Genomic DNA, 57,671 nt, shown 5'->3' on the forward strand with positions numbered 1-57,671 from the left:
GCGGAGTCCCGCAGTCGCGAACGGAAGGTCTGCTCGGTGAGCGGGAGGAACGTAGCGCAGCGGAGTCCCGCAGTCGCGAGCGGAAGACTAGCCCGGTGAGCGCGACGGAGGAGACCGGGACCGGCGGCGCGCGGCCCGGCCGGCGCGAACTGGCGTACGCCGTGCTGCTCTGCCTGGCCGGCGCGGGGTTGGCGCTGTGGGCGGCGACCCGCACCTGGGTGGTCGACGTGGTCGGCCGCTCGGAGCCGATGCTGCTGGTGGAGGAGGGGCGCACCGGCGGGCAGTTGCTGCCGTGGCTGCCGGCGCTGGCCCTCGTCGGGCTGGCCGGTGGCGGTGCGGTGCTGGCCACCCGGGGCCGGCCGCGTCGGGTGCTCGGCGGGCTGCTGACCCTGCTCGGTCTGGCCGTCGCGGCCGGCGGAGGTTACGGGCTCGTCGGTGACCTGGGTGATCCGGTCACCTGGCAGTGGCCGGCGCTCACCCTGCTCGGCGGTCTCCTCGCCGCTGTCGGTGGTTCGTTGACCATGCTGCGTGGGCACCGCTGGCCGGCGATGGGGGCCCGCTACGAGCGTCGGACCCCTCGGCCGACCGGCACCAGCGGCCCGATCGGTGGCGCGGGCACCGTCGAGGCGTGGGAGGCCCTGGATCGCGGCGAGGATCCGACGGTCCGCTGACCGGCCGGAGGGTCGCTGGGCGGCCGGGGTGGCACTGTGCGCCTCGAGAGGTGCGGGTGCGGTCAGCCGACCGGCTGGCGGGAGCGGGCGCGGGCGCGGGCCGCGGTGAGTTCCGCGACGAGGCGGTCCAGTTCGGCCCGCTGGTCGGCTCGGGCCCGGTCGGCACAGATGGCCTCCCAGGCGTTGCCGGACGCGGTCCGCATCCGGTCCGGCCCGACCATTGCCCGCTCCAACGTGTGGACGACACCGACGGCGAGCGACGCGACGGTGCGCGAGATGGTGGTGAGTCCGATGGTCTGGTGCGGCGCGGAGGTACTCATGATCACCCCGGGGAGAGATCGTCGTGGCGGTGGGGCGGGCGCGTCATTGAGTGTGCCCGAGCCTGATGCTGCTCGGCCCGGGTTTCGTGGTGATGACCGCACCGTCAACTCTGCGGTAGGGGGCGTGACCGGCACAGGGACCTTGGTCCTTGAGCTTGGTCACAGCATCGACGTGACCGGATCCTTGGCCGCCGATCGGGCGCCGGAAGGCCCCTATATGGGCGAACGTCGATGATGTCGTTACTCATGGTGACGATCCGTGCGCGCAAGTCGGCCATTATGCCGCAGCCCGATTCGTGAGGAGCGCCATACCCCCGGCGGTCGGGTCCAGGTGGGGCCCCCTAGCATCGGCCCATGACACCCGGAGAGGGGAGTCCGTTGGTGACTGCTGAACATGCGCACGCGGAGGGGAACGAGGCCGGCCCGGCGGCGCCCGTCAGCGTGCTCGACGAGATCCTGGCCGGCGTCCGGGAGGACGTGGCCCGGCGGCAGGAACAGGTTCCGCTGGAGCGGATCCGTGAACTGGCCGCCGCCGCGCCACCGCCGCTTGACGCGTACGCGGCGCTGCGCAGGCCCGGCGTCGCCGTCATCGCCGAGGTGAAGCGCGCCTCGCCGTCCAAGGGCAAGCTGGCTGAGATCGCCGACCCGGCGGACCTGGCCGGCGAGTACGCGGCCGGTGGTGCCCGGGCGATCAGTGTGCTCACCGAGGGGCGCTGGTTCGGTGGGTCACTCGACGACCTGGCCGCCGTGCGGGCCGCGGTGAACATCCCGGTGCTGCGCAAGGACTTCGTGGTCTCCAGCTACCAGGTGCACGAGGCCCGCGCACACGGCGCCGACCTGGTGCTGCTCATCGTCGCCGCGCTCGAGCAGAACGTGCTGGTCGGCCTGCTGGAGCGGATCGAGTCGCTGGGCATGACCGCACTGGTCGAGGTGCACGACGAGGAGGAGGCCGACCGGGCCATGGAGGCCGGCGCCCAGGTCATCGGGGTCAACGCCCGTGACCTGCGTACCCTTCAGGTCGACCGGTCGGTGTTCGAGCGGATCGCGCCCGGCCTGCCGAGCCACGTCGTCAAGATCGCGGAGTCGGGCGTACGCGGCCCGCACGACCTGATCCGGTACGCCTCGGCCGGCGCCGACGCGGTGCTCGTCGGTGAGGGGCTGGTCACCCAGAAGAGTCCCCGGGAGGCGGTGGCCGAACTGGTCAACGCCGGCAACCACCCGGCGACCCCCCGCCCGGCGCGCTGAGCCGCGTCCGGCGACCCTTTGCGAGCGAGAGGACGCGCGATGAGTGCTGACGCCACGGACATCGAGGTGCCGGCGCAGTTCCCCGATGCCGCCGGCCATTTCGGCACGTTCGGCGGCCGGTTCGTGCCGGAGGCACTTGTCGCCGCACTCAACGAGCTGGCGTCGGCGCACCGGGCGGCGATGGCCGACGAGTCGTTCCGGACCGAGTTCGCCGAATTGTTGCGCGACTACGCCGGAACGCCCTCGCTGCTCTACGAGGCCCGCCGGTTCTCCGCCCGGGCCGGCGCCCGGGTGCTGCTCAAGCGGGAGGACCTCAACCACACCGGCGCGCACAAGGTGCGCAACGTGCTCGGTCAGGCGCTGTTGACCCGGCGGATGGGCAAGCGGCGGGTGATCGCCGAGACCGGTGCCGGCCAGCACGGCGTCGCCACCGCCACCGCCGCGGCCCTGTTCGACCTGGAATGCGTGGTCTACATGGGTCAGGTCGACACCGAGCGGCAGGCGCTGAACGTGGCCCGGATGCGGATGCTCGGCGCCACCGTCGTACCGGTGACGACTGGCTCGCGCACCCTCAAGGACGCGATGAACGAGGCGATGCGGGACTGGGTCGCCAACGTCGACGAGACCCACTACCTGATCGGTACCGCCGCCGGGCCGCACCCCTTCCCGGCGCTGGTCCGCGACTTCGTCCGGGGCATCGGCGAGGAGGCCCGGGCGCAGTGCCTGGACCTGACCGGTGCGCTACCCGACGCGGTGACCGCCTGTGTCGGTGGTGGCTCCAACGCGCTCGGCATCTTCCACGCCTTCACCGACGACCCGCAGGTGCGGCTCTACGGCTTCGAGGCCGGCGGCGCCGGGGTGGACACCGGCCGGCACGCGGCAAGCATCACCGGTGGTTCGACCGGCGTGCTGCACGGCACCCGGACCTTCGTGCTCCAGGACGCCGACGGGCAGACGCAGGAGTCGCACTCGATCTCCGCCGGTCTGGACTACCCGGGCGTGGGCCCGGAACACGCCTGGCTGCACGACACCGGCCGGGCCACCTACCAGCCGGTCACCGACGATGAGGCGATGGCCGCCTTCGAGCTGCTCTGCCGGACCGAGGGGATCATCCCCGCGATCGAGAGCGCGCACGCCCTGGCCGGCACCCTGGCCATCGCGCCGAAGCTCGCCGCTGAGCTGGGTCGGCAGCCCACCATCGTGGTCAACCTCTCCGGCCGGGGCGACAAGGACGTGCACACCGCCGGTGAGTACTTCGGCATCCTCGACAAGGAGTGAGGCCATGAGCGAGCGGACCAGCCGGATCGGGGTGGCGTTCGACAAGGCCCGGGCGGACGGCCGGGCCCTGCTGGTCGGCTGCATGCCGGCCGGATTTCCTACCGTCGAGGGCAGCATCGCCGCGATGAAGGCGATGGTCGCCGCGGGCGTCGACGTGATCGAGGTGGAGATCCCGTACTCCGACCCGGTGATGGACGGCCCGGTGATCCAGCGCGCCAGCGACATCGCCCTGGCCGGCGGGGTACGCACCCGGGACACCCTGCGCATCGTCGAGGCGGTGGCCGCCACCGGCGCCCCGGTGGTGACCATGACGTACTGGAACCCGATCGAACGGTACGGGGTGGACGCGTTCGCCCGGGACCTCGCCGCGGCCGGCGGCACCGGGCTGATCACGCCAGACCTGATTCCGGAGGAGGCCGGCGAGTGGCTGGCCGCCTCGGACGCGCACGGGCTGGACCGTACGTTCCTGGTCGCGCCGTCGTCGACCGACGAGCGGCTGGCGATGACCGCGGCGCACTGTCGGGGCTTCGTCTACGCCACCGCGATCATGGGCGTCACCGGTGCCCGGTCGCAGACCTCGCAGGCGGCGCCGGTGCTGGTGTCCCGGGTGCGGGAGGTCACCGACCTGCCGGTCGGCGTCGGCCTGGGCGTGGGCACCGGAGCGCAGGCCGCCACCGTCGCCGGGTACGCCGACGCGGTGATCGTCGGCAGCGCGCTCATCCGCTGCCTGCTCGACGCCCCCGACGAGGCGGCCGCGCTGACCGCCCTGCGCACCCTGAGCGCCGAACTGTCCGAAGGCGTCCACCACCCCATCCGCTGAGCCCTCGCCGCCACCCCTCGTCGTCGATCTCGCACTCTCTGTCGCTGTTATGTACTGAATGTCATCTTTGCGGCGACAGGAAGTGCAAGATCGCGAGGGTGGGGGTGGGTGGGGGCGCGGGAGACCGGGGTGACGGCACAGGGGTGCGCAGCGGTAGCGTGTGCACCCGTGAGTCTCGCCTCGCCGACGTTACTGGCCGCCATCCCGAGTCCGAGCAACGCCGTGTGGCAGCTCGGCCCGATTCCCATCCGGGCGTACGCGCTGTGCATCATCGCCGGCATCGTGGTGGCCTGCTGGGTCACCGAGCGGCGGCTGCGCCAGCGCGGCGCGGCCCCGGGCGCGGTGCTCGACATCGCCGTCTGGGCGGTGCCGGCGGGCATCATCGGCGCCCGGATCTACCACGTGATCACCTCACCCGCGCAGTACTTCGGCACCGGCGGGGACCCGATCAGGGTGCTCTACATCCACGAGGGCGGCCTGGGCATCTGGGGTGCGGTCGCCGGTGGCGCGGTCGGCGCCTGGATCGCCGCCCGGCAACTGGGCATCCCGCTGACCGCGGTCGCCGACGCGCTGGCACCGGGGTTGCCGCTGGCCCAGGCGATCGGCCGGCTGGGCAACTGGTTCAACAACGAGCTCTACGGCGGGCGGACCGACCTGCCCTGGGGGCTGGAGATCCACCGGATGGACGGCGGGCAGGCACTGCGCGACGAGGCCGGCCAGCCGATCCTGGAGGAGGGGCTCTACCACCCGACCTTCGCCTACGAGCTGCTGTGGAACGTCGGCGTCGCCGCGATGGTGTATCTCGTCGACCGTAAGCTGCGGCTCGGCCGTGGTCGCGCCTTCGCCCTCTACGTGATGGGCTACACCGCCGGCCGGTTCTGGATCGAGATGATGCGTACCGACGAGGCCAACACGATCCTCGGCGTACGGATCAACGTCTGGACCGCGGCGCTGGTCTTCCTCGGCGCCCTCGTCTACTTCCTGCGGGTGCGCGGGCCACGGGAGTACCTGATCCCGGTGGGTCTGCCGAGTGTCGCCACCACCGGGCCGGCCACCTCCGACGTCTCGCAGGTGGACCTGTCGGCCAAGGGTGCCACCACCGAGCCGGCCGCACCCGAGGGTTACCGCGTGGTCGACGAGGAGCAGTTCACGCACTGGCGCCGGACCGGCGAGGCGCCACCCGACGCGGGCGCTCAGCCCGATCCGGGCCGGTTGGACGACGAGGCGACCACGGCACCCCGGCCGTTGGCTGAGCAGCCCGAAGGGTCGGCTGGCGGGTCCGCCGAGCCGGCTGGTGCGGGCGACGGGTCGGCCGGTGGGCGTGACGGGTCGGCCGACGACGCGCACGCCGCGTCGGCGTCGGGCGCACCGGCCGAGGGCGCGGCGGCGGAATCCGCCGCGCGGCCCGCCGAGCGCGACAGCTGAGGTCAGGGGGACGCCATGCGGACCGCGGTGGTGGTCGGCGGCGGGCTGGGGGGCCTGGCGGTCTCCGGTGCGCTCGCCCGCTCGGGCTGGCAGGTCACGCTCCTGGAGCGGGCTGACCGGATCCGCCCGGAGCCGGCCGCCGTGGTGCTCTGGCCCAACGGGGTCCGGGCGCTGCGCACCCTCGGGCTCGGTGCCGGCCTGGACGCCATCGCCACCGTCCTGTCCGACGGCGGGGTACGCCGCCCGGACGGGCACTGGCTGGTGCAACCACGACCGACGCCGGCCGAACGCCTGCCGGTGGTGGTGCACCGGGAGGACCTGCACGACGCGCTGATCGCGGGCCTCGGCGAGCGGGTCGAGCTGCGTACCGGGGTGGCGGTGCGGACGGTGCGCGCCGCCGCCGGTGAGCGGCCCGCCGTCGGCGACGGCCGGCACACGTACGAAGCGGACCTGGTCATCGCCGCCGACGGCACGGACAGCGTGATCCGTCGCCAGCTCGCCCCCGGCTCGGGGGTGGTCAGCTCCGGCTGCGCCGCCTGGCGGGCGGTGATCCCCTGGTACCGCGCGCCGAGCCTGGCCGACGCGGTGGGCGGTGAGATCCTCGGTGCCGGTTACCGTTTCGTCTCCGCCTCGCTGGGCGAGCGCGGCTCCTCCGGTGCCTCCAGCCGTGGCGGCATCTACTGGATGGCCACCGCGGCGGGTGCCGCCCGACCCGAACCGCCCGAGACGCAGTTGGCGCTGCTGCGCCGCTGGTACGCCGGTTGGCCCGCGCCGGTCGACGAACTGCTGGCCGCGACCGACCCGGCCGACCTGGTGCAGCGGGAGATCCGGGAGCTGCGTCCGCTGCCCCGGGCGTTCGGCTTCCCGGCCGGCCCGGGCGGGGTGGTGCTGCTCGGCGATGCCGCGCACGCCATGCCGCCGCACCTCGGGCAGGGTGCCTGCCTGGCCTTCGAGGACGCCGCGACGCTCGCCGCGCTGCTACGCGAGTCGACCCTGCCCGACGCGGTGATGGCGTACGACCGGGCCCGGCGGCCCCGCGCGGCGGCCGTGGTCCGGCAGACCCGCCGGATGTCCGCCGTGCTGCGCACCCGGGGCCGGCTGGCCCTACGCGCCCGCGACGCCGCCCTGGGCACCATCACTCCCCGCCTACTCGGCACCGCCGCCACCATCGCCGCCCAATGGCGCCCCCCACCCACCTGACCTCACCCACCCCCACCTACCCGTGTTGATCAAGAAGTTTTCGTCACCGGGAGCGCGGATCCCGACCAGAACTTCTTGATCAACCGGTTGGACGGGGGTGAGGTCAGGTGGGGGGTGTTAGGGGAGCAGGGGGGTGGGGGAGGCGATGCAGGCGGTGCCGATGCGGCGGAAGCCGACCCGCACGTAGACGCGGGCGATCTCCTCGCTGCCGGCGGAGAGGAACACCAGGTCGGTGCCGGAGTCCAGCAGGGCGCGGGCCAGGGTGGCGGTGACCGCCGAGCCGAGCCCTCGCCGGCGGGCGCTGGGCAGGGTGGCCACGCCGGCGATCTCGGCGACGTCGCCGACCCGCATGGCCATCCCGCTGGCCAGCGGGCCCTCCGTCGCGGTGCCGGCCAACGCGGACAGCCGGCTGCCGTCGGCGACGCGGGAGCGTTCCTCGCCGACCGCCGCCGCGTCCAACCCGATCATGGCGGCGTCGCGCTCGGCCGGGCCGGCCTCGCCCCTGGCGGTGCCGGGAGCGGCGAACCCGACGGCCGCCACGGCCCGTCGGGCGGCCACCGCCGACTCGAAGTCCGCATCCGCCGGGTCGAGCAACCGCACCGGCTCGCCCAGCCCCGCCGGATCCGGCAGGGTTGCCGGGTCGAGCACCATCAGCGGCGCTTCGAGGACGCCCAGGCCGGCCGAGCGGGCCACCGCGAGCAACTCCGGGTTGAGGTCGTGCACCCACTCCAGGGCCTCGGGCAGGCCGAGTTCGCGCTGGCGTGCCCGCACCGCGGCCACGTCGGCGAGGGTCGGCGACCCGGTGCCGTCCGGCCGCGGCCGGGCGTAGAACGGCCATCCCGGGCCTTCCCGGACGAACAGCACCAGACTGCCGTGATCTTCCACACGGGCCGCGTCCCGGGGCACCGCGTCGTAGAACCGTTCCAACCGGTCGAGGAGGTCGGTACGCTCGGAATCCACGGCGCGAGACTACATGTCCCAGAGTCTGGACGGTGTGATCAATCTGCACTGGCCTTGCGTGCCGGGCCCTAACGTAGACTCAATAGTCCGATACAGGGCCGACGTCGTCCCGACCATGATCCAGCCTGAGCGACGACAGGAGGCCCGGTGGCCCTTGCGTACCCACACCGCCCCCAGCCGGCGCCGCGAGAGGGCCAGGTAGCGTCCCCTGCCGGCCTGCACGACCCCGCGTACGAGCATGACGCGTGCGGCGTGGCGTTCGTGGCGGATCTGCACGGCCGACGCTCGCACACGGTGGTCGCCAACGGCCTCGGCGCGCTGTGCCGGCTGGACCACCGTGGCGCCCGGGGCGCCGAACCGAACACCGGTGACGGTGCCGGCATCATGATCCAGGTGCCGGACGCGTTCCTGCGTGCGGTGGTCGAGTTTCCGCTGCCCCCGGCCGGCGAGTACGCCACCGGTCTGGTCTTCCTGACCGACGACGACGCCGCCGAGGCCCGTGCCCGGCAGGTGGTCGAGAAGTACGCCCTGGTCGAGGGCGCGGAGGTGCTCGGCTGGCGGGACGTGCCGGTCGACCCGAGCGACCTCGGTGAGACGGCGCTGGCGGCGATGCCCCGCGTCCGACAGGTCTTCCTCGCCGCGAAGCGGCTCACCGACACCCCCGCCGGTCCGGCTGGTGCGGCGTTGCGCGGCCTCGAGCTGGAGCGGGTCGCCTTCTGCGTCCGCAAGCAGGCCGAACGCGAGTCGGCCGAGCGGGGGGTGCCGGCGTACTTCCCGTCGCTGTCCGGCCGGACGATGGTCTACAAGGGGATGCTCACCCCGGACCAGCTGCCCGCGTTCTATCCGGACCTCACCGACGAGCGGGTGGCCAGCGCCATCGCCCTGGTGCACTCCCGGTTCTCCACGAACACCTTCCCGTCCTGGCCGCTGGCGCACCCGTACCGTTTCATCGCGCACAACGGTGAGATCAACACCATCCGGGGCAACCGGAACTGGATGCAGGCCCGCGAGGCGTTGCTGCGTACGCCCGACCTGCCGGGCAACATCCGGCGGGTCTTCCCGGTCTGCACCCCGGCCGCCTCCGACTCGGCAAACTTCGACGAGGTTCTCGAACTGCTGCACCTGGCCGGGCGCAGCCTGCCGCACGCGGTGCTGATGATGATCCCGGAGGCGTGGGAGAACGATCCGGACATGCGCGCCGACAAGCGCGCCTTCTACCGGTTCCACGCCAGCCTGATGGAGCCGTGGGACGGGCCGGCCTCGGTCGCCTTCACCGACGGCGAGATCGTCGGCGCGGTGCTCGACCGCAACGGTCTGCGTCCGGGCCGCTGGTGGCAGACGTCCGACGGCCTGGTGGTGCTGGGCAGCGAGGCGGGCGTCCTCGACCTCGACCCGGCCACCGTGGTGGCCAAGGGTCGGCTCCAGCCGGGCAGGATGTTCCTGGTCGACACCGTCGCCGGCCGGATCGTGCACGACGACGAGATCAAGACCGAGCTGGCCGCCGCCGAGCCGTACGCCGACTGGCTGCACGCCGGGCTGATCGAGCTGGACGACCTGCCGGCGCGGGAGCACGTCGTCTACACCCACGACTCGGTCCGCCGCCGCCAGCAGACCTTCGGCTACACCGAGGAGGAGCTGAAGATCCTGCTCGCGCCGATGGCGCGGACCGGCGCGGAACCGATCGGCTCGATGGGCACCGACACCCCGATCTCCCCGCTGTCCACCCGGCCACGGCTGCTCTACGACTACTTCCACCAGTTGTTCGCCCAGGTGACCAACCCTCCGCTGGACGCCATCCGGGAGGAACTGGTGACCAGCCTGGCCACCACCATCGGCCCGGAGGGCAACCTGCTCGATCCCGGCCCGGCGAGCTGCCGGCAGATCGTGCTGCCCTACCCGGTGATCGACAACGACGAGCTGGCGAAGATCCTCTGCATCGACGAGGACGGTGACCTGCCCGGCTTCAAGGCGGTACGGGTCTCCGGGCTCTACCGCATCCGCGACGGTGGCGCCGGGATCCGAGCCCGGCTGACCGAGATCTGCCGGCACGTCTCCGAGGCGATCGAGGACGGCGTACGGATCCTGGTGCTCTCCGACCGGGACTCCAACGCCGACCTGGCCCCGATCCCGTCGCTGCTGCTCACCGCGGCGGTGCACCAGCACCTGGTGCGGGAGCAGACCCGGACCCAGGTCGCGCTGATCGTCGAGTCGGGCGACTGCCGCGAGGTGCACCACGCGGCGGTGCTGATCGGCTACGGGGCGGCGGCGGTCAACCCGTACCTGGCCTTCGAGTCGGTGGAGGACATGATCTCCACGGGCGCGCTGGCCGGGGTCGAGCCGCGGGCCGCGATCCGCAACTACGTCAAGGCGCTCGGCAAGGGCGTCCTGAAGATCATGTCCAAGATGGGCATCTCGACCGTGTCGTCGTACTGCGGGGCGCAGGTCTTCGAGGCGGTCGGGTTGGACACCCGACTGGTCGAGCGGTATTTCCGGGGTACGCCGAGCACGATCAGCGGCGTCGGCCTCGACGGCATCCACACCGAGGTGGCCGCCCGGCACGCGCTGGCCTGGCCGGCGCCCGGCGCCGAGTCGGTCGACCTGCTGCCGGTGGGCGGCGAGTACCAGTGGCGCCGCGAGGGTGAACTGCACCTGTTCAACCCGGAGACGGTCTTCCTGCTCCAGCACGCCACCCGCAGCCGGCAGTACGACGTCTTCCGCCAGTACACCGCCAAGGTCGACGAGCTGGCCGCGCGGGCGGGTTCGTTGCGTGGGCTGTTCCGGCTGCGCGACGGGGTGCTGCCGCCGGTGCCGATCGAGGAGGTGGAGCCGGCCAGCGAGATCGTCAAGCGGTTCGCCACCGGCGCCATGTCGTACGGGTCGATCTCGGCCGAGTCGCACGAGACCCTCGCCGTCGCGATGAACCGGCTCGGCGGCAAGTCCAACACCGGCGAGGGCGGGGAGGACGTCGAGCGACTGCACGACCCGGCCCGCCGCTCCGCCGTGAAGCAGATCGCCAGCGGCCGGTTCGGTGTCACCAGCGAATATCTGGTCAACGCCGACGACCTCCAGATCAAGATGGCGCAGGGGGCCAAGCCCGGCGAGGGTGGACAGCTGCCCGGCAACAAGGTCTGGCCGTGGATCGCCCGTACCCGGCACGCCACCCCCGGCGTCGGCCTGATCTCGCCGCCGCCGCACCACGACATCTACTCCATCGAGGACCTCGCCCAGCTGGTGCACGACCTCAAGTGCGTCAACCCGGCCGCCCGGGTACACGTCAAGCTGGTCAGCGAGGTCGGTGTCGGCACCGTCGCCGCCGGGGTGGCCAAGCTCAAGGCCGACGTCATCCTGATCTCCGGCCACGACGGCGGCACCGGCGCGTCTCCGCTGAACTCGCTCAAGCACGCCGGCACCCCCTGGGAGCTGGGCCTGGCCGAGGCGCAGCAGACGTTGCTGCTGAACAAGCTGCGGGACCGGGTCACCGTGCAGGTCGACGGGCAGCTCAAGACCGGCCGGGACGTGATCGTCGCGGCGCTGCTCGGCGCCGAGGAATTCGGCTTCGCCACCGCCCCGCTGATCGTCTCCGGCTGCATCATGATGCGCGTCTGCCACCTGGACACCTGCCCGGTCGGCATCGCCACCCAGAACCCGGTGTTGCGCGAGCGCTACACCGGCAAGCCCGAGTTCGTGGAGAACTTCTTCCTGTTCCTCGCCGAGGAGATCCGCGGCTACCTGGCCGAGCTGGGGCTGCGCAGCATCGACGAGGCGATCGGGCGTACCGAGCTGCTCGACGTGGTGCCGGCGGTGGAGCACTGGAAGGCCGGTGGGCTCGACCTCGGTCGGGTGCTGCACCTGCCGGAGCTGCCCGAGGGCGCGGCCCGACGCGGCGTACGCGCCCAGGACCACGGCCTCGAGCTGGCGCTGGACAACGAGCTGATCGCCCTCGCCGAGCCGGCGCTGCGCGCCGTCGGTCCCGACGAGTCGGTGCCGTTGGTGCGGGCCGAGGTGGCGATCCGCAACGAGCACCGCAGCGTCGGCGCGATGCTCGGCGGTGAGGTCACCCGCCGCCACGGTGGTGCCGGCCTGCCCGCCGACACCATCGAGTTCACCCTGCGCGGCACCGCCGGGCAGTCCTTCGGCGCGTTCCTGCCGCGCGGGGTGACCCTGCGCCTGCACGGCGACGCCAACGACTACGTCGGCAAGGGACTCTCCGGGGGCCGGCTGGTCGTCCGGCCGGACGCGGCGGCACCGTTCGTGGCCGCCGACGCCGAGGCGGGCGACCGGGCCGAGGACCAGATCATCGCCGGCAACACCATCCTGTACGGCGCCACCGCCGGTGAGGTGTTCCTGCGGGGCCGGGTGGGGGAGCGGTTCGCGGTCCGCAACTCGGGCGCGGTGACCGTCGTCGAGGGTGTCGGCGACCACGGCTGCGAGTACATGACCGGTGGCACCGTGGTGGTGCTCGGCCCGACCGGCCGTAACTTCGCCGCCGGCATGTCCGGCGGTACGGCGTTCGTCTGGAACCTCGACCGCCGCCGGGTCAACACCGAGCTGGTCGACCTGTCCGCGCCGAGTGAGGCGGAACGGACCCACCTGCACGAGCTGGTGCAGCGGCACTTCGCCGAGACCGACTCGGCGATCGCCGAACAGCTGCTCAAGCGTTGGCCGGAGGCGGTGGAGGAGTTCACCGCCGTGGTTCCCCGGGACTACCGCCGGGTGATGGAGATCATGCGGGCCGCCGAAGCCGCCGGCCAGGACGTCGACGACGCGGTGATGAGCGCACTGGCGGCACCGGCGCCGCCGGCCGCCGCCTCCTCCGCGCCGGTAGCCCCCGCCCCGCGGGCGGTCGCCCAGGAGGTGGCTCGTGCCTGACCCGAACGGTTTCCTGCGCTACGGCCGGCGGTTGCCGGCCCGCCGGCCGGTGCCGGTGCGCATCAGCGACTGGCGGGAGGTCTACCCGCCGGCCGGTGAGGGACTGATCCGCGAGCAGGCCACCCGCTGCATGGACTGCGGCATCCCGTTCTGTCACGACGGCTGCCCGTTGGGCAACCGCATCCCGGACTGGAACGACCTGGTCCGCACCGGTAACTGGGACGCCGCCGTGGAGTCGCTGCACGCCACGAACAACTTTCCCGAGTTCACCGGTCGACTCTGCCCGGCGCCCTGCGAGGCCGCGTGTGTGCTCGGCATCGCCGGTGGCGAGCCGGTCACCATCAAGCAGGTCGAGGTGGAGATCGCCGACGCCGCTGCGGCCCGGGGACTGCCTCCGCGTCCGGCGCCGGCACCCTCCGGCCGGTCGGTCGCCGTGGTCGGCTCCGGGCCGGCCGGGCTCGCCGCCGCCCAGCAACTGGCCCGCGCGGGTCACGCCGTCACCGTGTACGAGCGCGACGACGCCATCGGTGGCCTGCTGCGGTACGGCATCCCCGACTTCAAGCTGGAGAAGCGGCACATCGACGCCCGACTGGCGCAGCTACGCGCCGAGGGGGTCGAGTTCCGGGCCGGGGTGAACGTCGGCGTCGACGTCACCGCCGAGCAGCTGCGTGCCCAGCACGACGCGGTGCTGCTGGCCTGCGGCGCGTTGCAGGGCCGGGACACCGACACACCGGGCCGGCAGCTGCGCGGCGTACACCAGGCGATGGCGCACCTGGTGGCGGCCAACCGGGTGGTCGCGGCGGCCGGTGAGGGCCGGCCCGCGCTGGCCACCCTGGCGGACGGTACGCCGATCGACGCGGCCGGCAAGCACGTGGTCATCATCGGTGGTGGCGACACCGCGGCGGACTGCCTGGGCGTGGCGCACCGGCAGGGCGCGGCCGGCGTGCACCAGCTCGACCTGTACCCGCAGCCGCCGCGCGCCCGGGACGAGGGTCGCGACCCGTGGCCGACGTGGCCGTGGATCCTGCGCGAGTACCCGGCCCACGAGGAGGGCGGCGAGCGGGTCTACGCGGTGGCGGTGCAGGAGTTCGTCGACGACGGCACCGGTGCGGTGCGGGCGGTGCGGATCGCCGAGGTGAGCGTGGAGAAGCGCGACGGCCGGCGGATCGTCACGGTGGTGCCGGGCACCGAGCGGGAACTCCCCGCCGACCTGGTGCTGCTGGCGATCGGCTTCGAGGGCACCGAGGAACAGCCGTTGCTGGCGCAGCTCGGGGTGGCCCGTAACGCGCGGGGCGCGGTCGACTCCCGTTCGGACTGGCAGACCGAGGCCGACGGCGTCTTCGTCGCCGGTGACATGCACCGGGGAGCGTCGCTCATCGTCTGGGCGATCGCCGAGGGGCGGGCCGCCGCGGCGGCGATCCACACCTACCTCGACGGCGTCGGCGTCCTGCCGGCCCCGGTCCACCCGGCCAGCCGACCCCTGGCGGCGCACTGACCGCCACCCGACGGCCTGGACGAGGCCGCGTCCACGCGGAACGACCGCGCGGACGCGGCCTCTCCTTAACGGCTATTCACTTTATCCAGATGTTTCGATAGCATTACCGACCAGTAACAACCCTTGGCCACGCGCGCGGTTCTCGGGCTCCACCACCACCCCCGTGGAGGTCCGTCATGCCCCACCGTCCGTTGGCCCGTGCCCTGACCGCGCTGGTCGCCCTCCTCACCGCCGCCGTCGGCGCGCTGGCCGTCCCCGGCGTCGCCCAGGCCGCCGCCCCGATCCACTACGTCGCCCTCGGCGACTCGTACTCCTCCGGCGTCGGCGCCGGACCGTACGACCTGTCCACCTGCCTGCGCAGCCAGAAGTCGTACGCCCCGCTGTGGGCCGCCGCCAACAACGTGGCCAGCTTCCGCTTCCCCGCCTGCGGCGGAGCGAAGACCGCCGACGTGCTCGACGACCAACTGGGCGCGCTGTCCGCCACCACCACCATGGTCACCATCACCATCGGCGGCAACGACGCCGGCTTCGCCGACGTGATGACCGACTGCCGGTTCGGCAGCACCTCCACCTGCACCAACGCGGTGAACGCCGCGAAGGCGTTCGCCACCGGCACCCTGCCGGCCCGGCTGGACAGCACCTACGCCGCCATCCGGGAACGGGCCCCCAACGCCCGACTGATCGTGCTCGGCTATCCCCGGCTGTTCGAGACCCGCTACTGCGGACTGCTGGCCATGAGCACCTACAAGCGCACCATCCTCAACGAGGCCGCCGACGTCCTCGCCACCGTGACCGCCGGCCGGGCCGCCGCGGCCGGCGCCACCTTTGCCGACACCCGACCCACCTTCGCCGGCCACGGCGTCTGCGGCGCCCAGCCGTGGATCCGGGACGTCACCGGGGTCATCGAGGCGTACCACCCGAACGCCGACGGCTACCGCTACGGCTACCTGCCGGCGCTCAACGCGGTCACCGGCTGACCGTGCGGTGCGGCCGACGGTCCGGTTCGGACCGTCGGCCGCCGTGCGCCGCGCCGGCCGGGTCGCGCCCGACACGTCCGGATCGGACACGTGCCGCTGTCGCCGCCGTCCGTTAGGGTTTCTGCGATCAGGCGGCGCTCGGCGGTGAGGGGCAGGGTGTGGGCAGGCTCGCGTCGGCGTACGAGCAGGCGGTCGCCGCCCACCGGGCGGCCCGTGCGCATCTTGACTCCGCCCGCACCGCGCTGAACGCCACCACACCGGCCGCTCCGGTGGTCGACACCGACCTGCTGGCCCGGCTGGCAAGGGTCGGTGCCGCGCTGGCCACCCCGACCCCGGGCACCCCACTGGCCCGCCGGCCCGTTCCGGTGCGCGTCGGGGAGGCGGTCACCGCCGGTGGTGGGTTCCCGGTGCTGCTGCCCCTGGGCGCCGGGCACCACCTGGCGATCGACGGTGACGCCCGCCACCCGGCGGTCGCCGGGCTGCTGCGGGCCCTGGTGCTGCGACTGCTGGCCACCGCCGCACCCGGTGGCGTGCGGGTCGCCGCGCTGGACACCGCCGCCCTCGGCGCCACCTTCGGTCCACTGCGACCACTGCTCGACGCCGGAGTCGTCGACCCGCCCGCCACCACCGAGGCGGAGGTGACCGCGCTGCTCGACGCCGCCGAACGGCACGCCCGGGCCGCCCGGCAGGCCGACCACCCGGACCAGGACCTGCTGCTGCTGGTCGCCGCGTCCGTCCCGTCGCCCCGCGAGGCCGCCCGGCTGGCCGCGCTCACCCACGCCGGCCCGGCCGCCGCCGTCTGTGTGCTGCTCGCCGGCTGGCCGCCGACCGGGCCGGGCGAGTCCGCCCCACCGCTGGGCGCCACCACCGCGCTGCGACTGACCGACGGGTACGCCCGGGTCGGTGATCCGCCCGGCACGCCGTTCAGCGCCGACGGCAGCGGGCTGGCCGCGCCGGTGCTCCTCGACGGCGACCCGCCGCCGGCCTCCGTCGCCGCGCTCGCCACCCACCTGGGCGAGGCCGCCCGGCGCGGCGCGGCGGTCGACTTCGCCGATTTGCTGCCCGGGCAGCGGTGGACCGCCTCCGCCCGGGCGGGCCTGCGGACCGTGGTCGGCCGGGCCGGACGCGACCCGGTCACCATGGGCTTCGACGACGCCACCCCGCACTGGCTGGTCGGCGGGCGTACCGGCGCCGGCAAGACGGTTTTCCTCCTCGACGTCCTGTACGGCCTGGCCGCCCGCTACTCGCCGACCGAGTTGCAGCTCTACCTCCTGGACTTCAAGGAGGGGGTCAGCTTCACCGAGTTCGTGCCCACCGAACGCGACCCGTCGTGGCTGCCGCACGCCCGCGCCGTCGGCATCGAGAGCGACCGGGAGTACGGCGTGGCCGTGCTGCGCGAGCTGCGCCGCGAACTGCACCGGCGGGCCACCGCCCTCAAGCGGCACGGCGTCACCAAGCTCGCCGACCTGCCCGCCGACACCTCGGTGCCCCGGATCGTCGCCGTGATCGACGAGTTCCACGTGCTGCTCGCCGGCAACGACCCGGTGGCCCGCGAGTCGGTCGACCTGCTGGAGGAACTGGCCCGCAAGGGCCGCTCGTACGGCGTACACCTGGTGCTGGCCAGCCAGAGCACGACGGGGATCGAGGCGCTCTACGGCCGTGCCGAGGCGGTCTTCGGGCAGTTCGCCCTGCGGGTGGCGCTGCCCGGCGGCGGGGGAGTGCTCGACCACCTCAACGACGCCGCGGCGACCCTGCCGGTCGGCTCGGCCGTGGTCAACACCGCCGCTGGTGCGCCCGGGGCGAACACCGTGATCCGCTTCCCCGACGCGCACGCCGCTACCGACGAGTTGACCCGGCTGCGCCACGAGCTGTGGCAGGCCCGCCCGGCGGGTGCCCGCCCGCCGTCGGTGTTCCGTGGCTACGCCACCGCCCGGGTCGAGGACGACGCCACCTTCACCGGGCTGCGTCCGGGTGGTCGCCGGCCGCTGGCGCTGGTCGGTCGGACGGTCGACGTGGACGGCACCACCGCCCTGTTCATCATGGACACCGCCCCCGGCCGGCACCTGGCCGTGGTCGGCACCTCGTCCGCCGGGGCCGAGGTGCTGCGGGCAGCCGCCCTGAGCCTGGCCCGTCAGCACGCCCCCGGTGAGGCGGCGTTCGTGCTCGCTGCGCTGGTCGCCGCCGCCGACCCGGCTGCCGACGACACGGCCGCCACGCTGGCCGCCGCCGGGCACCGGGTCGAGCGGCTCGACGCCGCCGCCCTGCGCGACCGGATCCGCGCCCTCGCCGCCAGCGGAAGCGGTGACCGACCGGAGCGCGCCTACCTGGTGGTGTTCGGGATGGACGCCGCCGCCGGCCTGCTCGCCGAGAGTGACCCCAGCACGTTCCGCTCCGGCCACGACGACCTGCGGGCGCTGCTGCGGCAGGGGCCCGGCCACGGGGTGCACCTGCTCGGCTGGTGGCGCGGCCTACGCCGGCTCGCCGACGACCTCGGCGGCACGCAGAACCGCGACGACGTCGCCTGCCTGGTCGCGTTGAACGTGCCCGGCTCGGATCTCGGCCTGCACCTCGGCGTGCACGACCTCGCGTACGCTCCCCGCGCGGATCGGGCGCTGCTGGTGGACCGGCACGACCAGCGGGTCCGGTTGATCGTGCCGTTCGTCCGCGACGGTCACCCCTCCGACGGGCAGGAGTGAGGCGTGTCCACCTTCGACGAGTACGCGGCGCTGGCCCGCCACCTCGCCGTGCAGCACCGCGCCGGCGAGCAGGGCGCGGCCGCCGAGGCCGAACGGCAGCGGGATCTCGGTGCCGCTGTGGAGTACCTCGACCGGCGGCTGAGCGCCCAGGGCCAGCGCCTCGACCACCTCGGCCGCACCCTGGGCATGGCACCTGGCCAGGTGTCCACCGGCGCGCCAACCTCCGGACCACCGGCCCCGCCCGGCCCGCCGTCGAGCGCGGCGCCGGTGTCCCGCCCACCCGGCCGACCGGCAGACCTGCCCGGACCACCGGCCCCGCCCGGCCCGCCCGGGAGCGCGGTGCCGGTGTCCGGGGCATCCGGTCGGCCGGCGGGTCCGTCCGGGTATCCGGCTGATGGGTGGACGGGGTCGGCCGGCGGCGCAGCCGCCGCGCCGGGGCGGCCGGATGTCGGGGCGTACTCCCCGGTTGGTGTGGGGGAGACGAACCCGGCGCTGCCGGTGGCGGTGAGCGCGACGGCGGCGGGGGTGCCGAGCCCACGCGCGGGTGAGGTCGACCCGGCGACGGAGCTGGAGCTGGCCCGGCGCTGGGCCGACGAGGCCGACCGGCACGGACAGCAGGCGGAACTGCTCGCCCAACAACCGGCGTTGCTGCCGAGCTGGTCGCCGATGGCCCGGGCGGTCGCCGTCTACCTCGGCTTCGCGGGCGTCGCCGTGCTGCTCATGCTGGTGATGGCGCTCGCCTCAGGCGTCGGCGTGGTCGGCTTCGGCACCCTGGTCGCCTGGATGTGCGCCGGCCTGCCCGCGGTCGCGCTGATCGGGGGCTGGCTGGTGCTCGGCCGCTGGGGGCGGCCCGCTGTCGGGGCCGTCACCCCTCCCCGCTATCCGGTCCTGGGGTTCCTGCTCTGCTTCCTCGCGGTCCCCCTCGCCTACTGCGGTTATCTGCTGCTCTTCCGCGCCATGCGCTGACCCGACGCGGTCGAGGCTCCGATCGGCCCGTCCCGACTCGGCCAACGGCGTTCCTGGCGGTGCGGTGCGGGTGGCTGGCGGCGCAGGAGGTTGTGTGTGGTTCGGGCGAGGTCGGGTGGTCGCGGCGGGCGAGTGGATCTCGTAGGCTCCTGTGTGGTCGCTGCTGGTGAGCGAGCGGCGACGCCGGTGTGGTGCGATCGTGGGGAGGGCGTGTGAGCGCGGCGGAGATGATCGCCAGGCTGGCGGCGGCGGCACAGAAGCTGGACGAGGCGAAGGCGAAGACAGCGGCGGCGGCGCAGGACGCGGCCGAGGCACGGCAGCTCGTCGCCGGGGCCCTGCAGGGCGTGGCCGCCGGGCCGTTGATCAACATGATCGACTCGTACCGGCAGGCGCTCGCCCAGGCGGCCCAGGGGCACGAGCCCGCCCGGCAGCACGTCCAGGAGACGATCGCCAAGGTACGCGCGCTGGGCAACTGAGGCGGAAACCGATCGAGGCGGTGAAATGAGCAGCGGCGAGACGCGCGACGGTGGGGTGCTCGACGGCTTCCACATCGGTCAACTGCCCGCCGGTGTCGGCGACGAGGTGTCGGACTTCGCCACCGAGTGGGACGACGTACGCTTCGCCAGCCGGGTCTGGGAGCGGCAGACGCCCGACGGCCATCGCGTCGATCTGCGGGTCCACGTGCTGCGGGGGGATCGGCTTGTCGACCTGACCGCGCTACGGGACTTCCTCGGCGAGTATCACGAGCGCGACCCCGCCGGGTGGCAGCTGAGCGAGTTCCCGCACGGTGACGGCCCGGGCCTGCACGACGGCGCCCAGGCGTTCTGGCTCGTCGAGCCCGGCGTGGCGGTCAACGTGTTGACGATCTCGGAGTTCGGCGGGTCGCTCCTGCCGGTCGCCCGATCCATCCAGGCTGGTGACAGCGACCCGCAGGAGTGACGAGGCTGGCTGCTCAGCGCAGCCACCGTACGCGTTCCTCGACGGTCCGGATCACCCTGCGCCACGCGGTGGTCGCCGGCCCCGAATTCATGGCGTCGAGCCGACGCCGTGCACCCCATCCGGCGAGTGGTCGGTCGGCGACCCGCATCAGATCGTCGAGCGTGTCGATCGCCGAGCCGACGTGCAACAGCTCCAACGCCTCGGCGATCCCGAACGCCTCCGCGATGTCCACCAGGAGATCGCGGTTGGTGATGAAGAGCCGGGGAACCCAGTCGGTCACCGGGCGCCTGATGCTGTAGAGAATCAGCCCGAAGTCGTACGTGCGATCGTCGTCGACGCTGATTCCGGCCTTGAGGATCGAGTTCATGAACTCGTCCCAACCGGGAACGGCGGCCAGCTCGTGGGAGCTGGTCTCGGTCAGGTACCGGTGCAGCGTCTCCTTGGCGCGGAACAGGAACAGCTCGCCGTCGGCGCCGGGAAAGAAGAGCACAGACTCCTGGTCTTCGGATCGAGCCCACAGCGTGTGACCCTCGGCGCCATCCGACAACGAGATGGTTATCGGTTCGATGGTCAGCGGTTCCGGTAGATGCGCCGGCTCGAACCGGGGATGCGTCCACCGGGCGCGGGGATGCTGATGCTCGCGTGCCTCCCGCTCGCGTATCCGCGCCAGCCGCTCGGCCTCCGCCCGTTCGCGCATCTCGCGCTCGCGGGCTTCCTGCTCACGGGCCTCACGTGCCGCGTGCTCCCGGGCCCGTCGTGCGTCCGCCGCCCGATCCCGGGCCTCCTGCTCGCGCGCCTCGCGTTGCTGGGCTGCCCAGTCGTGGGCCCGCTGCCCACCGCCCGCCCGCTGGCGCCCCGCGCGTTGCTGTTCCTCGGCCTGACGTTGGCGCGTCTCGCGTTCCCGAACGTCGGTGAGGAGTTTGTACGCCCGGTTGATCTGCTGCATCTGCCGGGTCGCTTCTTCGCGAACGTTCTCCGGACTCGACTGATGCTTGTCCGGGTGCCAGACCTGCACCAGGATCAGGTAGCGCTGCCGAATCTGCGCCAGTGACGCGTCGCGGCTGACGCCGAGAAGCACGTACGGATCCTGCTCGTTCGGGGACATCGATTCGCCGGATCCTCATGGGTGCTGGAGCGTCCGCCGGTGATGCTAACAGCACCCGTCGATGCGGTGGATCAGGCTGCTTTCGGAAGAGTGCGGCCCCTCCACCTTGGATCGCAGTGACGGGTATAGGGCACAAGTGGGTCCGGGGCCTTTTCAGGGGCCAGCGGGAACCCAGTCGGTGAAGCGTCGGTGCAGGTCCGGCAGGCGGGCGCCGGGGTCGCGTTCGGAAAGTTGGACGATGGCCTCCTCGCGTAGCGTCACGAGGTAGATCATGAGACCGGGGATGTTGCCTCGGTACTCGGCGAGTAGGCGCAGCTTTGCGGGAGAACAGGGCCAGGCGACGCCGCAGGCTCGGCAACGCCACGTCGGGCGGGACGGTACGTGTTCACGGGCGGGCGTGTTCATCCGGCGGCCCTCGCCGCGGCACACCGGGCCGGTGTGCGGTGTGGGGGCGGCGGCGCGGGGCGCATACCGTCGGGGCGTACGTACAACTCGCGGCGGTCGATCGCCTCACCCCGAGAGTCGAGCTGGTACACCTCGATCCACGCCCAACCGTCGTAGGTGCTCCGACCGGTCCGTTCACGGATCACCCGGACCGCGATCGGCCTGGTGAACTGCGGGGACGCGTCGCGGGTCAGCAGGTAGACGCCGGGTGTGACCCGGGGCGTCCCATCCTCGCGGGGGCCGCCCGACGCGATGGCGGGGCGGGCGGCGGCCCGGCGAGTCGAGAAGCGCGACGCCGGTACGGCGTTCGCAGGCTTCGACGCGGACACGACACACCTCCTTCGTCGGTGGCTGGGATCGGGGTTGCTGGCGGGGATCGGGGGTCGCCGCGGTTGCTCGCCCGGCGGCGACCCCCGGCACGGGCGCGCCGACCAGTCGGGGGGATAGACCGTCAGCAGGCGCGTCGTGCTCCTTCCACCCTGGACGTACGCCCCCTACGCTCGGAAGAGTCATCGCGTGATCGCGGAACGTGATGACCTGCTCCGAGCCGGCGCGGAACGGCGTGGGGCGTCGTGGAAGGGACTGGAAGCCGTGGGAATCTCGCCGTCGGAGTACCTGCTTCGCGAACTGAGGCGACGTCGGGCGACCGCCGGGCTGACCCAGGCCCAGCTCGGCGAGCGGGTCTTCTGTTCGGACTCCCAGGTGAGCGCGATCGAGACCGGCACCAAGCCGCCGACGCTGCCCTACCTGACCGCCGTCGACAAGGCGCTCGACACGGGTGGCTACTTCGTGACGCTCTGGGACGAGTTGGTCAAGGGCGACGCCGCGCCGGTCTGGCTGCGCGAGTGGATCCAGATCGAGCGGGATGCGACAGCTTTTCGGTGGTACGAGCACTCCTTCGTGCCGGGGCTGCTCCAGACCGAGGCATACGCCCGCGCAACCTTCCAGGCCGCCCGCACGCCATTCGCCGATCTGGACCAGCGGGTCGCGGCGCGGTTGGAACGGCAGGCGGTGCTCGCGCGCGAACCGGCCCCGCAGCTCTTCGTGGTGTTGGACGAGATGGTGCTGCGGCGGGCGTGTGGCGGCCCCGACGTGATGGCCGAACAGGTCGAGCACCTGGTGAACTGCGCCGAGCAGCCGCATATCCAGTTGCACGTCGTGCCGCTCTCCGCTGGCATCTACTCAGGACTGGCCGGGGCGTTCATCCTGGCCGACCTGCCCGACGGATCACGAGCCGCCTGCGTGGATCATCAGTTGGAGTCGCAAACCACCGGGCAGTCGGATTCGATTGCTCGTCTTGCACTGGCATGGGACGTGGTTCGGGGCGAAGCCCTTCCGCTGGGGCAGACCCTCGACGTACTCAAGGAGGCGGCGAAGACATGGACCACCTGACCGGCGCGCGGTGGCGAACGTCGTCCCGTTCGTCAACCAATGGCGGTGTCTGTGTGGAGGTCGCCGACAACCTGCCCGGCGTGGTCGGTGTCCGGGACTCGAAGGACCCCACCGGCCCGGTGCTGACCTTTCCCCCGACTGCCTGGCAAGCGTTCCTCACTCGACTCGCCGACCGGCCCTGACCCGGCGAGCCGTCGGAACGACGGTCACCGCCCGGCACACCTGACTCGGCCGGCTGCCACGGCGGTCGCGGGATGCGGCATGTCGGCGTCTCCGGGGCACGTGATGCCCGCGACATGCCGCAAGTCGCTTCCGTGCCGTCCCCGTCGACCTGAGGGGGCGCGGCGTGTCCGTTCCTGCTGGGGCTCGCGGGACGCGGCATGTCGGCCTTTCCGGAGCGCGTGATACCGCGATATGCCGCAATTCGTGCCGGCGTTGGGCCGACAGCGCAGGTTGTGCCGGCGTTGGGCCAACAGCGCAGGTGGTGCCGGCGTTGGGTTGGCAGGTGGCGGGGCTACGGGTCGGTGAGGAGAAGCCAGTCGGTGTCCAGGGGCGCGACGTGCGTGCCGTCGGGCCAGGTGTGGGTCGCCGACGTGGTCGCGCGGGCCTGGTCGAACAGGGGGCGTCGGGCCGGGGTGGCGCCCTCGAAGGTGACCGGGCCGTGGAAGCGGGCCCGGCCGAAGCTGGCCGCCCCGGCGAAGCGGGCGTCGGCGAACGACGCGTCCGCCCGGAACTCGGTCCAGCGGAACAGGGCCAGGTCGCCGAAGCGGGCCCGCCGGAAGCCGGCGTCACCGCCGAACGTGCTGTGCTCCATGGACAGTCCACCGTGGAACTCGGCCTCGCGGAAGCTGGCGCTGCCGGTGAAGGTCGTGTGGTCGAAGGTGGCGGTCCGGTGGAACGTGCTGCCCCGCCAGGAGGTTTCGCCGAGGGTGGCCCGCTGACCCGACAGCGGGCCACCGAACTCGGCCCCGTCGGCGCTGAGCCGGCCGGTCACCCGGGCGCCGTCCAGGACGATCGTCGCGTCGCCGCCGACCCCGTCGAGCACGAGGGTGTCGAAGCCCGCACCGAGGGCCAGTCGCCCGGTCAACGTGGCACCGGTGAACCGGGTGGTGCCGGTGCAGGTGGCACCGGTCAGGTCGGCGTCGTGGAGGGTGCAGCCGGTGGCGTCGAAGTCGTCCAGTCGCGCACCGGTGAGGTCCAGCCGCACGCCGGGCCAGAAGGCGTCATCGTCCGCACGCAGGTGCCGGGTCAACACCCGCTGCGTGCTGCGGCGTACCTCCGTCTCCCGCGCGTCGTCCGGCGACGGCATCCGCAGGTACGCGCAGAGCACCCCCACGATCGTCGGACGCTGCGCCGGGTTGTCCTGAGCGAGCCGTTCCAGAGCGTGCAGGCCACCGAGGCGTACCGCGGCGTTGTCGTTGCCGAGCAGTTCGACGGCCCGGGTGTACAGCTCGGTCAGCCGGCGCTCGGCGGCGTCGTGCGCGGCGGCCTCAGCCTGCTGTTCCTGGTGTCGCTGCCCGGCCTCGGCGACCGTCTCGGCGTGCGCCTGCACCCGGTCGCGGTGCGCCTGGTCGGCGGCGGCGACGACCTCCTGGTGCCGCTGCGCCCGCTCGCTTATCCACTGGCGCCGGGCGGCGAGCAGCAGTGCCAGCCCGCCACCGGTGCCGGCGACCACGGTCAACCCGGTGCGGATGGCGTCGATGCGCAGCGTGGCCCGGGTGTCCGGCGCGGTGGCGCGGTCGGCCTCGCCGAGCAGCCAGGACAGCACCCACCAGCCGAGCAGGGCGGCCAGCAGCAGCCCGACGAGCACCAGCCACCACGGCATGACCCGCAACCGTTCGTCGGGGGGTGGGGTGCCGGGCACGGCCACAGCATGCCATCGATTCGTCCGTGGCGTAGGCCCCGGCCTCTGCCGGCCGGAGGGCTGTCGGAGCCGCTGTCGTGGCATGCGGCCGGGGCGCCGGGGGCCGGTGGGGTTGCGAAGCGGGTAGCGGCCCGGTAGGTCATCATGATGCAGATCAGCCGATGGTCCGGGTGCCGACCCGGCGGCCGGTCGTGAGAGTCGAGGATGGCATGGAGTTCCTGACCAGTCCCGAGCTGTGGATCGCGTTCGCGACCCTGCTCCTGCTGGAGATCGTGCTGGGCATCGACAACGTCGTGTTCATCTCGATCCTGTCCGGTCGGTTGCCCGAGCACCAGCAGGCCCGGGCCCGGACGATCGGCATCTCGCTCGCCCTGATCACCCGCCTGCTGTTGCTGGCGTCGTTGTCCTGGATCATCGGTCTGACCGCGCCGCTGTTCACCGTGCTCGGGCAGGAGATATCCGGGCGTGACCTGATCCTGCTGCTCGGCGGGATATTCCTGGTCGGCAAGGCGACGTACGAGATCCACGAGCATCTGGAAGGTTCCGACCACGAGCGCGAGGGCCGCAAGGTGGTCTCGTTCGGTGCGGTCATCGCGCAGATCCTGGTGCTGGACGTGGTCTTCTCGCTCGACTCGGTGATCACCGCGGTCGGCATGGTCGACGAACTCGCCATCATGGTCGCCGCCGTGATCATCGCGATGATCATCATGCTGGTCTCGGCCGGAGCGGTCAGCAGGTTCGTCAACCAGCACCCGACGGTCAAGATGCTGGCCCTGTCGTTCCTGCTGCTCATCGGGGCGAGCCTCATCGCGGAGAGCTTCGACCAGCACATCCCGAAGGGCTACGTGTACGGCCCGATCGCCTTCTCGATCTTCGTGGAGTTCCTCAACCTGCGGGTCCGGGCGCGGCAGCGTCGCCAGCAGGAGCGGCAGCCGGTGCAGTTGCACCCGACGTACGTGAAGCAGGGTTCGCCCCGCACCGAGCCGGAGTCGCAGCCGGAGACCACGCCCGCCAGCTGACCCGCGCCGAACTCGACGCCGCACGCACCCACCCGGTGCGTGCGGCGTTCGTCGTACGTGCACAGTGCCGCCGCCGTGCTCCCGGGCGCCCGGCACAGACAACCGCTACTCGTGCGTAACTTTTCATTGACGTTTCTGGATTGTGACCCGCATCATCAGTGCACGGTCGATCGGACATCCCACCGCCTCCACCCGGTAACCCCGGGATCCCCTTGGGAGGTGCAGCGATGCTGCTCCGAAAGGCTGTCCCCGTCCTCGCTCTCACGGTCGCCGCCGTCCTCGCGGCTCCCGCCGCCACCGCCGCTCCACCCGCCACGGCAGCGCCCACCGTCGCGCCGACCGGTGCGGCCGAAGTCGACGGCCTGCGGGCGCTGGCCGGTGCCAATCCGGTCGTCGTGGTCGGTGGGCTCAGCGGGATCGCGGCCGTCTACGAACCACTCGCCGCCCGGCTACGCGCCGACGGGTACCGGGTCTGGATCTACCAGTTGCCCAACCTCGGGCTCGGCGACATCACCGCGTCCGCCGCCGGGCTGCGCGGATATGTCGGACAGGTCCGCGCCGCCGCCGCTGGTGCCAAGGTCGACCTGGTCGCACACTCCGAAGGTGGCCTGGTCAGCCGCTACTACATCAAGAACCTCGGCGGCGGCGAGGCCGTCGAACGCTATGTCGGCCTGGGCACCCCGCAGTACGGCACCTACGTGGCGAACATCGTGTCGTTCCTCGGCCTGGGCAGCTGCGCCGGCGTGGTCGCCTGCCAACAGATGACCATCGGGTCGTCGTTCCTCACCGCTCTCAACGCGGGCGACGACACGCCGGCCCCGGTGCGCTGGACCACGGTGCGTACCTGGCAGGACGAACTGGTCCGACCGGTGGACAACGCGATGCTGGCCGACGGGGCGACGAACGTACTGATCCAGTCCCGGTGTCCGCTTCGCGTGGTCGGCCACCTCGGCCTGGTGCTCGACGGCACCACCTACACCGTCGTCCGGCAGGCCCTGCGCGACGCCGCGATCAACCCCAACTGCCTCGCCCTGTGACCCACCCGGCCCGGCGGCTGCACAGAGCCGCCGGGCCGCAGCCACCAACACCCCACCTGCCCGTTGACGAAGCCCGACCCAGACAACACCCCCGATGCCAGGCGGGCCGCGCAGGCAGCAGTTTCCCCGAAGTTGTCCGGTCCAAGCGGGCGCAGGCAGCAGTTTCCCCGAAGTTGCAGGCGCACGGCATGGCGCGTGGGGGGGTCAGGTGGTGGCGGCGGAGAGCCTTTCGTACTCGGCGTCGGTCAGCTGCACCTGAGCGGCGGCGACGTTCTCCTCCAGGTGCGCAACGGACGACGTACCGGGAATCGGCAGCACGACCGGCGACCGGCGCAACAGCCAGGCGAGGGCCAGTTGCGCGGGCGTCGCGCCGTGCTCGGCGGCCACGGCGTCCAGCGGGCCACCCGGTCGGGCCAGTTCCCCGGTCGCGATCGGGTACCACGGAATGAACGCGAGGTCGTGCTCTTCGCAGTGGTCGAGCACGTCCTCCGCGTCGCGGTTGGCCAGGTTGTACAGGTTCTGCACGGACACGATCGGCACGATGCGCCGGGCCGCCTCGATCTGGTCGACGGTCACCTCGGAGAGTCCGATGTGCCGGATCTTGCCCTCCTCCCGCAGCAGCGCCAGCTCACCCAGCTGATCGGCCAGCGGGACCGCCGGATCGATGCGGTGCAGCTGGTAGAGCCCGATGGTCTCCAGCCCGAGGTGGCGCAGGCTCAGCTCGCACTGCTGACGCAGGTACTCCGGTCGGCCCACCGCCCGCCAGTCACCCGGGCCGCTGCGGGTCAGCCCGGCCTTCGTCGCGATGAGCAGGTCGTCGGCGTACGGGTGCAGCGCCTCGCGGATCAGCAGCTCGGAGACGAACGGGCCGTACGAGTCGGCGGTGTCGATGAACGTCACCCCCAGCTCGTACGCGCGGCGCAGCACCCGGACCGCCTCGGCCGGGTCCTTCGGGTCACCCCAGACCCCGGGACCGGTGATCTGCATCGCGCCGTAACCGAGCCGGTCGACCTGAAGATCGCCGCCGATACGGTAGGTGCCGGACTCCTTGGCCGGTCGGGTGCCGGTGTCGAGCGCCATGGGGCCACCTTTCGGTTCGCTGCCTGTCGGAGCCCCAAATTACCCCGGTCGGCTTCGGGACAGCGGCCGGTCGCCGCGGCTGCTACTGCTGTGCGGGACGGTGCCTGCGACGGGAGGGCTGGCATGTGGCGACGGTTCAGGTCCGATCCGGTGCAGCGGCTGCGTGAGCGGCTCGACAGCTTCGGGACCACCATGGAGCCGCGGTGGGTGCTGGACCACGAGGCGCTGATGGAGGCCAGGCCGCTCTACGACCTGCTCGACGGCGTGAGCCGCCGGGGTGCGTCGGAACGCGAGGCCGAGGCGCTGTTCCTCCTGGCCTGTCTGCACTGGTACCGGTACCAGTGCCTACCGGCGGGCTCGGACGGGCCGGACCTCGTCCAGGCGGTCGGGTTGACCGAACTGCTGCTCAGCCTGGCGCCGGAGCGGGTACCGCCGTCGCTGCTGGCGATGCTCCGCGCGCATGTATCGGCCGGTCCCGGCCGCGACGTCGGTTCCGGTGCGTCGGCCCGGGCCGACCCTCGTCCCGGCTCCGGAATCGGGGCGTCGGGTGCCGGTGCCGCGAACACGGCAGGTTCTGGGCCCTCCGGCAGCGCGCGCAGCGGTACGCCGCCCCCCGGTGTTCGCGTCCCGGCCGCGCGCTCCACTCCCGAGGCCGAGTTGGGCGCTGCGCTGTTCGGCCAGGCGGTCATGCTGATGGCCGGGGCCGAGCGGTCCGGGGACTACCGGGTGGCCGACCAGGCGCAGGCGCTGCTGGAACGGGCGCTGGTCGGGACACCGTCCGGCGCACCCGAACGCCTGCACTACCTTTCCGCGCTCGGACGGGTGCACCGGGAGCAGTACCTGCGGCTGGGCCGGCAGCGGTCGCTTCCGGCGGCGATCGACGCGCACCGGGAGAGTCTGGAGTCGACCCCGGCCGGTGACCCGGAACGTCCGACCCGGCTGTTCAACCTCGGCAACGTTCTCGGTGACCGGTTCGAACAGGCGGGGGACGTCGCGGCGCTGGACGAGTCGATCCAGCTGCTCGGCGACGCGGCCCGGGCCGCTCCCGCCGACGCGCCGGTTTGGCTGATGGCTCGGGTGAACCTCGCCGGGCAGCTGCGGGAACGCTGGGAGCGCCGGGGCGAACCGGCCGACCTCGACCGGGCCGTCGACGTGCTGGCGCAGGCGGTGTCCGTCCGGGCCGACCCGCTGGTCCTGTTCACGTACGCGACGCTGGCCAGTAGACGGTTCGTGGCCAGCGGCACCGACGGCGACCTGGACACGGCGATCGAGGCCAACCGTGCCGCGCTGGCCTCGGGGCTCAGCGAGGAACAGGGCGGCCTGGCCCGGGTCACCCTGGCGGGGCTCGTCGGTGAGCGCCACGAACGGCGGAAGACCCCGGCCGACCTGGACGCGGCGATCGAGGCGTACCGGGTGGCGGCGGCCGGACCTCGGCTCGACGGGCAGGACGCGGGCGGGCTGTGGCAGGCCGAGGGCAAGCTGTTGGAGGCGCGCTACGCGCTGCACCGCCGGGCCGACGATCTGCGCGAGGCGGAGCGGCTGCTGCGGGCGGCGGTCGACGGGACGACCGACCCGGAGCAGCGGGCCCGCGTGCTCTGCGACCTCGGGTACACACTGGGCCGATGGCACGCCGACCTGTTCGGGTTGGCGACCCTCCGGCAGGCCCGCGAGGTGCTGACCGAGGCGGAGCGGCTGCTGCCGGCGGATCATCCGTCGCGGCCCGACCTGCTGAACAACCTGGGCGACACGCTGCGTGACCTGGCCGACCAGGCGGGTGAGCCGGAGCTGCTGGAACTCGCCGTGACGAAGCTGCGCGAGGCGGCGGCGAACCCGGCGAATCCCGCGAAGCTGCCGCTCTACCTGTCGAATCTCGGCCTGGCGCTTCAGGAACTCTTCGGCCGGACCCAGGACCTGGCAATCCTCACCGAGGCGATGGTGGTGCTGCGGCGGGCGGTGGCCGCTGCTCCGCCCGGGAATCCGGACCGGATGTGGGGGCTGTTCAACCTCGGATCGGCGCTGAACCGGCGCACCGAACTGGTCGTCAACGCCGCGCTGCCGACCGACGGTGCCACGCCGGAGCAGGCCCGCGCCGCCGCGCTGACCGACGCCGAGCAGGCGGTCACGCTGCTCCGGGAGGCGGCGGAGCTGGCGCAACGGGAGGCCGAGCCCGAGGAACGCGTCCGGATCGTGCGTACGCTCGCGCTCAGCCACCTGCTGCGGCACCAGCTCACCGAGGATCCCGCCGTGCTCGACGAGGCGGTCACCCTGCTGCGGGCGCTCGCCGACGCGGCCGCAGCCTCGGCCGGCGACCGGTACCGGCTGCTGACCAACCTCGGCAACGCGCTGTTGATCAGGTTCCGGACCAGGCGCAACGCCCCCGACGCCCGCGAGATGCTGACGGCGTACCGGGCGGCCGTGGCGGCCCTGCCGGTGGACCATCCGGAGCGGACCATGTGCCTGAGCAACCTGGCCGTCGCCGTCGAGGAGATCACCCACTCCACCGCCGACGCGACCGCTCCGGCCGACGCCACCGCCCAACCGGCCCCCGACGGCCCGGCCCCCGACGGCCCGGCCGCCACGGGGCACAGCGCGGACTCGACCGCCGTCGTTTCGGCCGTCGGCGGCGACCTGCCCCCGGTCGACCTGGCCGAGGCGATCGGCGCGCTGCGCGAGGCCGCCGCGATCGAGGCGGCGCCGTCGCTGTTGCGGGCGGTCGCCGCGCGGCGGTACGCCGCTCTCGCCGCCGAGGCGGGCGACCTGCCGGCCGCCCTGGCGGGCTACACCACGGCGATCGAACTGCTCGACCTGGTGGCCTGGCACGGCATGGACCTCGACGACCAGGGCCGGCTGCTCGGGCAGTTCCCGGGGCTGGCCGGCGACGCCGCGGCGGTGGCGATCGCGCTCGACCGGCCGCAACGCGCGGTGGAGCTGCTGGAGTACGGCCGAGGGGTGCTGCTCACCCGGGCCCATGACGCCGGGGCCGACCTGGCGGCGCTGCGCGCGCGGGCACCCCACCTGGCCGAACGGCTGGCCGCCACGCAGGCCGCCCTCGATCGGCTGGTGCCGGTGGCCGGTCCGACCGGGCCGGCACCGCTCGGCGGGCCTACCGCTGCTGTCCTCGCGGTGGCGGTCCGACCGGCTGACGACGAGCCGGGGGTGGGCTCGGAGCGCCGCCACGAGTTGGCCGTCCAGCGGCGCGAGGTGCTTGCGGAAATCCGGCAGCTGCCCGACTTCGGCCGTTTCCTCCGTCCACCTCCCTTCGCCGACCTGGCCCGGGCCGGCGAGGACGGTCCGGTGGTGCTTGTCAACGTCGCCGACCGGCGGTGCGACGCGCTGCTGGTCAGCGGGGGACGGGTGACGACGGTGCCGCTGCCCGAGCTGAGCCTCGGCGAGCTGCAGGTGCGGGCCGCGTACTTCCTGACCGGGCTCGCCGAGGTCACCGCGCCCGTCGGCGACCCGGGTCCGGAGGCGCAGCGCCGCCGGGCCGCGTTCCGCCGCCGGATCCCGGAAACCCTCGACTGGTTGTGGCGGGTGGTCGCCGCCCCGGTGCTGGACGCGCTGGACCCGCCCGCCGCGCCACCGGATGCCGGGGCCGCCCCGGCCCGCCTGTGGTGGTGTCCCACGGGGGTGCTCGCCCTGCTGCCCCTGCACGCCGCCGCCCCATCGGGTGGCGGGAGCGGGGTCCTCGACCGGGTCGTCCCCTCGTACACGGCCTCGCTGCGGGCGCTCATCCGAGCCCGGCGGGGGCCGGCGAGCAGCTCCGCGCCGGTGACCTCGGCCCTGGTGGTCGGGATGCCGCGGACGCCGGGGCTGGCGGACCTGCCCGGCGCGGCGGGGGAGGAGGCCGTGGTGCGCCGGTACGTGACCGACGTGACGACGTTGACCGGGCCGAGCGCCACTGCCTCGGCGGTGCTCGACGCCCTGCCGGGAACGCCAGTGGTCCACCTGAGCTGTCACGGCACCCAGGATCTGGCCGCACCCGCCCGGGGTCGGCTCGCGTTGGCCGGCGGTCCGCTGCACGTACGGGACCTGTGGCGGCCGGCCGACACCACGGCCGCGCTCGCGGTCCTGTCCGCCTGTGACACGGTGCGCGGTGGCGCCGCCCTGCCGGACGAGGCGCTGACCCTGGGCACCGCGTTCCAGTTGGCGGGTTTCCGACACGTCATCGGCGCGCTCTGGGCCATCTCCGACACGCTCACCGTGCAGCTGTGCGAGGACCTGTACGCGGCGCTGGCGGTGCCCGGTGGTCTCGACCCGGAACGGGCGGCGTCCGCCCTGCACCACGCCGTCCGGCAGGTGCGTGCCGCCCTGCCCGACCTGCCGGAGCTCTGGGCCGGCTACGTCCACGTCGGCCCCTGACCGGGCGCGGGTCGCCCTCCCGATTTCACCGGGACGCCCCGGAGCCGGTCGACGACGCACGGCCCGCGACCGGGCACCGGCTCGGGTCAGGGCTGGCCGGGCGCGTACCAGGTGACGCCCACGGCGGCGATCAGCAGGGCGGTGCAGGCCAGCACCAGCAGCACCCCGAGGCGCAGGGCCCGGGCCGCGGCGAGGGCCTCGCGGTGCTCGCCGAGCGGAGCCGGGAGCAGCTCGGCGACCGGTGTCACCGACAGCGGCCCGTGCGCGGCCCGCAGCAGCGCCAGCGCCCCGGCGACCCCGGCCACGACGGCGGCCAGCAGCAGTACGCCGACCAGGGCGCCCCAGCCCGGTGCGAGGGTGCTGACGTCGGAGCGACCCCGGATCAGGCTGAACCCGACGAGCGCGACGAGCAGGCCGCCCAGCCCGTTGCGCCAGGCCAGCGCGGCGGCCCGGACCCGGTCCAGTTCGCCGCGCAGCAACGCGGCCAGTTCCTGCGCCCGGCGCAGGTCGGTACGGGTCGCCGGGGGACCGGGCCGCAGTCGGATCACGCCTCGACCTCCAGGGTCACCGTCCAGTACGCGCCGCAGCCGGCCAACCCGTCGGGGCGGGCCGGATGGTCGGCGGCGCAACTGCACAGCAGCGTCCGGTAGCCGGGGTCGACCGCTGCCTGCGGTGCCTCCCGCCGGTACACCTCGTCGACGATCGGGCAGCTGATCGGGTGCTGGCAGCGGGGGCAGTCGCCGCTGAGCAGCACCGCCGGACCGTACCGGCGCACCGAGAACGTCTCCGCGACCCGGCTGCCGTACCCGGTGTCGGTGACCTCCGCGTACGGCAGCGGCTCCGCCGCCGGCTCACCATCGCGCACCGCCGCACCCCTCCCACCGTCGTCGCCGCGACGACGAGCACACGGTAGCGAGCGCCCGCCCGCCGGTCACCCGGCGCGCGGGCGGACCCGGTGATCGGCCTGGACGCGGGTGCCGGGAGCAGGATCGGCGGAGCGCCGGTACGGGCGGACCGTCCGTGGGAGGCTGGACGGTACCGCCGCGTGCACCGCCTGGCGTCGGCGGGCCGTGCGGAAGGGAAGCCATGTCAGGGGAGCCGCAGGTCGACTTCGCGCTCGACACCTACGAGTGCATCGTGCTGTATCCCGGCGCCGCCGGGCGGGCGTTGCCGCCCGAGACCATCCAGCGGTTGCAGGCCGAGCACGCCCGGCACATGCAGGCGATGCAGCAGCGGGGCATCATCCTGGTCGCCGGGGCGGTGGACGGCCAGGCCCGGGAGCCGGACCCGCCGCTGGGGTTCGGTCTGGCGCGGACCGGGTCGGTCGACGATGTCCGCAGCGTGATGGAAGCCGATCCGGCGGTGCAGGCCGGCCTCTACCGGGTGGACGTGATGACCTTCCTCTGCCCGGCCGGCTCGCTGGAGTTTCCGCTGGTCAAGACGGAAAGCTGAGGCACTCCAGCCGCGGTCACGGCGGGTTGTCGGCGGTGCGCGTACAGTTGTCGACCCGGAGCGCCCCCACGCGGCCTGGCGCCGGGGGCGTACCATTCCGGCGCGCGGTCGCCGTTGCCCGCCGTCGACGTCCGGAGCGGCCCACGCTCGCCGGCCGCGCCACTGGGCCGCGCGCCGTTGGACAACTGTTCCACATTGCGCAAGGGGTCGGCCGGTGGTCCGACCCGGAGGAGAGACTAGCCTGATGGGCGTGACACGCCGCGCGAAGATCGTCTGCACTCTTGGCCCCGCCACCTCGTCGCCCGAGCGCATCCGTGGGCTCGTCGAAGCCGGCATGAACGTGGCGAGGCTCAACTTCAGTCACGGCAGCCACGCCGACCACGAGTCGGTCTACCGGCTCGTCCGGGAGGCGGCTGAGGCGGCGGGCCAGCCGGTGGCGATCCTGGCCGACCTCCAGGGGCCAAAGATCCGACTCGGCCGGTTCGCCGACGGGCCGCACGAGTGGCGTACCGGTGACTCCGTGGTGATCACCGGTGACGACGTCGTGGGCAGCAAGGAGCGGGTCTCCTGCACGTATCGCAAGCTTCCCCAGGAGGTCAAGCCCGGTGACCGGCTGCTGATCGACGACGGCCGGGTCGCCGTCGAGGTCACCGACGTCACCGGCAACGACATCCGGGTGCTGGTCACCGAGGGTGGGCCGGTCAGCAACAACAAAGGCGTCTCGCTGCCCAACGTGGCGGTCAGCGTGCCCGCCCTGTCGGAGAAGGACGCCGCCGACCTGCGCTTCGCGCTCGGCCTCGGTGTCGACCTGGTCGCCCTGTCGTTCGTCCGCTCCGCCGACGACATCAAGCTGTGCCACGCGATCATGAGCGAGGTCGGTGTGCACCGCCCGGTGCTGGCCAAGGTCGAGAAGCCGGAGGCGGTCGACCACCTCGAAGCGATCGTGCTGGCCTTCGACGGGGTCATGGTGGCCCGCGGTGACCTCGGCGTGGAACTGCCGCTCGACGAGGTGCCGCTGGTGCAGAAGCGCGCGGTGCAGTTGTGCCGGGAGAACGCCAAGCCGGTCATCGTGGCCACCCAGATGCTCGACTCCATGATCGAGAATTCCCGGCCGACCCGCGCCGAGGCCTCCGACGTGGCGAACGCGGTGCTCGACGGTGCCGACGCGGTGATGCTCTCCGGTGAGACGAGCGTCGGCAAGTACCCGGTGCTCACGGTCAGCACCATGTCCAAGATCGTCACCACCACCGAGGCCGGATCGATCCTGGTGCCCCGCCTCCAGCACGACCCGCGTACGCACGGCGGCGCGCTCACCGTGGCCGCCTCCTCGATCGCCCGGGCCATCGGCGCCAAGGCGCTCGTCGCGTTCTCCCAGACCGGTGACACCGTGCGCCGGCTCAGCCGGCTGCACTGCGACCTGCCGCTGCTGGCCTTCACGCCGGTGCCCGAGGTGCGGGCGCAGCTCGCCCTCTCCTGGGGGGTGGAGACCTTCCTGATGCCGTTCGTGCAGCACACCGACGACATGTTCCGCCAGGTCGACCAGGCGCTGCTCGGGCTGAACCGGGGCAACCCCGGCGACTACGTGGTGATCGTGGCCGGCAGCCCGCCCGGCAGCCCCGGCTCGACGAACACCCTGCGGGTGCACCAGCTCGGTTCGCTCGTCGACGCCGCCACGGCGCGGGCGTTGCAGTGACCGACGGCTCGCTCGTCGGGCAGGCCGCCGTCGACCAGCTGCTGGAGGTCCTGGACCTCGCGCCCACCGGCACCATGTCGTTTCGCGGGATGAGCCCGCCGGTCGGTCCGCAGCGGGTGTACGGCGGCCAGGTCGCCGGGCAGGCCCTGGTCGCCGCCGGCCGCACCGTCGACGCGGAGCGGGTGGTCCACTCGCTGCACGGCTACTTCGTGCGTGCCGGCGACCCGGTCGAGCCGATCGAGTACGAGGTGGAGAACATCCGCGACGGCCGCTCCTTCTCGGTGCGTCGGTCGGTCGCGCTCCAGCACGGCAAGCCCATCTTCTTCATGTCCGCCTCGTTCCAGCGGCCGGAGGAGGGGCTGGACCACCACGCCCCGCTGCCGCCGGACGTGCCCGGGCCCGAGTCGGTGCCGACCATGACCGACCGGCTGTCCCGCTACCCGGAACGGCTGGGCATCTGGGGGCAGATTCCCCGACCGATCGACGTGCGCTACGTCGGCGAGCCCGGTTGGGTACGTCCCGGCGACCGGCCGGCCGACCCGCACCAACGGGTGTGGATGCGCATCGACGGCAAGCTGCCCGACGATCCGCTGCTGCACGCCTGCGCCCTGACCTACGCCTCCGACCTGACCCTGCTCGACTCGGTGCTCTCGGTGCACGGCGAGGTGTGGGGACCGGGCGGGGTGGTGGGGGCGAGCCTGGACCACGCCCTGTGGTTCCACCGGCCGTTCCGCGCCGACGAATGGTTCCTCTACGACTGCTGGAGCCCGTCGGCCTCCGGAGCGCGCGGGCTGGCCACCGGCCGCATGTTCACCGTGGCCGGCAGCCAGATCGCCAGCGCCGTCCAGGAGGGACTGCTGCGCCGGGTCGGCGGCTAGCCGACCCGTCCTGCCGAGCGGTGGCCGTCCGGCCGGCAGGCCCCGGCGACCCGGCAGGTCCGGTGTCCGGGCCGCCAGGCAGCGCCCGGATACCCGACCGTTAACCTGTCCGACATGCGTCTCTCAGCCCGGGTGGACTACGCCCTTCGAGCGGTCGCCGAACTGGCCTCGGTGACCGGGGCTGGACGGGGTCGACCGGTCACCGCCGACCAGATCGCGCGGGCCCAGCAGATCCCGCCGAAGTTCCTGGAGAGCATCCTGCTGCAACTGCGTCGGGCCGGCGTGGTGCAGGCCCAGCGCGGCCCGGAGGGCGGCTACTGGTTGGCCCGGCCGGCCGAGGAGATCAGCCTCGCCGAGGTGATCCGGGTGATCGACGGGCCGCTTGCCCATATTCGGGGCCAACGCCCCGAGCACCTCGGCTACCAGGGTGCGGCGCGGGCGTTGCAGGAGGTCTGGATCGCGTTGCGGGCCAGCGAGCGGCAGATCCTCGAACTGGTCACCGTCGCCGACGTGGCGCGAGGCACCCTGCCCGAGCCGGTCACCAAGCTGGTCGCCGATCCCGCCGCCTGGACCTGACCGGACCCGCCGGCGCACCCCGGACGCCACGCGTCGGGCGACGTTGTCGTCTCACTGACTGATAGCGGGGTTGACCGGAGGCCCCGGCATCCCGCATTGTCGACCAAGCCGATAGGAGATACCAATTTAGCCGGGAGGCGTCGTGCGCAAGCTGCTCGTCATCGCGTTGGTGGGGCTCGCCGCGCAACTCGTCGACGGATCCCTCGGCATGGCGTACGGGCTGACCTCCTCGACGCTGTTGCTGTTGGTCGGCGTCGCACCGGCGGCGGCGTCCGCCTCGGTGCACCTGGCCGAGATCGGCACCACGCTCGCCGCGGGCACCGCGCACTGGCGGTTCGGCAACGTCGACTGGCGGGTGGTGCGCCGCATCGCGGTGCCCGGCGCGCTCGGTGCCTTCGCCGGTGCCACCTTCCTCAGCGCCCTGTCCACCGAGTCGGCCGCCCCATGGATGGCCGCGATCCTGTTCACGCTCGGGGCGTACCTGCTCGTCCGGTTCTCCCGGCCGCTGCGCCGAAACCCGGCCGCCGGCCGGCTACGCGGGCGTTTCCTCGGCCCGCTCGGTCTCGTCGCCGGCTTCGTCGACGCCACCGGCGGTGGTGGATGGGGCCCGGTGGCCACCCCGGCGCTGCTGGTCAGCGGTCGGCTGGAGCCCCGCAAGGTGATCGGGTCGGTGGACACCTCCGAGTTCGTCGTGGCCTCCGCCGCCAGCCTCGGCTTCCTGATCGGGCTGGGCACCGAGGGCTTCCTGCTGCCGATCGTGCTCGCGCTGCTCGCCGGTGGCCTGATCGCCGCACCGGTCGCGGCCTGGCTGGTCCGCATCGTGCCGGCCCAACTGCTCGGCGCGGCCGTCGGTGGCGTGATCGTGCTGACCAACGCCCGGGTCCTGATGCGCGCCGGCGATGTGGACGGTTCCCTGCCGGTGATCGTCTACCTGCTGTTGGCCGCCGGATGGATCACCGCCCTGACGCTTGCGGTCCGGGTGCTGCGGCGGACCCGCCGCGAGCGGTCCCTCGCCGCGACCCTCACCACCGACACCCCGCCGCTCGCCCCCGCACAGACCCCCGCCCCCGCCGAGCCGGTCGGTGCCGGGCACGAGCGCCGGCCCTGATTCCCGTTGACCATGAGGTTGTTGTCCCGACACGCCGGGCGCGGGGACAACAACCTCATGATCGACGAGATGGTGGAGGGGAGAGGGTTGTCGCGGTGTGGGAGATGAGTTGCCAGGCCTCGTCGACGTGGGCCTGGGTGGTCTGTGGGGCGCCGACGGCCAGGCGTAGCGTGTGCCGGCCGGCGACCCGGGTGTGGGTCAGGTAGATCCGGCCGGTGGCGTTCACCGCCGCCAGCAGGCGCTCGTTCGGCCCGTCCGGGCCGCGCAGCCGGAAACAGACCAGGGCGTACGGATGGTCGGCGACCAGTTCGAACCGTTCGTCGGCGCGGACCCGGTCGGCGAACCCGGCGGCCAGCGCGACGCCGCTACGGATGTGCTCGCGCAGACCCTCGACGCCGTACCAGCGCAACACGAACCACAGCTTCAAGGCCCGGAACCGCCGACCCAGCGGCACCTGCCAGTCCCGGTAGTCGATCACCGCGCCGGACTCGGTGGCCGCGTTGCGCAGGTACTCCGGCAGCACGGTCAGCGCCTCCACCAGCTCACCCGCGTCGGCCACCCAGAACGCGTCGCAGTCGAAGCCGGTGAGCAGCCACTTGTGCGGGTCGAAACAGTACGAGTCGGCGTACTCCAGGCCCGCGTGGCCGAACCGCAACTCCGGGCAGACCGCCGCCGCGCCCGCGTACGCGGCGTCGACGTGCAGGAAGACACCGTGCTCGGCGCAGATCGGACCGAGCTCGGGCAGCGGGTCCACCGCCGTGGTGGAAGTGGTGCCGACGGTCGCCACCACCAGGGCGGGCACCAGTCCAGCCGCCCGGTCCGCCTCGATCGCGGCGCGCAGCGCCGCCGGCGACATCGCCCGGGTCACCGGGTCCACCTCGATCAGGCGTACGCCCTCGGCGCCCAGCCCCGCGATCCGGGCGGCCTTCTCGACCGACGAGTGTGCCTCGGTCGAGGCGTAGACCCGGTAGCGACGGTCGACGCCGGCCTGGCGCCATCGCCCACCGGCGGCCCGGTGCAGCGCGACCAGGGTGGCCACCAGGGTGGCCGAGGAGGCGGAGTCCTGGATGACGCCACCGCCGTTGCCAGCGGAGCGGAACCGGGCCGGCAGGTCCAGCAGGTCGGCCAGCCAGTCGAGCAGCACCGTCTCCAGTTCCGTGCACGCCGGGCCGGTGGCCCAGAGCATGCCCTGCACGCCGAGTCCGGCGCTGACCAGGTCGCCGAGCACGCTGGGGCCCGAGGTGTTGGCCGGGAAGTAGCCGAAGAAGCCCGGATGCTGCCAGTGGGTGAGCCCGGGTGCCACCAGCTTGTCCAGGTCGGCGAGGACCGCCTCGACCGGTTCGCCTTCAGCCGGTGGCCCGGCCGGCAGCCCGGCGGCCACCGTGCCGGGCGGGTCCTGGGAGGTCACCGGGCGTTGGGGCAGGGTCGCCCAGTAGTCGGCGATCCAGTCGACCACCGCGTACCCGGCCCGGCGGAACTCCTCCGGCGTCATGTGTGCAGCCACCCGGCGAGTGGATCAAAAGGAGCCGCGGTAGAGCAAGGCGGCGGATCGATTGTGCGCAGAAAACGCTTGCCCTAGCATCACAGATGCGCGGGAACGCACTCATGTTCATCGATCAGATGGATCCTTTCCGCTAGCGCGGCCCAGCCGCCGGCCCGGGCACGGCCGGTGGACGAACACCCGCCGGCCCCGGGCACGGCCGGCGGAGCACCGGACGCCGCGCGTCCCGACCTCCACCGGAGGAACCATGCCTCGCACCGCCCCCCGGGCGGCCCTGCTCGCCGCGGCCACCGCCACCGCGGTCGCCGCCGCCGGCGTGCTGACCACCCTGACCGCCTCGGCCGCCGCCGCCGGATGCCGCGTCGACTACCGCGTCACCAACCAGTGGACCGGCGGCTTCGGCGCCGACGTCACCATCACCAACCTCGGCGACCCGGTCGACGGCTGGACCCTCACCTGGTCCTACACCGCCGGGCAACAGGTCACCCAGGCCTGGAACACCACCGTCACCCAGTCCGGCGCCCAGGTGAGCGCCCGCAACGTCGACTACAACGCCGCCATCGGCACCAACGGCAGCGTCAACTTCGGCTTTAACGGCTCGTGGAACGGCAGCAACCCGGCCCCCATCAGCTTCGCGCTGAACGGCACCACCTGCACCGGCGCCACCACCCCGACCCCCACGCCGACCACCCCACCGTCCAGCACGCCGCGTCCGTCACCCACCGTGGCGCCGTCGACGACTCCATCGCCGACCACCCCACCGCCCACCCCACCGCCCGGGGCGATGCAGGCGGAGAACCTGGAACGGGGGCTGGTCAGCGTCCGCTCCGGGGCGGCCAACCTGGTTTCCTGGCGGCTGCTGGGCACCGAGACCAGCGGCGTCGCGTTCAACCTCTACCGGGGCACGAACCGGGTGAACGCCAGCCCGATCACCGGCGCGACCAACTACCTGGACAGTGGCGCGCCGGCCGGAGCGAACTACACCTTGCGGGCCCTGGTGGACGGCGTCGAACAGACCCAGTCCGTGCAGGCACTGCAGTTCCCCGCCGGCTATCTCGACGTGCCGTTGCAGGTCCCGCCGGGCGGCACCACACCCAGCGGCGAGGCGTACACCTACTCGGCGAACGACGCCAGCGTCGGCGACCTCGACGGTGACGGCGACTACGACTTCGTGGTCAAGTGGGAGCCGTCCAACGCCAAGGACAACTCGCAGTCCGGCTACACCGGCAACGTCTACCTCGACGCGTACACCCTGCCCGGCTACCGGCTGTGGCGCATCGACCTGGGCCGCAACATCCGCGCCGGTGCCCACTACACCCAGTTCCAGGTGTACGACTACGACGGTGACGGCCGTGCCGAGGTGGCCATGAAGACCGCCGACGGCACCCGCTCCGGCACCGGCCAGGTGATCGGCAACGCCAACGCCGACCACCGCAACTCCGCCGGCTACGTCCTCGCCGGCCCGGAGTACCTGACCATGTTCGACGGCGGCACCGGTGCCGCCCTGTCCACCGTCAACTACGACCCGCCGCGCGGCACCGTCTCCTCCTGGGGCGACAACTACGGCAATCGGGTCGACCGGTTCCTCGCCGGCACCGCCTACCTCGACGGGCAACGCCCGTCGCTGATCATGGCCCGTGGCTACTACACCCGCGCGGTCATCGCCGCCTGGGACTTCCGCAACGGAGCGCTCACCAAGCGGTGGACCTTCGACTCCAACGCCGCCGGCAACGGCGCCGCCGCCGGGCAGGGCAACCACAGCCTCTCCGTCGCCGACGTCGACGGCGACGGCCGGCAGGAGATCGTCTACGGTGCGGCCACCATCGACGACAACGGCCGCCTGCTGTGGTCCACCGGCCACGGCCACGGCGACGCCGGGCACGTCGGCGACCTCGACCCGTCCCGCCCGGGTCTGGAGTACTTCAAGGTGAGCGAGGACGGCAGCAAGCCCAGCTCCTGGTTCGCCGACGCCCGCACCGGTCAGATCCTCTGGTCCACCCCGACCGGCGGCGACAACGGCCGGGGCGTCTCGGGCGACATCTGGGCCGGCAGCCCCGGTGCCGAATCCTGGTCGTCCGCGGTGAGCGGCCTGGCCAACACCCGGGGCCAGAACATCGGCCGCAAGCCGTCCTCGACGAACTTCCTCGTCTGGTGGGACGGTGACCCGGTCCGCGAACTGCTCGACGCCACCCGGATCGACAAGTACGGCACCGGCGGCGACACCCGCCTGCTCACCGGCAGTGGCGTCGCGTCGAACAACGGCACCAAGGCCACTCCCGCGCTCTCGGCCGACCTGTTCGGTGACTGGCGGGAGGAGGTGGTGTGGCGCACCACCGACAGCCGGGCCCTGCGCATCTACAGCACCCCGACCCCGACCAGCATCCAGCTCCACACCCTGATGCACGACCTGCAGTACCGGGTCGCCATCGCCTGGCAGAACACCGCCTACAACCAGCCCCCGCACCCGAGCTTCTTCCTCGGCGACGGCATGAGCACGCCGCCCGCGCCCAACATCTACCTGCGTTGACCGCCAGGGTGCACAAGCGGTAGAAGAAAGGGAGAAGGCACCGGGCCGCAATCGCGGAATCCGCACAACTGCGGCCCGGTGCCCCACACCGCGGCACCCCCGACCCGTCCCGACCGGGGAGTGCCGTACCACCACCGGATACAAAGTTAGGCGGGCTCCGCGTCGCGAGGGTGACGCTGCCGTGAAGATCGTGTTTCACGACGCCCGAAACGCTGTGACCTGGGCCACCTTGCCGCACCGGCCACCGGGGCCCGCCGGCCGTCGGCCGCCGCCTCAGCGACGCAGACCGCCGGCCACCTCCGTCGCGATCAGCTCGAACGAACGCACCCGATCGGCGACGTGGTACACCATCGTGGTCACCATCAGCTCGTCCGCGTCGGTGCTTTCCAGCAGCTCACTCAACTGCCGGCGTACCGTCTCCGGGGAACCGCTCGCCTGACCCTGCCGGCGCTGTGCCAGGAACTCCCGCTCGACGTCGGTGTACGGGTACGCCGCCGCCTCGTCCGGGCTCGCCAGGGGCTCCGGTCGCCCCGACCGCAACCGCAGGAACGACAACCCGGCCGGCCCGGCCAGCCACTCGGCCCGCTCGTCGGACTCCGCGCACACCGCGTTCACCGCCACCATCGCGTACGGCCGCTCCAGCCACCGCGACGGGCGGAAACTCTGCCGGTACAACGCCAACGCGGGCAACGTGTTCTGCGCGCTGAAGTGATGCGCGAAGGAGAACGGCAGGCCCAGCGCGCCGGCCAGCTGCGCACTGAACCCACTGGAACCCAACAACCACACCGCCGGCCGCTGCCCACGCCCCGGAGTCGCGGTGATCCGTCCCGACGCCGACTCGTCGAAGTAGCCCATCAGATCGTTCAGCTCCCGGGGGAAACCCTCAGCCGACAGGCCCTCCATGGTCCGGCGCAGCGCCAACGCGGTCACCTGGTCGGTGCCGGGCGCCCGGCCAATGCCCAGGTCGATCCGTCCCGGATGCAGCGCCTCCAGGGTGCCGAACTGCTCGGCGACCACGAGCGGCGCGTGGTTGGGCAGCATCACCCCACCGGAGCCGAGCCGGATGTCGGTGGTGTGCGCGGCCAGGTGCGCGATCAGCACCGCCGGCGCCGAGGACGCGATGGCCGGCATGTTGTGGTGCTCGGCCACCCAGAACCGGTGGTAGCCCAGCTCGTCGGCGCGTCGCGCCAACTCAGTGGTGTGCCGCAACGCCTCACCGGCGGAGGCACCGGCCGCGACGGGGGCGAGATCCAGGACAGACAACGGAACGTCGATCACACGGCTGGCCAACCCGGCCTACGCCGGTTCTGTTCCCGAACCGGCCGGCGACGTGATCAACCCGACCTGCGGGCCTGCTCGAAGATCAGGCTGGTCTGGGTGTGCTGCACCGCCGGATCCACCGCCAGATGGTCCAGCACGAAGTCGCGCAGCGCCTCCGCCGAGGCCGCCCGCACGTGCAGCACGTAGTCCTCCGCGCCGGCCACGTGGAACACCGACACCACCCCCGGCAGCCGCACCGAGCGGGCCCGGAACGCGTCCACCGCCGCCCGCGCGTGCTCGGTCAGCCGCACCGACACCAGCGCCTGCAACGGCAACCCCAGCGCCGCCGGATGCACCTCGGCGTGGAAACCCCGGATCGCCCCACACTCCCGCAACGCCCGAGTACGCGCCAGGCAGGTCGACGGCGCCACCCCCACCCGTTCGGCTAGGGCATTGTTCGGCAACCGGCCGTCGCCGGCCAGCTCGGACAGGATGGCGCGGTCGGTGTCGTCGAGAGCCGCGAACGGCCGAACATCGTTCGATACGGGGGGCATGCCGCCATCCTCCACCGAACGCCACCGTCTCCGAAAGCGATTATGGCGAATAATGTTCGGAACTATTGCCCGCAATGGGCGGGATGTTCGATCCTCTCGACATGACGACCGTGGACACCCGAGCCGTGCACGCCGGCCGCGACGACCTCGCCGCCCTCGGCGTCCACGTGCCGCCGATCGACCTGTCCACCACCAACCCGCTGCCCTCGGTGCACACCGGCGGCGACGCCTACGAGACCCTCGCCACCGGCGGCACCCTCCCCGCCGACACCAGCGCCGTCTACCAACGGCTGTGGAACCCGACCGTCGCCCGCTTCGAAACCGCCCTCGCCGAACTCGAAGGCACCGCCGAAGCCGTCGCGTACGCCAGCGGCATGGCCGCGCTCACCGCCGCCCTGCTCGCCGCCACCCGCGACGGCCGACGACACCTGGTCGCCGTCCGCCCCCTCTACGGCGGCACCGACCACGTCCTCGCCACCGGCCTGCTCGGCACCGAGGTCACCTGGGCCCGCCCGGACACCGTCGCCGACGCCATCCGCCCCGACACCGCCCTGGTGATCGCCGAAACACCGGCCAACCCGACCCTCGACCTGATCGACATCGCCGCCCTCGCCGACGCCGCCGGCCAGGTGCCCCTGCTGATCGACAACACCGTCGCCACCCCGGTGCTCCAGCAACCCACCCGGCACGGCGCCCGACTGGTGCTGCACAGCGCCACCAAGAGCATCGGCGGCCACGGCGACGTCCTCGCCGGAGTGATCGCCTGCGACGCCGAGTGGGCCACCCGGCTGCGCCAGGTCCGCGCCCTCACCGGCGCGATCCTGCACCCCCTCGGGGCCTACCTGCTGCACCGCGGCCTGCAGACGCTGCCGCTGCGGGTCCGCGCCCAGCAGGCCGGCGCGGAGAAACTCGCCCTCTGGCTCGCCGCGCACCCGGCGGTCGCACAGGTCCACCACCCCGGCACCCACGACCCGGCCGGGCTCGTCGGCAGGCAGATGTCCGGCCCGGGCAGCCTCCTCGCCTTCGAGGTACGCGGCGGCGCACCCGCCGCCGCGGCGGTCGCCGACGCCTGCCGGCTCATCACCCACGCCGTCTCCCTCGGTGGCGTCGACACGCTCATCCAGCACCCGGCGTCACTGACCCACCGCCCCGTCGAGGCGGCGGCCAAACCCGGCGGCGGACTGCTGCGCCTGTCCGTCGGCCTGGAAGACCCGGAGGACCTGCGCGCCGACCTGGAGAACGCGCTCGCCGCCGCTTGACCCTCGGCGCGACGAGTCGACCTTTCGGTGCGCGGGCCGCCACCGGCCGATGGTCCCGGGTGGCTCACGACTTCGGGCCGACGTGGCGGTCGAGCGCGGCGACCGCCTCCCGGCGCGCGACCGAGAGGCTGTTGGGCCGGTTCATCCGCCAGGTGATACCGAGCAGGTCCAGCGCCCACTGGCAGAGCCGCATGATGTCGGTGGACTCGTTGACGAACATGTAGCGCGGGTAGACGTACGTCTTTGCGCGTACGGTGACCCGGTTGGCGATCCGGCAGCCGTCGGAGTGGAACAGGCCCCGGAGAAAGTCACCGGGAACCGCCCGCACGATCCGCTCCTGCCAGTCGGTGAGAACAATCCGCCGTTCGTGCTTCTTGCCGGGCCCGTGTTGGGGCAGCAGGCAGGGCCAGTGCGTGCCATAGCTCTGCACGCTGACGCAACCTTGCTGCTGGACCCGTTGGACCTTGTTCGCGAGCACCGCTCGCATGGCTGCCTCGCATGCATCGATCAGGCCGGGCCAGGCTTTGCTGCATGAGATGCGGAGGACCGGCACTCGCGCGGAGGTCACCAGGTGCCCGTCGCCGAGGTAGAGACCGAGCAGATAGGCGTAGGCGGCATCGTCTGTCGGGTTGTCGACTTCGGTGCGACACCGAAAGCAGCGAAAGGCGGTGGTCCGCATCTTTGACATTGGCCGATCCCTGCACCAGTGACGCACGGTGGCATAGGGCAGGCCCACGCTCCGGGCAACCTCTGCGACGGTCACACCAGTCAGGTACAAGCTTCGGGCGCGGGTGCGCACCTCGGGTGGATGCATAGCGTTATCATCGAACGCGCGTACGACACTTGCGGTGTCCCCGGTGGGATTCGAACCCACACTGTCGGAGGTTTGAGCTCCGTTTCTCTACCGGTTGGAATACGGGGACCTTCTCGCTCAACGCCTGTCGCGTCGCCCCACAGGTTACCCACTACGCTAGGAGCGGCGACACCCGGTACCGCGGGTGTCGAGGCTCAGACTGGGTGGGAGTGGCTCGTGGCCGAGACGCAGACGGATGCCGCGCGCAGGCGGGTACTGATCGCCGAGGACGAGGCGCTGATCCGGCTGGACCTGGCTGAGATGCTGGCCGAGGAGGGCTACGAGGTGGTCGGCGAGGCCGGTGACGGCGAGGCCGCCATCCGGTTGGCCGAGGAACTCAAGCCCGACCTGGTGATTCTCGACATCAAGATGCCCATCATGGATGGGCTGGCGGCCGCCGAGCGGATCGCCGGGGCCCGGATCGCACCGGTGATCATTCTGACCGCGTTCAGCCAGCGTGACCTGGTGGAGCGGGCTCGGGCGGCCGGTGCGATGGCGTACCTGGTCAAGCCCTTCCAGAAGAGCGACCTGGTGCCGGCGGTGGAGATCGCCCTGTCCCGCTACTCCGAGATCGCCGCGCTCGAGGCCGAGGTGGCCGGGCTGACCGACCGGCTGGAGGTCCGCAAGACCGTCGAGCGGGCCAAGGGCGCGCTGATGACCACCTACAACATGAGCGAGCCGCAGGCGTTCAAGTGGATCCAGCGCACCGCGATGGACCACCGGATGACCATGAAGGAGGTCTCCGAGCGGATCCTCGCCGAGACCGCCGGCGGTGAGGTGGCCGAGCCGGCCCAGTAGGTTCGATCGGGCGGCCTGGTCGGGGCCGGTGCCAGGGGCTCCCGTCGGGCTGCGGCGCCGATACCATCGGGCATGCGCGGAGGACGGGTCGACGGCACAGCCCCGCCGCACGGTGCCTTCGCACCCGCTCTGCGGCGTACCGCTGCGCTCGTCGTTGCCTGCCTGCTGCTGGTGATGGGCTGTCGGGCCGGTACGCCCGGACCGGACGAGGTGCCACCGCTGCAGCCCGACTGGCGGGAGCTGACCTTGCCCGCTCCGCCGGGCGCGCCCGGCCGGTTGATGCTCCGCGACGTGACCGCCTGCGGTGGGCGTTGGTACATCGTCGGTGCGGTCGGTGGTCCCGGTGACGCGACCCGGCCGGCGGCCTGGACGAGCGCGGACGGGGTGTCCTGGGAGTCGGTGCGGATCGTGGCGGACTCCTACTACGGCCGGCAGAACATTCTGTACTCGGTCGCCTGCACCGACGGCCGGTTCGCGGCGGTCGGTGCGAAGAGCGGCGGTGCGCACGCGAATCCGCGGGTGAGCAGTTGGGTGCGGCGCGCCGATGGTGCGTTGGCCGAGGTTCGGGCCGGGTTCGAGCTCTACGGCGGCCCGCAGGCGGTGAACGTGGCGCGGATGGTCGCCGGTCCGTCGGGTTTCATGATCGTGGGGAACCGGGTCAGCGGTGCGGCGGTCTGGCTCTCGGAGGCGGCGGGGGAGTTCGAGATCCTCGAGGGCGTGCCGGGGCTGGCAACCGACGAGCACGGGGTCACCTGGTTGTTCGACGCGACGCCGGTGGATGGCGGCTGGTTGGCGGTGGGCGGGATCATCGGCCCGGGCCGGATCGACCGTGATCCGCTGGCGTGGCGTTCGTCGGACGGCCGGAGCTGGCAGCGGGTGCCCGTGCCGGGCACCGACGAGTACGACGAGTTGCAGCGGGTGGTGCGGGTCGACGGCGAGCCGGTGGCCGTCGGCCTGCGCGGTCGTGCGTTCGGCGGTTGGCGGGCCGGGCCCGACGGCTGGGAACGGGGGGGTGGGTTCGGTGCGGCCGCGCCGTCCGGCGTGCCCGCCGTGCGGGGGTTGTCGACCTTCGACGGGCAGGTGGTGACGGCGGTCACCGACGGCGTGCGTCATGCCCTGTGGAGTTCGGCGGACCGCGGTGCCTCGTGGCGGCCGGTGGTGCTGCCGAGGGAGGTGCCGGCCGGACCGGTCAGCTCGGTGTCGGTGTTCGGGGAGCCGGGCCGGTTGCTGCTGGTACTGGACGACGGGGCGGCCGGTGCGGTCTTCGGGCTGTCGGGGTTGACCGGCTGAGCGTGGGTCGGCGCTGTTACGGGGGCGGTCGCATCGGCGCTTGTGTTCGTAACGGTTTGGCAAGCGTGGCTCGCGGGTCTTCCGGGACGGTTTAGGGACGCAGTACGCTCCGCCATCACGAGCCGTAACGCAGGTGTGCGGATTCACGCCTGGGTGGTGACCGCCGAACTGGCCGGTGACGCTGCCCCGGGTGCGCCCGACCCCTGTATCTGGAGGAGGTCAATAGCCGTGAGGCGTAAGTACGTACGGGCGCTGGGCGCCGTCGGGCTGGCGGCAGCCCTGTTTGCCGCGGCGGGCTGCCAGGCGTCGGATGAGGGCAACGATGCTGGCGGCGACGGTAACTGCGGTGGCAAGCTCGCCATCTTCGGTGCCTTCAGCGGCCCGAACTCCGGTCTGGTGATCCCGTCGCTCAACGGCGCCAAGCTCGCCGTGAAGCAGCACAACGAGGCGAACGCCGACTGCCAGGTCACCCTGCAGGAGTTCGACACCCAGGGTGACCCCACGCAGGCCACGCCGGTCGCGAACCAGGTCGTCGGTGACGAGTCCTTCCTGGGTGTCATCGGTGGTGCGTTCTCCGGTGAGACCAAGGCGACGATGGACGTCTACGAGGCCGCCGGCATGGTCATGGTGAGCCCGTCGGCGACGGCGATCGAGCTGACCGCCGGTGACAACAAGGCGTTCCACCGGGTGGTCGGTAACGACGCCACCCAGGGTGCCGCCGCGGCCGTCTACTTCCGGGACGTGGCGAAGGCCAAGAAGGTCTTCGTGATCAACGACGGCACCACCTACGGTGCCGGTATCGCGGGCGAGCTGACCAAGGCTCTCGGTGACCTGGCCGGCGGGACCGACCAGGTTCAGGAGAAGCAGGTCAACTTCGCCGCCACCATCTCGAAGATCAAGGCTGCCGCGCCGGACGCGGTCGCCTACGGCGGCTACACCAACGAGGCCGCCCCGCTGCTGAAGCAGATGCGGGAGGCCGGCATCACGGCGACCTTCCTCGGCTTCGACGGTCTGTACGACCCGGCCTTCCCGTCGGGTGCCGGTGCCGGCGCCAACGGTGCGATCGTGACCTGCCCGTGCCTGCCGCCGGACAAGGCCGGTGGCACCTTCTCCGCCGACTACGAGAAGGAGTACGGCTCGCCTCCGGGTTCCTACGGTGCCGAGGGCTTCGACGCCGCGAAGGTGCTGATCGAGGGTCTGGCCGAGGGCAAGACCACGCGTAAGGACCTCCTGGAGTGGGTGGACGCCTACGACAAGGAGGGCGTCTCGAAGTACCTCAAGTTCGACCCGACCGGTGACGTGGACAAGTCCCGGGTGGTGATCTGGGCCTACGAGATCAAGGATGGCGCGATCACGGCCCAGCAGGAGATCAAGCTCAGCTGAGCCAGGATGACCGTTGCGCGGCCGGGGTCTTTTCCCCGGCCGCGCGACGGTGCCAAGGGAGAAACCCGTGAATTTCGATGCCTTGTTCGGCAACCTGGCCCAGCACACGGTGGACGGGTTGTCCAAAGGGGCCATCTACGCCCTCGTCGCACTGGGGTACACGCTGGTCTACGGTGTGCTTCGTCTGATCAACTTCGCGCACTCCGAGATCTTCATGGTCGGCACGTTCGCGATTCTCGGTACCTGGTCGCTGCTCGGGATCACCGACACGCCCTCGATCGGCATGGCGATCGTCTACCTGCTCATCGGTCTGCTCGTCGGCGCGGCGGCCTCCGGTGCCACCGCGTTGACTGTCGAGCGGGTCGCGTACCGGCGACTACGTCGGATGAACGCGCCGCCGCTGATCTTCCTGATCACCGCCATCGGTGTCTCGCTCGTCCTGGTGGAGATCTACGCGCTGTGGATGGCGGGGTTCTTCTCGGGACGCGGCTTCAGCGAGAACCGGCTCGTGATCGGTATCCCGGCGATGTTGAAGCAGGAGACGGTCATCTCGGTGGCCGGCGCCAACATCACCAATGTGCAGATCATCATGGTGGTGTCGGCCCTGGTGATGCTCTACGGGCTGGACCAGTTCATCAACCGGACCCGGTACGGCCGGGGGGTGCGCGCGGTGGCGCAGAATCCGGACACCGCGGCGCTGATGGGGGTGCACCAGGACCGGGTGATCATGCTGGTCTTCGTGCTGGGTGGACTGATGGCGGGTGCGGCCGCTCTGTTGTGGAACATGCGGTACGGGATCACCAAGTTCGACATCGGTTTCGTGATCGGGCTCAAGGCGTTCACCGCCGCGGTGCTCGGCGGCATCGGCAACCTGCGGGGCGCGCTGCTCGGTGGCCTGCTGCTCGGTGTGATCGAGGTGTACGCCGCGACGCTGACCCGGTCGACCTGGGAGGACGTGGCCGCCTTCGTGGTGCTCGTGGTGGTGCTGATCTTCCGCCCGACCGGTCTGCTCGGTGAGTCTCTCGGAAAGGCGAGGGCATGACAGAGGCACTGCGACAGTTCAACGAGCGGCGCCGACACGCTTTTGGCGGCATGGCCGACCGTTGGCGGGCGCTGCCCCGCTGGCAGCGTTGGCTGGGGGTTCTGGCGGGGATCGCGTTCCTGTACTACCTGCCGTTCCTTGGTGACATCCCGGGGACGAACCTGATCATCCCCGGTCTGGACTGGTTCCGGACCGACTCCATCGCCGGCGGCTCGAACTGGGCCGGGGTGCTCTTCGTGTGCGCCCTGTACGTGCTGGTCGCGATCGGGCTCAACGTGGTGATCGGCCTGGCCGGTCTGCTCGACCTCGGCTACGTCGGCTTCTACGCGGTGGGTGCCTACAGCGTCGCGCTGTTCGGTTCGACCCAGTCGCCGGTCGTGCAGTCGATGCAGCGGCAGTTCGGCCTGTCCGAGGAGTGGGCGGTCGCCTGGGCGGTCTGTATCCCGATCGCGCTGGCCTTCTCCCTGGTCGCCGGCGTGCTGCTGGGCTGGCCGACGCTCCGGTTGCGGGGTGACTACCTGGCGATCGTGACGTTGGGCTTCGGCGAGATCATCCGGATCGTGGCCAAGAACTCGGGGTGGGCCGGCCAGGCGCAGGGCGTCGCGGGCATCCCGGGTCCGGAGGGGCCGCCGTCGGCCGACAACACCGTCTTCGGGCTGCTCAAGATCGAGCCCTGGTACTGGCTGGCGCTCACCGTGGTGCTGCTGATGGTCCTGCTGGTGCGCCGACTGGAGCACAGCCGGGTCGGGCGGTCGTGGCTGGCCATCCGGGAGGACGAGGACGCCGCCGCGGTCATGGGTGTCTACCCGTTCAAGTTCAAGCTGTGGGCGTTCGCCATCGGCGCCGCCCTGGGTGGGTTGTCGGGTCTGCTCTTCGCCAGCCGGTCGACCTTCATCCAGCCGGAGACCTTCAACGTCCAGCTCTCCATCCTGTTCGTCGCGATGGTGGTGGTCGGCGGGTCCGGCAACATGGCGGGCGTGGCGCTCGGCGCGTTCCTGCTCGCCTACCTGCCGGAGCGGTTCCGGGACTTCTCGGAGTACCGGGTGCTGGCCTTCGGGCTGGCGCTGGTGCTCATCATGCTGCTGCGTCCGCAGGGTCTGCTGCCGAGCCGGCGGCGAACGCGGGAGTTGCAGGATCGGGCGAAGGAGGCTGCCGTCAATGTTGCCTAAGCAGATGACGTCGCCCGAGGACGCCGCCCCGCGCGAGGTGTTGCTCGAGGTGGACCAGGTCACGCTCCGCTTCGGTGGGGTGGTGGCGCTCGACAACCTGAGTTTCCAGATCTACAAGGGCGAGATCATCGGGTTGATCGGTCCGAACGGGGCCGGCAAGACCACCTGTTTCAACGCGATGACGGGTGTCTACCGGCCGACCTCGGGCGAGGTCCGCTTCGATGGGGAGCAGGTGAGCGGGCGCAAGCCGCACCGGATCAACCGGATGGGGATCGCCCGGACGTTCCAGAACATCCGGCTCTTCCCGGAGATGACCGCGCTGGAGAACGTGCTGGTGGGCGCCGATTCTCGGCACCACACGAGCGTGATCGGGGCGCTGTTCCGGCTCTACCGCGTCAAGCCCAAGCCGGAGGAGTTGCCGGTGGTCGACTCGACCAACGGGCTGCTCCGGTTCTGGCAGCAGGTCCGCCGGTCGTCGGCGCAGGTGTTCGGCATCTCCCGGCACACGCTGGAGGAGCGTGCCGGCGAGCGGAAGGCACTGGAGCTGCTGCGGTTCGTGGGCATCGCCGACCGGGCCAACGACCTGGCGCGCAACCTCCCGTACGGCTACCAGCGCCGACTGGAGATCGCCCGAGCCCTGGCGACCGAGCCGAAGTTGCTCTGCCTCGACGAGCCGGCCGCCGGGTTCAACCCGGCGGAGAAGGAGGAACTGCTCGACCTGATCCGCAAGATCCGGGACCGGGGGTTCACGGTCCTGCTCATCGAGCACGACATGCGGCTCGTCATGGGGGTCACCGACCGGATCGTGGTCCTGGAGTTCGGCAAGAAGATCGCCGAGGGTTCGCCCGCCGAGGTGCGGGACAACCCGAAGGTGATCGCGGCCTACCTGGGGGAGCCCGCAGATGCTGCTTGAGATCGACGACCTGACACTGCGCTACGGCCGGATCGAGGCGCTGCACGGCATCAGCCTGCACGTCGAGGAAGGCGAAGTGGTCGCGCTCATCGGCGCCAACGGTGCCGGAAAGTCCAGCACGATGCGGGCCATCTCCGGACTCCGGCCGGTGGCCCTGGGCTCGATCCGGTTCAACGGTGAGGACATCACCAACCTGCGGGCCGACCTGCGGGTGCGTCGGGGCATCTGCCAGGCACCCGAGGGGCGGGGCATCTTCCCGGGCATGACGGTGCTGGACAACCTTGACATGGGGGCGTACACCCGGCGGGACCACGCCGGGATCGCCGCCGACCTGGACCGGGTGTTCACGCTGTTCCCCCGGCTGGCCGAGCGGCGCCGCCAGCACGGCGGCACGCTCTCCGGCGGCGAGCAGCAGATGCTCGCGGTGGGCCGGGCGTTGATGAGCCGGCCGAAGCTGCTGCTGCTGGACGAGCCGTCGATGGGCCTCGCTCCGATGATCATCCAGCAGATCTTCGACATCATCACGGAGATCAACCAGCAGGGCACCACGATCCTGCTGGTGGAGCAGAACGCCCAGCAGGCGCTCTCCCGGGCCCACCGGGGGTACGTGCTGGAGACCGGCCGGATCGTCAAGGAGGGCACCGGGCAGGATCTGCTGCACGACCCGTCGGTCAAGGAGGCGTACCTGGGCGTGGCCTGAGTCGCGTCGCGGGCCGGCCGGTGGTGACCACCGGCCGGCCCCGTGCTGTTCCGGCCCGTTTCAGTCGGGCGCCGACCGGGTCAGCTCCGCCAGCCGGCTGGTCAGCTCGGCGGTGCCGCGGTGTCCCTTCTCCCGGTACGTCTCCAGCGCGGTGCTCAGCTCCGTGAGTGCCCGAGCGCGCTCGCGGCGGGCCAGGTGGGCGTGCCCCAGTTCCTCGCGTGCCTCTGCCTCGATCAGCACGTCCCCGGCCAGCCGGGCCTGCTCGACGGCGCGTTGTCCCAGCCGTAGGGTCTCCAGCGGCTGCCCGGCGCGGCGGTGGGTCCGTGCCAGCCCGACCAGGATCTCCGCCATGTCCCGGGCGCCGCAGTGCGTCTCGGCGAGCGCCAACGCCGTCCGGTAGTGCTCCACCGCGTGGTCGAGCCGCCCGGCGAGCTGGTGGGCCTCGCCCAGGTTACTGGCGACCAGGGCACGCAGATGACCGGCGTCGGGCAGGGCGCGGCTGCGCTCATCGGCCTGGGTGAGCCGCCGGATCGCCTCGGCGGGACGCCCGGCGTTGTTCTCGATCGCCGCGAGGTTCAGCAGCGCCGTCGCCGCGCCGAGCTGGTCGCCCTCGGCGACCCGCAGCTCGTACGCCCGGGCGCAGTGACCGGCCGCCTCGTCGTGCCGGCCGAGCAGGCTGAGCGGGATCGCCAACCGGCCGCTGAGCATGGCCTCGCCCCGGGCGTCGCCGACCTGCCGCGCGGCTCGGACACCACGTGTGTACAGGTCGATCCAGCGGTCGCGTTGGTGACGGCGGAACAGCCAGCCGTACATCGCTGCGGCGATCTGCCAAGCGAGTTGCGGATGGTCCGCCTCGGCCCGCTCGACGGCCGCCACCAGGTTGTCGGCCTCCGCGTCCAGCCAGGCCAGCGCGGCCGGCAGGTCGGCGAAGCGTACCGGGGACCCGGCGGTGTCGAAGTTGGGCCGTTCCGCCGGACGCAGCACGCGGTCGGCCGCGGCGGCGGTGTCCCGGTAGAAGGTGAGCGTCCGCTCCAGTGCCGCCGTCGCCGCGACCGGGTCGGCGGCAGCCTGTTCGGCGGCGAACAGCCGGACCAGGTCGTGCATCTGATGGCGGCCGTCGACGGAGCGCACCAGGTGAACGGCGGCCAACCGGTCGAGCAGGTCCCGGGTCACGGGCGGTGGCAGCCCGGCCAGCGCCGCGCACGCGTCGGTGCCGGGACGCTGCCCCGGGTGCACGCCGAGCAGGTGGAACATGGTGCGGCTCGGACCGTCCAGCGCGGTGAGGGAGACCTGGAGGGCCGCTCGTACCGAGACGTCCTCCGCCGTCAGCAGGCCGATCCGGTCGCCCTCGGCGGCGAGCCTCCCGGCCAGCGCCGTTCCGCCGCCGAACTCGCCCAGCCGCGCGGCGGCGATCCGGAGCGCCAGCGGCAGCCGGTCGCACAGTTCGGCGATCCGGCGCAGCTCCGCCGACTCGTCCGCCGCCGAGGCAGCGAGCCCCTGCCGGAGGAGGTGCTGTGCGTCGGATTCGGTGAGCGGGGCGAGGACGACCTGGGTGGCGCCGTGGGTGGCGACCAGGCCGTCGAGGCGACGCCGACTGGTGATCAGCACGAGACTGCTACCGGCGCCCGGCAGCAACGGCCGGACCTGGTGCGAGGAGTCGGCGTTGTCCAGCAGGATCAGCACCGGCTGGCCGGCCAGCTCGGAGCGGTAGCGGGCGGCCCGCTCGTCGAGGTCGGCGGGAATGGCGTCCCCGGGCACGCCGAGGGCCCGCAGGAACCGCTCCAGCACCGTGGCGGGGGCGACCGGCTCGGCGGTGCCGCGCAGGTCGGCGTACAGGTGGGCGGCGGGCCGCTGGTGCAGCCGGGCGTGGGCGAACCGCAGGGCGAGCGCCGTCTTGCCGACCCCGGCGGGACCGACGAGCGCGACGATCCGGCTGCCGGTGCGCACGGCGGCGTCGAGGTGCGTCAGCTCGGCCCGCCGCCCGACGAAGCCGCCCGGTTCCGCGGGCAGTTCGGCCGGTCCCGGCGGGAGCGTCGGGGCGGACATGGCGGTGGCGGGCGGCGATCCGTCCGGTTCGACGACGCGGAGCAGGGTGAGGTGCAGGTGCCGCAGTTCGTCGCTCGGGTCGGCGCCCAGTTCGGCGGCGAGCCAGCGCCGGTGCTGCTCGTAGGCCCGCAGCGCGTCGCCGGGGCGGTGGCTGGCGGCGAGGGCGCGCATGAGCGACAGGGTGAAGCGTTCCCGGCTGGGGTGCTGCGCGGCGAGCGGGCCCAGCCGTTCGACGAGCACACCGGCGTCGGCGTCCGTGTTCAGCTCGGCCTCGAAGAGCTGCTCCAGGGCGGTCAACCGGGCATCCTCGAGCGACTCGACCTCGGGTGGTGGCGGTTGGCGGGGCAGCCATCCACCGAAGGCCGGCCCCCGCCACAGGGCGAGGGCTTCGCGCAGCAGGTCTCGCCGCTGCGGCCAGTCGAGCGCCCCGTCAGCAACGCCGCCGCGGGCCACCAACAGCCGGAACCGGTGCACGTCGACGGTGGTGGGATCGAGCAGCATCCGGTAGCCGCTGCCGTCGGTCAGGATGGTCAGCTGCTCGTCGCCGATGCCGGCGGCGGTCAGGGCGGTGCGCAGCTCGGACACCCGCGAGTGCACCATGGCGCGGGCGGTGCGCGGTGCGCGGGCGGACCACAGCAGGTCGACGAGCTCACTTGTCGACACCAGTGTGTTGGCGCGTAGCGCGAGTATCCCGAGCAGGAGACGGTGCAGCCGGCGACCGACGGCGACGGGCCGCTCGTGGTGCCGGATCTCGACGGGACCGAGCAGGTGTAGCTCCACGGACGTCCTCTGCGGCGCGGCGAACGGGACTCGCCGCGAGTTTAGGACCAGACGGGAAGGCTGCTACCGGGGCACCGGAACATGGCGGACCGCCACCGGTGCCGGCGAGGCGTCCGGCACCGGCGGGGCCGGCCTTCGCCGGGCCGGCCCCGCGCCGAGTGGTCGGCGAAGGACGCTGCAGGCGGACCTGTCGGCCCGCCCGCCCCCGAATGGTCCTTCGCCGTGCGTGCGGTCGTGACGGCGCCTCGCCTGGGAGGACATCGGCCGGTGGGCGGGTCGCGACACCGCCGGCCGTTGCCGTCGGTCTGCGTCCCGTCACCGAAGTCGCCGCACGTCCGCCCGCCAGCATTACCGCTGGACCTTCCCGTTCCCTTCCCGCTCGGCTGCGAGCTGCGGTTTCGCCGGGAGGCCACCGGCTGCCGGCCGGCCACGTCGGGGCGGTTGTTGTCGGCGGTACGGACTAGAGTCGCAGCCGTGACAGCTACGACCCCGCGCCTGCTCCTCGTCGACGGACACTCCCTGGCCTACCGGGCGTTCTTCGCCCTGCCGGTGGAGAACTTCTCCACCACGACCGGGCAGCCGACAAACGCGGTCTACGGCTTCACCTCGATGTTGATCAATGTGTTGCGGGACGAGCAACCGACCCACATCGTCGTCGCCTTCGACGTGTCCCGCCGGTCCTTCCGCACCGAGAAGTACGCGGAGTACAAGGCGGGCCGCAGTGAGACCCCGACCGACTTCAAGGGCCAGGTCAGCCTGGTGAAGGAGGTCCTGGCGGCGCTGCGGGTGCCGGTGGTGGAGAAGGAGGGCTACGAGGCCGACGACGTCATCGCCACCCTGGCCTGCCAGGCCCGTGACCAGGGCATGCCGGTGCTGATCTGCACCGGTGACCGGGACGCGTTCCAGTTGGTCGACGAGCAGATCACCGTGCTCTACCCGCGCAAGGGCGTCTCCGACCTGGCGCGGATGGACCCGGCGGCGGTCGAGACGAAGTACGGCGTGACCCCCGGCCGTTACCGTGACCTGGCCGCCCTGGTCGGCGAGACCAGCGACAACCTGCCCGGCATTCCCGGCGTCGGCCCGAAGACCGCGGCGAAGTGGATCAACACCTACGGCGGGGTGGAGGGCGTCATCGCCCGGGCCGACGAGATCAAGGGCAAGGCGGGGGACAGTCTCCGGGAACGGCTCGCCGACGTGATTCGCAACTACGAGATCAACCAGCTTGTCGCCGACCTGGAGCTACCGGTGCGCCCCGAGGACGCCCGCTGGCAGGGATGGGACCGGGAGGCGGTGCACCAGGTCTTCGACACGCTTCAGTTCCGCATCCTGCGCGACCGTCTCTACCAGTACCTGGAGGCGGTCGAGCCGGAGGCGGAGTCGGGCTTCGACCTGGTCGGTGAGGTGCTGGCCGAGCCCGGGGCGCTGGTGGGCTGGCTGGCGACGCACGCATCGGCCGGCACCGGGGTCGGCGTCGCGGTCAAGCTCGACACCGGGCCGAACCGCCGGCACACCGCCACCGTCACCGGGATGGCGCTGGCCACCGCCGACGGCGCGGCGGCCTGGTTCGACCCGGCTCAGCTGGAAGCCGCCGACGAGGCGGCGCTGGCGGCGTGGCTGGCCGACGAGACCCGGCCCAAGGTGCTGCACGACAGCAAACCGGCCGTGCTCGCCTTCGCCGCGCACGGCTGGGCGCTGGCCGGCATCGCCCGCGACACCCAGATCGCCGCG

Annotated in this window: 46 protein-coding genes and 1 tRNA gene (1 of these 47 running past the window's edge); 33 read left to right on the top strand and 14 right to left on the bottom strand. The window is 72.5% G+C overall.

The window, feature by feature from the left end; genetic code table 11:
* Positions 1-95: 95 nt before the first annotated feature.
* The gene (locus tag O3597_RS05825) at positions 96-671 is read left to right on the top strand and encodes a Trp biosynthesis-associated membrane protein (RefSeq protein ID WP_164449156.1); all 576 of its coding nucleotides are present in this window, start codon (positions 96-98) and stop codon (positions 669-671) included.
* A gap of 62 nt (positions 672-733) precedes the next feature.
* On the opposite strand, the gene O3597_RS05830 is transcribed toward O3597_RS05825, so the two are convergent.
* Positions 734-991, bottom strand: coding sequence for a hypothetical protein (locus O3597_RS05830; protein WP_164449155.1), 258 nt, complete (start codon positions 989-991; stop codon positions 734-736).
* 441 nt (positions 992-1,432) lie between these two features.
* Here O3597_RS05830 and trpC point away from each other — a divergent pair, with 441 nt between their 5' ends.
* The 5 genes from trpC (at position 1,433) to O3597_RS05855 (ending at position 6,959) form a co-directional block, all read left to right on the top strand.
* The gene (gene trpC, locus O3597_RS05835) at positions 1,433-2,236 is read left to right on the top strand and encodes an indole-3-glycerol phosphate synthase TrpC (protein ID WP_210830529.1); all 804 of its coding nucleotides are present in this window, start codon (positions 1,433-1,435) and stop codon (positions 2,234-2,236) included.
* Between the two features lie 39 nt (positions 2,237-2,275).
* Positions 2,276-3,514, top strand: coding sequence for a tryptophan synthase subunit beta (gene trpB, locus O3597_RS05840; RefSeq protein ID WP_281603443.1), 1,239 nt, complete (start codon positions 2,276-2,278; stop codon positions 3,512-3,514).
* Positions 3,515-3,518: 4 nt separating this feature from the next.
* A complete protein-coding gene (trpA, locus tag O3597_RS05845; protein ID WP_164449152.1) occupies positions 3,519-4,334 on the top strand; it encodes a tryptophan synthase subunit alpha in 816 nt (271 codons plus the stop codon).
* A gap of 168 nt (positions 4,335-4,502) precedes the next feature.
* Positions 4,503-5,759, top strand: coding sequence for a prolipoprotein diacylglyceryl transferase (gene lgt, locus O3597_RS05850; protein WP_281603444.1), 1,257 nt, complete (start codon positions 4,503-4,505; stop codon positions 5,757-5,759).
* Positions 5,760-5,774: 15 nt separating this feature from the next.
* A complete protein-coding gene (locus O3597_RS05855) occupies positions 5,775-6,959 on the top strand; it encodes an FAD-dependent monooxygenase (protein ID WP_281603445.1) in 1,185 nt (394 codons plus the stop codon).
* A 117-nt stretch (positions 6,960-7,076) separates the two neighbouring features.
* On the opposite strand, the gene O3597_RS05860 is transcribed toward O3597_RS05855, so the two are convergent.
* Complete coding sequence (locus O3597_RS05860; RefSeq protein ID WP_281603446.1) at positions 7,077-7,919, bottom strand: GNAT family N-acetyltransferase; 843 nt, start codon at positions 7,917-7,919, stop codon at positions 7,077-7,079.
* A 147-nt stretch (positions 7,920-8,066) separates the two neighbouring features.
* Here O3597_RS05860 and gltB point away from each other — a divergent pair, with 147 nt between their 5' ends.
* The 7 genes from gltB (at position 8,067) to O3597_RS05895 (ending at position 19,861) form a co-directional block, all read left to right on the top strand.
* Positions 8,067-12,788 carry a glutamate synthase large subunit gene (gene gltB / locus O3597_RS05865; RefSeq protein WP_281603447.1) on the top strand — a complete coding sequence of 1,574 codons (4,722 nt, stop codon included), beginning with the start codon at positions 8,067-8,069 and terminating at the stop codon, positions 12,786-12,788.
* Positions 12,781-14,283, top strand: a complete 1,503-nt coding sequence (locus O3597_RS05870) for a glutamate synthase subunit beta (RefSeq protein WP_281603448.1) — start codon at positions 12,781-12,783, stop codon at positions 14,281-14,283. Before gltB ends, O3597_RS05870 begins: the two co-directional genes overlap by 8 nt.
* A gap of 176 nt (positions 14,284-14,459) precedes the next feature.
* The gene (locus tag O3597_RS05875; protein WP_281603449.1) at positions 14,460-15,260 is read left to right on the top strand and encodes an SGNH/GDSL hydrolase family protein; all 801 of its coding nucleotides are present in this window, start codon (positions 14,460-14,462) and stop codon (positions 15,258-15,260) included.
* Between the two features lie 158 nt (positions 15,261-15,418).
* Positions 15,419-17,956, top strand: coding sequence for an FtsK/SpoIIIE domain-containing protein (locus O3597_RS05880; RefSeq protein ID WP_281603450.1), 2,538 nt, complete (start codon positions 15,419-15,421; stop codon positions 17,954-17,956).
* A gap of 3 nt (positions 17,957-17,959) precedes the next feature.
* Positions 17,960-18,922, top strand: a complete 963-nt coding sequence (locus O3597_RS05885) for a hypothetical protein (protein ID WP_281603451.1) — start codon at positions 17,960-17,962, stop codon at positions 18,920-18,922.
* Between the two features lie 212 nt (positions 18,923-19,134).
* Entirely contained in the window at positions 19,135-19,398 is a 264-nt protein-coding gene (locus tag O3597_RS05890; protein ID WP_204014823.1) for a DUF6244 family protein, read from the top strand.
* A gap of 25 nt (positions 19,399-19,423) precedes the next feature.
* Positions 19,424-19,861, top strand: a complete 438-nt coding sequence (locus O3597_RS05895) for a hypothetical protein (RefSeq protein WP_281603452.1) — start codon at positions 19,424-19,426, stop codon at positions 19,859-19,861.
* Between the two features lie 13 nt (positions 19,862-19,874).
* Here O3597_RS05895 and O3597_RS05900 read toward each other — a convergent pair whose 3' ends face one another.
* A complete protein-coding gene (locus O3597_RS05900) occupies positions 19,875-20,966 on the bottom strand; it encodes a J domain-containing protein (protein WP_281603453.1) in 1,092 nt (363 codons plus the stop codon).
* A gap of 401 nt (positions 20,967-21,367) precedes the next feature.
* The gene (locus tag O3597_RS28510) at positions 21,368-21,739 is read right to left on the bottom strand and encodes a hypothetical protein (RefSeq protein ID WP_348650333.1); all 372 of its coding nucleotides are present in this window, start codon (positions 21,737-21,739) and stop codon (positions 21,368-21,370) included.
* A 262-nt stretch (positions 21,740-22,001) separates the two neighbouring features.
* Here O3597_RS28510 and O3597_RS05910 point away from each other — a divergent pair, with 262 nt between their 5' ends.
* Both O3597_RS05910 and O3597_RS05915 read left to right on the top strand, forming a co-directional pair.
* Positions 22,002-22,802: a helix-turn-helix transcriptional regulator gene (locus O3597_RS05910; protein WP_281604490.1), complete on the top strand. Its 801-nt coding sequence runs from the start codon at positions 22,002-22,004 to the stop codon at positions 22,800-22,802.
* Positions 22,790-22,984: a DUF397 domain-containing protein gene (locus O3597_RS05915; protein WP_281603454.1), complete on the top strand. Its 195-nt coding sequence runs from the start codon at positions 22,790-22,792 to the stop codon at positions 22,982-22,984. The genes O3597_RS05910 and O3597_RS05915 overlap by 13 nt, the downstream gene beginning before the upstream one ends.
* 332 nt (positions 22,985-23,316) lie before the next feature.
* Here O3597_RS05915 and O3597_RS05920 read toward each other — a convergent pair whose 3' ends face one another.
* Complete coding sequence (locus O3597_RS05920) at positions 23,317-24,666, bottom strand: pentapeptide repeat-containing protein (RefSeq protein ID WP_281603455.1); 1,350 nt, start codon at positions 24,664-24,666, stop codon at positions 23,317-23,319.
* Between the two features lie 191 nt (positions 24,667-24,857).
* Between O3597_RS05920 and O3597_RS05925 the strand changes: the two genes are divergently transcribed.
* Both O3597_RS05925 and O3597_RS05930 read left to right on the top strand, forming a co-directional pair.
* Positions 24,858-25,685 (top strand): TerC family protein, encoded by an 828-nt coding sequence (locus O3597_RS05925; protein WP_281603456.1) that lies wholly within the window; start codon positions 24,858-24,860, stop codon positions 25,683-25,685.
* 227 nt (positions 25,686-25,912) lie between these two features.
* Positions 25,913-26,722, top strand: coding sequence for an alpha/beta fold hydrolase (locus O3597_RS05930; RefSeq protein ID WP_281603457.1), 810 nt, complete (start codon positions 25,913-25,915; stop codon positions 26,720-26,722).
* Positions 26,723-26,926: 204 nt separating this feature from the next.
* Here O3597_RS05930 and O3597_RS05935 read toward each other — a convergent pair whose 3' ends face one another.
* Positions 26,927-27,802, bottom strand: a complete 876-nt coding sequence (locus O3597_RS05935) for an aldo/keto reductase (RefSeq protein WP_164448341.1) — start codon at positions 27,800-27,802, stop codon at positions 26,927-26,929.
* A 123-nt stretch (positions 27,803-27,925) separates the two neighbouring features.
* On the opposite strand from O3597_RS05935, the gene O3597_RS05940 reads away from it, so the two are divergent.
* Positions 27,926-32,161 carry a CHAT domain-containing protein gene (locus tag O3597_RS05940; protein ID WP_281603458.1) on the top strand — a complete coding sequence of 1,412 codons (4,236 nt, stop codon included), beginning with the start codon at positions 27,926-27,928 and terminating at the stop codon, positions 32,159-32,161.
* 86 nt (positions 32,162-32,247) lie between these two features.
* Here O3597_RS05940 and O3597_RS05945 read toward each other — a convergent pair whose 3' ends face one another.
* Positions 32,248-32,709 carry a hypothetical protein gene (locus O3597_RS05945; RefSeq protein WP_281603459.1) on the bottom strand — a complete coding sequence of 154 codons (462 nt, stop codon included), beginning with the start codon at positions 32,707-32,709 and terminating at the stop codon, positions 32,248-32,250.
* The gene (locus O3597_RS05950) at positions 32,706-33,026 is read right to left on the bottom strand and encodes a hypothetical protein (RefSeq protein WP_164448338.1); all 321 of its coding nucleotides are present in this window, start codon (positions 33,024-33,026) and stop codon (positions 32,706-32,708) included. Before O3597_RS05950 ends, O3597_RS05945 begins: the two co-directional genes overlap by 4 nt.
* A 221-nt stretch (positions 33,027-33,247) precedes the next feature.
* Between O3597_RS05950 and O3597_RS05955 the strand changes: the two genes are divergently transcribed.
* From O3597_RS05955 to O3597_RS05975, 5 genes are all read left to right on the top strand, one after another.
* Complete coding sequence (locus tag O3597_RS05955) at positions 33,248-33,613, top strand: YciI family protein (RefSeq protein WP_164448337.1); 366 nt, start codon at positions 33,248-33,250, stop codon at positions 33,611-33,613.
* Positions 33,614-33,857: 244 nt separating this feature from the next.
* A complete protein-coding gene (gene pyk / locus O3597_RS05960) occupies positions 33,858-35,306 on the top strand; it encodes a pyruvate kinase (protein WP_164448336.1) in 1,449 nt (482 codons plus the stop codon).
* Complete coding sequence (locus O3597_RS05965; RefSeq protein ID WP_164448335.1) at positions 35,303-36,184, top strand: acyl-CoA thioesterase II; 882 nt, start codon at positions 35,303-35,305, stop codon at positions 36,182-36,184. The genes pyk and O3597_RS05965 overlap by 4 nt, the downstream gene beginning before the upstream one ends.
* Before the next feature lie 114 nt (positions 36,185-36,298).
* Entirely contained in the window at positions 36,299-36,760 is a 462-nt protein-coding gene (locus tag O3597_RS05970; protein ID WP_164448334.1) for an Rrf2 family transcriptional regulator, read from the top strand.
* 142 nt (positions 36,761-36,902) lie between these two features.
* Positions 36,903-37,868, top strand: a complete 966-nt coding sequence (locus O3597_RS05975) for a sulfite exporter TauE/SafE family protein (RefSeq protein ID WP_281603460.1) — start codon at positions 36,903-36,905, stop codon at positions 37,866-37,868.
* Between the two features lie 55 nt (positions 37,869-37,923).
* Here the strand turns inward: O3597_RS05975 and O3597_RS05980 are convergent, their stop codons facing one another.
* Positions 37,924-39,372, bottom strand: a complete 1,449-nt coding sequence (locus O3597_RS05980; RefSeq protein WP_281603461.1) for a pyridoxal-dependent decarboxylase — start codon at positions 39,370-39,372, stop codon at positions 37,924-37,926.
* Positions 39,373-39,616: 244 nt separating this feature from the next.
* Between O3597_RS05980 and O3597_RS05985 the strand changes: the two genes are divergently transcribed.
* Positions 39,617-41,896 (top strand): cellulose binding domain-containing protein, encoded by a 2,280-nt coding sequence (locus tag O3597_RS05985; protein WP_281603462.1) that lies wholly within the window; start codon positions 39,617-39,619, stop codon positions 41,894-41,896.
* Positions 41,897-42,169: 273 nt separating this feature from the next.
* Here the strand turns inward: O3597_RS05985 and O3597_RS05990 are convergent, their stop codons facing one another.
* Together O3597_RS05990 and O3597_RS05995 are read right to left on the bottom strand one after the other, a co-directional pair.
* A complete protein-coding gene (locus O3597_RS05990) occupies positions 42,170-43,159 on the bottom strand; it encodes an LLM class flavin-dependent oxidoreductase (RefSeq protein WP_281603463.1) in 990 nt (329 codons plus the stop codon).
* A 71-nt stretch (positions 43,160-43,230) separates the two neighbouring features.
* A complete protein-coding gene (locus tag O3597_RS05995; protein WP_281603464.1) occupies positions 43,231-43,710 on the bottom strand; it encodes an Lrp/AsnC family transcriptional regulator in 480 nt (159 codons plus the stop codon).
* Between the two features lie 83 nt (positions 43,711-43,793).
* Here O3597_RS05995 and O3597_RS06000 point away from each other — a divergent pair, with 83 nt between their 5' ends.
* Positions 43,794-44,969 (top strand): PLP-dependent transferase, encoded by a 1,176-nt coding sequence (locus tag O3597_RS06000; RefSeq protein ID WP_281603465.1) that lies wholly within the window; start codon positions 43,794-43,796, stop codon positions 44,967-44,969.
* Positions 44,970-45,033: 64 nt separating this feature from the next.
* Here O3597_RS06000 and O3597_RS06005 read toward each other — a convergent pair whose 3' ends face one another.
* Both O3597_RS06005 and O3597_RS06010 read right to left on the bottom strand, forming a co-directional pair.
* Positions 45,034-45,783 carry a transcriptional regulator gene (locus O3597_RS06005; protein ID WP_281603466.1) on the bottom strand — a complete coding sequence of 250 codons (750 nt, stop codon included), beginning with the start codon at positions 45,781-45,783 and terminating at the stop codon, positions 45,034-45,036.
* 35 nt (positions 45,784-45,818) lie between these two features.
* Positions 45,819-45,892, bottom strand: a tRNA-Leu gene (locus tag O3597_RS06010).
* A 107-nt stretch (positions 45,893-45,999) separates the two neighbouring features.
* Between O3597_RS06010 and O3597_RS06015 the strand changes: the two genes are divergently transcribed.
* From O3597_RS06015 to O3597_RS06045, 7 genes are all read left to right on the top strand, one after another.
* Entirely contained in the window at positions 46,000-46,620 is a 621-nt protein-coding gene (locus O3597_RS06015; RefSeq protein WP_164448329.1) for a response regulator, read from the top strand.
* A gap of 72 nt (positions 46,621-46,692) precedes the next feature.
* On the top strand, positions 46,693-47,910 hold the full coding sequence (locus O3597_RS06020) for a hypothetical protein (RefSeq protein ID WP_281603467.1): 1,218 nt from the start codon (positions 46,693-46,695) through the stop codon (positions 47,908-47,910).
* A 228-nt stretch (positions 47,911-48,138) separates the two neighbouring features.
* Positions 48,139-49,293, top strand: coding sequence for a branched-chain amino acid ABC transporter substrate-binding protein (locus O3597_RS06025; protein ID WP_281603468.1), 1,155 nt, complete (start codon positions 48,139-48,141; stop codon positions 49,291-49,293).
* A gap of 67 nt (positions 49,294-49,360) precedes the next feature.
* Positions 49,361-50,335, top strand: a complete 975-nt coding sequence (locus O3597_RS06030) for a branched-chain amino acid ABC transporter permease (RefSeq protein ID WP_164448326.1) — start codon at positions 49,361-49,363, stop codon at positions 50,333-50,335.
* On the top strand, positions 50,332-51,504 hold the full coding sequence (locus tag O3597_RS06035; protein ID WP_164448325.1) for a branched-chain amino acid ABC transporter permease: 1,173 nt from the start codon (positions 50,332-50,334) through the stop codon (positions 51,502-51,504). The genes O3597_RS06030 and O3597_RS06035 overlap by 4 nt, the downstream gene beginning before the upstream one ends.
* Positions 51,494-52,417, top strand: coding sequence for an ABC transporter ATP-binding protein (locus O3597_RS06040; RefSeq protein WP_208020938.1), 924 nt, complete (start codon positions 51,494-51,496; stop codon positions 52,415-52,417). The genes O3597_RS06035 and O3597_RS06040 overlap by 11 nt, the downstream gene beginning before the upstream one ends.
* The gene (locus O3597_RS06045; protein ID WP_164448323.1) at positions 52,407-53,117 is read left to right on the top strand and encodes an ABC transporter ATP-binding protein; all 711 of its coding nucleotides are present in this window, start codon (positions 52,407-52,409) and stop codon (positions 53,115-53,117) included. Before O3597_RS06040 ends, O3597_RS06045 begins: the two co-directional genes overlap by 11 nt.
* 60 nt (positions 53,118-53,177) lie before the next feature.
* On the opposite strand, the gene O3597_RS06050 is transcribed toward O3597_RS06045, so the two are convergent.
* Positions 53,178-55,943 carry a BTAD domain-containing putative transcriptional regulator gene (locus O3597_RS06050; RefSeq protein ID WP_281603469.1) on the bottom strand — a complete coding sequence of 922 codons (2,766 nt, stop codon included), beginning with the start codon at positions 55,941-55,943 and terminating at the stop codon, positions 53,178-53,180.
* 474 nt (positions 55,944-56,417) lie between these two features.
* Here O3597_RS06050 and polA point away from each other — a divergent pair, with 474 nt between their 5' ends.
* Positions 56,418-57,671: the beginning of a DNA polymerase I gene (gene polA / locus O3597_RS06055; protein WP_281603470.1), read on the top strand. 1,446 nt of this gene lie beyond the right edge of the window; the window shows 1,254 of its 2,700 coding nt (coding positions 1-1,254); the start codon lies at positions 56,418-56,420; the stop codon falls past the right edge of the window.

The sequence above is a fragment of the Verrucosispora sp. WMMA2044 genome (assembly GCF_027497155.1).
GTDB lineage: Bacteria > Actinomycetota > Actinomycetes > Mycobacteriales > Micromonosporaceae > Micromonospora > Micromonospora palythoicola.

Excerpts from the sequence above, each read along its gene's own strand:
- O3597_RS05900 (WP_281603453.1), bottom strand. The coding sequence starts at position 20,966 with ATGTCCCCGAACGAGCAGGATCCGTACGTGCTTCTCGGCGTCAGCCGC.
- O3597_RS05970 (WP_164448334.1), top strand. The coding sequence starts at position 36,299 with ATGCGTCTCTCAGCCCGGGTGGACTACGCCCTTCGAGCGGTCGCCGAA.
- O3597_RS05895 (WP_281603452.1), top strand. The coding sequence starts at position 19,424 with ATGAGCAGCGGCGAGACGCGCGACGGTGGGGTGCTCGACGGCTTCCAC.
- O3597_RS05875 (WP_281603449.1), top strand. The coding sequence starts at position 14,460 with ATGCCCCACCGTCCGTTGGCCCGTGCCCTGACCGCGCTGGTCGCCCTC.
- O3597_RS05940 (WP_281603458.1), top strand. The coding sequence starts at position 27,926 with ATGTGGCGACGGTTCAGGTCCGATCCGGTGCAGCGGCTGCGTGAGCGG.
- pyk (WP_164448336.1), top strand. The coding sequence starts at position 33,858 with ATGGGCGTGACACGCCGCGCGAAGATCGTCTGCACTCTTGGCCCCGCC.
- O3597_RS05930 (WP_281603457.1), top strand. The coding sequence starts at position 25,913 with ATGCTGCTCCGAAAGGCTGTCCCCGTCCTCGCTCTCACGGTCGCCGCC.
- O3597_RS05915 (WP_281603454.1), top strand. The coding sequence starts at position 22,790 with ATGGACCACCTGACCGGCGCGCGGTGGCGAACGTCGTCCCGTTCGTCA.
- O3597_RS05985 (WP_281603462.1), top strand. The coding sequence starts at position 39,617 with ATGCCTCGCACCGCCCCCCGGGCGGCCCTGCTCGCCGCGGCCACCGCC.
- O3597_RS06005 (WP_281603466.1), bottom strand. The coding sequence starts at position 45,783 with ATGCATCCACCCGAGGTGCGCACCCGCGCCCGAAGCTTGTACCTGACT.
- O3597_RS05935 (WP_164448341.1), bottom strand. The coding sequence starts at position 27,802 with ATGGCGCTCGACACCGGCACCCGACCGGCCAAGGAGTCCGGCACCTAC.
- O3597_RS06045 (WP_164448323.1), top strand. The coding sequence starts at position 52,407 with ATGCTGCTTGAGATCGACGACCTGACACTGCGCTACGGCCGGATCGAG.
- O3597_RS06035 (WP_164448325.1), top strand. The coding sequence starts at position 50,332 with ATGACAGAGGCACTGCGACAGTTCAACGAGCGGCGCCGACACGCTTTT.
- trpB (WP_281603443.1), top strand. The coding sequence starts at position 2,276 with ATGAGTGCTGACGCCACGGACATCGAGGTGCCGGCGCAGTTCCCCGAT.
- O3597_RS05855 (WP_281603445.1), top strand. The coding sequence starts at position 5,775 with ATGCGGACCGCGGTGGTGGTCGGCGGCGGGCTGGGGGGCCTGGCGGTC.
- O3597_RS05995 (WP_281603464.1), bottom strand. The coding sequence starts at position 43,710 with ATGCCCCCCGTATCGAACGATGTTCGGCCGTTCGCGGCTCTCGACGAC.
- O3597_RS06040 (WP_208020938.1), top strand. The coding sequence starts at position 51,494 with ATGTTGCCTAAGCAGATGACGTCGCCCGAGGACGCCGCCCCGCGCGAG.
- trpA (WP_164449152.1), top strand. The coding sequence starts at position 3,519 with ATGAGCGAGCGGACCAGCCGGATCGGGGTGGCGTTCGACAAGGCCCGG.
- O3597_RS06000 (WP_281603465.1), top strand. The coding sequence starts at position 43,794 with ATGTTCGATCCTCTCGACATGACGACCGTGGACACCCGAGCCGTGCAC.
- O3597_RS05830 (WP_164449155.1), bottom strand. The coding sequence starts at position 991 with ATGAGTACCTCCGCGCCGCACCAGACCATCGGACTCACCACCATCTCG.
- O3597_RS06020 (WP_281603467.1), top strand. The coding sequence starts at position 46,693 with ATGCGCGGAGGACGGGTCGACGGCACAGCCCCGCCGCACGGTGCCTTC.
- O3597_RS05955 (WP_164448337.1), top strand. The coding sequence starts at position 33,248 with ATGTCAGGGGAGCCGCAGGTCGACTTCGCGCTCGACACCTACGAGTGC.